General features: G+C 46.9%; 59 protein-coding genes and 1 pseudogene (2 of these 60 running past the window's edge). 27 read left to right on the top strand and 33 right to left on the bottom strand.

What is annotated here, in order from left to right:
• The 4 genes in view from araD to BLV22_RS03970 are tightly spaced (at most 43 nt apart) and all read right to left on the bottom strand, a layout consistent with a single transcriptional unit that may run on beyond the window.
• Positions 1-437, bottom strand: partial view of an L-ribulose-5-phosphate 4-epimerase AraD gene (gene araD, locus BLV22_RS03985; RefSeq protein ID WP_091611573.1) — the 5' portion only. Its footprint begins 253 nt before the window's first position; 437 of the gene's 690 nt are visible here — the first part of the coding sequence; the start codon lies at positions 435-437; its stop codon lies beyond the left edge, outside the window.
• Between the two features lie 42 nt (positions 438-479).
• The gene (locus BLV22_RS03980) at positions 480-1,481 is read right to left on the bottom strand and encodes a glycoside hydrolase family 43 protein (protein ID WP_091611570.1); all 1,002 of its coding nucleotides are present in this window, start codon (positions 1,479-1,481) and stop codon (positions 480-482) included.
• A gap of 43 nt (positions 1,482-1,524) precedes the next feature.
• The gene (gene araA, locus BLV22_RS03975) at positions 1,525-2,949 is read right to left on the bottom strand and encodes an L-arabinose isomerase (RefSeq protein ID WP_091611568.1); all 1,425 of its coding nucleotides are present in this window, start codon (positions 2,947-2,949) and stop codon (positions 1,525-1,527) included.
• Between the two features lie 26 nt (positions 2,950-2,975).
• On the bottom strand, positions 2,976-4,613 hold the full coding sequence (locus tag BLV22_RS03970; RefSeq protein ID WP_091611565.1) for a xylulokinase: 1,638 nt from the start codon (positions 4,611-4,613) through the stop codon (positions 2,976-2,978).
• Between the two features lie 332 nt (positions 4,614-4,945).
• On the opposite strand from BLV22_RS03970, the gene BLV22_RS03965 reads away from it, so the two are divergent.
• Positions 4,946-6,337, top strand: coding sequence for a sugar porter family MFS transporter (locus BLV22_RS03965; protein WP_342706665.1), 1,392 nt, complete (start codon positions 4,946-4,948; stop codon positions 6,335-6,337).
• Between the two features lie 162 nt (positions 6,338-6,499).
• Here BLV22_RS03965 and BLV22_RS03960 read toward each other — a convergent pair whose 3' ends face one another.
• Positions 6,500-7,609 (bottom strand): GntR family transcriptional regulator, encoded by a 1,110-nt coding sequence (locus BLV22_RS03960; RefSeq protein WP_342706664.1) that lies wholly within the window; start codon positions 7,607-7,609, stop codon positions 6,500-6,502.
• 195 nt (positions 7,610-7,804) lie between these two features.
• Between BLV22_RS03960 and BLV22_RS03955 the strand changes: the two genes are divergently transcribed.
• The 6 genes from BLV22_RS03955 (at position 7,805) to BLV22_RS03925 (ending at position 13,908) form a co-directional block, all read left to right on the top strand.
• Positions 7,805-9,175, top strand: a complete 1,371-nt coding sequence (locus BLV22_RS03955) for an ABC transporter substrate-binding protein (protein WP_091611560.1) — start codon at positions 7,805-7,807, stop codon at positions 9,173-9,175.
• A 71-nt stretch (positions 9,176-9,246) separates the two neighbouring features.
• The gene (locus tag BLV22_RS03950; RefSeq protein ID WP_091612281.1) at positions 9,247-10,161 is read left to right on the top strand and encodes a carbohydrate ABC transporter permease; all 915 of its coding nucleotides are present in this window, start codon (positions 9,247-9,249) and stop codon (positions 10,159-10,161) included.
• A 6-nt stretch (positions 10,162-10,167) separates the two neighbouring features.
• Positions 10,168-11,010 carry a carbohydrate ABC transporter permease gene (locus BLV22_RS03945; protein ID WP_091611559.1) on the top strand — a complete coding sequence of 281 codons (843 nt, stop codon included), beginning with the start codon at positions 10,168-10,170 and terminating at the stop codon, positions 11,008-11,010.
• Between the two features lie 23 nt (positions 11,011-11,033).
• The gene (locus BLV22_RS03940) at positions 11,034-11,711 is read left to right on the top strand and encodes a YesL family protein (RefSeq protein ID WP_091611557.1); all 678 of its coding nucleotides are present in this window, start codon (positions 11,034-11,036) and stop codon (positions 11,709-11,711) included.
• On the top strand, positions 11,692-13,209 hold the full coding sequence (gene arfA / locus BLV22_RS03935) for an arabinosylfuranosidase ArfA (RefSeq protein ID WP_091611554.1): 1,518 nt from the start codon (positions 11,692-11,694) through the stop codon (positions 13,207-13,209). Before BLV22_RS03940 ends, arfA begins: the two co-directional genes overlap by 20 nt.
• Positions 13,210-13,686: 477 nt before the next feature.
• Positions 13,687-13,908, top strand: a complete 222-nt coding sequence (locus BLV22_RS03925; RefSeq protein ID WP_091611548.1) for a DUF6007 family protein — start codon at positions 13,687-13,689, stop codon at positions 13,906-13,908.
• 464 nt (positions 13,909-14,372) lie between these two features.
• Here BLV22_RS03925 and BLV22_RS03915 read toward each other — a convergent pair whose 3' ends face one another.
• Positions 14,373-15,197, bottom strand: coding sequence for a DUF6920 family protein (locus tag BLV22_RS03915; RefSeq protein WP_091611543.1), 825 nt, complete (start codon positions 15,195-15,197; stop codon positions 14,373-14,375).
• Positions 15,198-15,460: 263 nt separating this feature from the next.
• On the opposite strand from BLV22_RS03915, the gene BLV22_RS03910 reads away from it, so the two are divergent.
• A complete protein-coding gene (locus BLV22_RS03910; protein ID WP_091611540.1) occupies positions 15,461-15,712 on the top strand; it encodes a hypothetical protein in 252 nt (83 codons plus the stop codon).
• 100 nt (positions 15,713-15,812) lie between these two features.
• Here BLV22_RS03910 and BLV22_RS03905 read toward each other — a convergent pair whose 3' ends face one another.
• Both BLV22_RS03905 and BLV22_RS03900 read right to left on the bottom strand, forming a co-directional pair.
• On the bottom strand, positions 15,813-16,370 hold the full coding sequence (locus BLV22_RS03905) for a hypothetical protein (protein ID WP_091611538.1): 558 nt from the start codon (positions 16,368-16,370) through the stop codon (positions 15,813-15,815).
• Positions 16,367-16,960 carry a TetR/AcrR family transcriptional regulator gene (locus BLV22_RS03900; RefSeq protein ID WP_091611535.1) on the bottom strand — a complete coding sequence of 198 codons (594 nt, stop codon included), beginning with the start codon at positions 16,958-16,960 and terminating at the stop codon, positions 16,367-16,369. Before BLV22_RS03900 ends, BLV22_RS03905 begins: the two co-directional genes overlap by 4 nt.
• 182 nt (positions 16,961-17,142) lie before the next feature.
• Here BLV22_RS03900 and BLV22_RS03895 point away from each other — a divergent pair, with 182 nt between their 5' ends.
• Complete coding sequence (locus tag BLV22_RS03895) at positions 17,143-17,703, top strand: sugar O-acetyltransferase (protein ID WP_091611532.1); 561 nt, start codon at positions 17,143-17,145, stop codon at positions 17,701-17,703.
• A 46-nt stretch (positions 17,704-17,749) separates the two neighbouring features.
• Positions 17,750-18,337, top strand: a complete 588-nt coding sequence (locus BLV22_RS03890) for a type 1 glutamine amidotransferase family protein (protein ID WP_091611530.1) — start codon at positions 17,750-17,752, stop codon at positions 18,335-18,337.
• Positions 18,338-18,530: 193 nt separating this feature from the next.
• On the opposite strand, the gene BLV22_RS03885 is transcribed toward BLV22_RS03890, so the two are convergent.
• Positions 18,531-18,929 (bottom strand): VOC family protein, encoded by a 399-nt coding sequence (locus BLV22_RS03885; protein WP_091611527.1) that lies wholly within the window; start codon positions 18,927-18,929, stop codon positions 18,531-18,533.
• A gap of 157 nt (positions 18,930-19,086) precedes the next feature.
• Here BLV22_RS03885 and BLV22_RS03880 point away from each other — a divergent pair, with 157 nt between their 5' ends.
• From BLV22_RS03880 to BLV22_RS03865, 3 genes are all read left to right on the top strand, one after another.
• Positions 19,087-19,983: a PhzF family phenazine biosynthesis protein gene (locus BLV22_RS03880; protein ID WP_091611525.1), complete on the top strand. Its 897-nt coding sequence runs from the start codon at positions 19,087-19,089 to the stop codon at positions 19,981-19,983.
• Between the two features lie 34 nt (positions 19,984-20,017).
• Positions 20,018-20,578: a GNAT family N-acetyltransferase gene (locus BLV22_RS03875; protein ID WP_091611523.1), complete on the top strand. Its 561-nt coding sequence runs from the start codon at positions 20,018-20,020 to the stop codon at positions 20,576-20,578.
• Between the two features lie 228 nt (positions 20,579-20,806).
• Positions 20,807-21,139, top strand: coding sequence for a hypothetical protein (locus BLV22_RS03865; RefSeq protein WP_091611517.1), 333 nt, complete (start codon positions 20,807-20,809; stop codon positions 21,137-21,139).
• Positions 21,140-21,429: 290 nt separating this feature from the next.
• Here BLV22_RS03865 and BLV22_RS03860 read toward each other — a convergent pair whose 3' ends face one another.
• Positions 21,430-21,717 (bottom strand): hypothetical protein, encoded by a 288-nt coding sequence (locus tag BLV22_RS03860; protein WP_091611513.1) that lies wholly within the window; start codon positions 21,715-21,717, stop codon positions 21,430-21,432.
• A gap of 202 nt (positions 21,718-21,919) precedes the next feature.
• Here BLV22_RS03860 and msrA point away from each other — a divergent pair, with 202 nt between their 5' ends.
• The 5 genes from msrA to BLV22_RS03835 all read left to right on the top strand — a co-directional run bounded on the left by msrA (position 21,920) and on the right by BLV22_RS03835 (position 29,206).
• Positions 21,920-23,047 carry a peptide-methionine (S)-S-oxide reductase MsrA gene (msrA, locus tag BLV22_RS03855; protein ID WP_091611510.1) on the top strand — a complete coding sequence of 376 codons (1,128 nt, stop codon included), beginning with the start codon at positions 21,920-21,922 and terminating at the stop codon, positions 23,045-23,047.
• Between the two features lie 261 nt (positions 23,048-23,308).
• Entirely contained in the window at positions 23,309-24,433 is a 1,125-nt protein-coding gene (locus BLV22_RS03850) for a Fe(3+) ABC transporter substrate-binding protein (protein WP_091611507.1), read from the top strand.
• A 184-nt stretch (positions 24,434-24,617) separates the two neighbouring features.
• Positions 24,618-26,258, top strand: coding sequence for an ABC transporter permease (locus BLV22_RS03845; protein WP_091611504.1), 1,641 nt, complete (start codon positions 24,618-24,620; stop codon positions 26,256-26,258).
• The gene (locus BLV22_RS03840; protein WP_091611501.1) at positions 26,259-26,984 is read left to right on the top strand and encodes an ABC transporter ATP-binding protein; all 726 of its coding nucleotides are present in this window, start codon (positions 26,259-26,261) and stop codon (positions 26,982-26,984) included.
• 353 nt (positions 26,985-27,337) lie between these two features.
• Positions 27,338-29,206, top strand: a complete 1,869-nt coding sequence (locus BLV22_RS03835; RefSeq protein WP_091611499.1) for a heavy metal translocating P-type ATPase — start codon at positions 27,338-27,340, stop codon at positions 29,204-29,206.
• A gap of 62 nt (positions 29,207-29,268) precedes the next feature.
• Here the strand turns inward: BLV22_RS03835 and BLV22_RS03830 are convergent, their stop codons facing one another.
• The 11 genes from BLV22_RS03830 to BLV22_RS03780 form a co-directional block, all read right to left on the bottom strand.
• The gene (locus BLV22_RS03830; protein ID WP_091611496.1) at positions 29,269-30,801 is read right to left on the bottom strand and encodes a multicopper oxidase family protein; all 1,533 of its coding nucleotides are present in this window, start codon (positions 30,799-30,801) and stop codon (positions 29,269-29,271) included.
• Between the two features lie 20 nt (positions 30,802-30,821).
• Complete coding sequence (locus tag BLV22_RS03825; protein ID WP_091611493.1) at positions 30,822-31,058, bottom strand: SHOCT domain-containing protein; 237 nt, start codon at positions 31,056-31,058, stop codon at positions 30,822-30,824.
• A 132-nt stretch (positions 31,059-31,190) separates the two neighbouring features.
• Complete coding sequence (locus tag BLV22_RS03820; protein ID WP_091611490.1) at positions 31,191-32,411, bottom strand: MFS transporter; 1,221 nt, start codon at positions 32,409-32,411, stop codon at positions 31,191-31,193.
• Between the two features lie 59 nt (positions 32,412-32,470).
• Positions 32,471-33,034, bottom strand: coding sequence for a class I SAM-dependent methyltransferase (locus BLV22_RS03815; protein WP_176967637.1), 564 nt, complete (start codon positions 33,032-33,034; stop codon positions 32,471-32,473).
• 80 nt (positions 33,035-33,114) lie between these two features.
• A complete protein-coding gene (locus BLV22_RS03810; RefSeq protein WP_091611485.1) occupies positions 33,115-34,524 on the bottom strand; it encodes an MBL fold metallo-hydrolase in 1,410 nt (469 codons plus the stop codon).
• A 32-nt stretch (positions 34,525-34,556) separates the two neighbouring features.
• On the bottom strand, positions 34,557-34,874 hold the full coding sequence (locus tag BLV22_RS03805) for a rhodanese-like domain-containing protein (protein WP_091611483.1): 318 nt from the start codon (positions 34,872-34,874) through the stop codon (positions 34,557-34,559).
• Positions 34,875-34,983: 109 nt separating this feature from the next.
• On the bottom strand, positions 34,984-35,367 hold the full coding sequence (locus tag BLV22_RS03800) for a DUF302 domain-containing protein (RefSeq protein ID WP_091611480.1): 384 nt from the start codon (positions 35,365-35,367) through the stop codon (positions 34,984-34,986).
• A 64-nt stretch (positions 35,368-35,431) separates the two neighbouring features.
• The gene (locus BLV22_RS03795) at positions 35,432-36,214 is read right to left on the bottom strand and encodes a sulfite exporter TauE/SafE family protein (RefSeq protein WP_091611478.1); all 783 of its coding nucleotides are present in this window, start codon (positions 36,212-36,214) and stop codon (positions 35,432-35,434) included.
• Between the two features lie 57 nt (positions 36,215-36,271).
• Positions 36,272-36,499: a sulfurtransferase TusA family protein gene (locus tag BLV22_RS03790; RefSeq protein WP_091611475.1), complete on the bottom strand. Its 228-nt coding sequence runs from the start codon at positions 36,497-36,499 to the stop codon at positions 36,272-36,274.
• Positions 36,500-36,589: 90 nt separating this feature from the next.
• Positions 36,590-37,069, bottom strand: a complete 480-nt coding sequence (locus BLV22_RS03785; protein ID WP_091611472.1) for a DsrE/DsrF/DrsH-like family protein — start codon at positions 37,067-37,069, stop codon at positions 36,590-36,592.
• A 65-nt stretch (positions 37,070-37,134) separates the two neighbouring features.
• Positions 37,135-37,395 carry a metal-sensitive transcriptional regulator gene (locus BLV22_RS03780; RefSeq protein WP_091611470.1) on the bottom strand — a complete coding sequence of 87 codons (261 nt, stop codon included), beginning with the start codon at positions 37,393-37,395 and terminating at the stop codon, positions 37,135-37,137.
• A 177-nt stretch (positions 37,396-37,572) separates the two neighbouring features.
• On the opposite strand from BLV22_RS03780, the gene BLV22_RS03775 reads away from it, so the two are divergent.
• Positions 37,573-37,875, top strand: coding sequence for a hypothetical protein (locus tag BLV22_RS03775; protein WP_091611467.1), 303 nt, complete (start codon positions 37,573-37,575; stop codon positions 37,873-37,875).
• Between the two features lie 224 nt (positions 37,876-38,099).
• On the opposite strand, the gene BLV22_RS03770 is transcribed toward BLV22_RS03775, so the two are convergent.
• From BLV22_RS03770 to BLV22_RS03750, 5 genes are all read right to left on the bottom strand, one after another.
• On the bottom strand, positions 38,100-38,906 hold the full coding sequence (locus BLV22_RS03770) for a glycosyltransferase family 8 protein (RefSeq protein WP_245724022.1): 807 nt from the start codon (positions 38,904-38,906) through the stop codon (positions 38,100-38,102).
• Positions 38,907-38,977: 71 nt separating this feature from the next.
• Positions 38,978-39,157, bottom strand: a complete 180-nt coding sequence (locus BLV22_RS03765; RefSeq protein ID WP_091611463.1) for a hypothetical protein — start codon at positions 39,155-39,157, stop codon at positions 38,978-38,980.
• Positions 39,158-39,161: 4 nt separating this feature from the next.
• A complete protein-coding gene (locus BLV22_RS03760) occupies positions 39,162-39,629 on the bottom strand; it encodes a hypothetical protein (RefSeq protein ID WP_091611460.1) in 468 nt (155 codons plus the stop codon).
• Between the two features lie 175 nt (positions 39,630-39,804).
• On the bottom strand, positions 39,805-40,305 hold the full coding sequence (locus tag BLV22_RS03755) for a hypothetical protein (RefSeq protein WP_091611458.1): 501 nt from the start codon (positions 40,303-40,305) through the stop codon (positions 39,805-39,807).
• Between the two features lie 205 nt (positions 40,306-40,510).
• Positions 40,511-40,786 (bottom strand): hypothetical protein, encoded by a 276-nt coding sequence (locus tag BLV22_RS03750; RefSeq protein WP_091611455.1) that lies wholly within the window; start codon positions 40,784-40,786, stop codon positions 40,511-40,513.
• A 1,021-nt stretch (positions 40,787-41,807) separates the two neighbouring features.
• Between BLV22_RS03750 and BLV22_RS03745 the strand changes: the two genes are divergently transcribed.
• Both BLV22_RS03745 and BLV22_RS03740 read left to right on the top strand, forming a co-directional pair.
• A complete protein-coding gene (locus BLV22_RS03745; RefSeq protein WP_176967636.1) occupies positions 41,808-42,506 on the top strand; it encodes a Na-translocating system protein MpsC family protein in 699 nt (232 codons plus the stop codon).
• Between the two features lie 305 nt (positions 42,507-42,811).
• The gene (locus BLV22_RS03740; RefSeq protein ID WP_091611450.1) at positions 42,812-43,027 is read left to right on the top strand and encodes a hypothetical protein; all 216 of its coding nucleotides are present in this window, start codon (positions 42,812-42,814) and stop codon (positions 43,025-43,027) included.
• A 161-nt stretch (positions 43,028-43,188) separates the two neighbouring features.
• Here the strand turns inward: BLV22_RS03740 and BLV22_RS03735 are convergent, their stop codons facing one another.
• Entirely contained in the window at positions 43,189-44,163 is a 975-nt protein-coding gene (locus tag BLV22_RS03735) for an NAD(P)-dependent alcohol dehydrogenase (protein ID WP_091611448.1), read from the bottom strand.
• A gap of 536 nt (positions 44,164-44,699) precedes the next feature.
• Between BLV22_RS03735 and BLV22_RS03730 the strand changes: the two genes are divergently transcribed.
• On the top strand, positions 44,700-46,286 hold the full coding sequence (locus BLV22_RS03730; RefSeq protein WP_091611445.1) for an L-lactate permease: 1,587 nt from the start codon (positions 44,700-44,702) through the stop codon (positions 46,284-46,286).
• A gap of 613 nt (positions 46,287-46,899) precedes the next feature.
• Here the strand turns inward: BLV22_RS03730 and BLV22_RS15285 are convergent.
• Positions 46,900-46,986 (bottom strand): type II toxin-antitoxin system YoeB family toxin, encoded by an 87-nt coding sequence (locus BLV22_RS15285; protein ID WP_425433785.1) that lies wholly within the window; start codon positions 46,984-46,986, stop codon positions 46,900-46,902.
• Between the two features lie 474 nt (positions 46,987-47,460).
• Entirely contained in the window at positions 47,461-48,138 is a 678-nt protein-coding gene (locus BLV22_RS03720) for a DUF421 domain-containing protein (protein WP_091611443.1), read from the bottom strand.
• 617 nt (positions 48,139-48,755) lie between these two features.
• Between BLV22_RS03720 and BLV22_RS03715 the strand changes: the two genes are divergently transcribed.
• From BLV22_RS03715 to BLV22_RS03695, 5 genes are read left to right on the top strand one after another with little or no spacing between them, the layout of a single operon-like run.
• Positions 48,756-49,739, top strand: a complete 984-nt coding sequence (locus BLV22_RS03715) for an ABC transporter substrate-binding protein (RefSeq protein WP_091611440.1) — start codon at positions 48,756-48,758, stop codon at positions 49,737-49,739.
• Between the two features lie 21 nt (positions 49,740-49,760).
• Complete coding sequence (locus BLV22_RS03710; protein ID WP_091611439.1) at positions 49,761-50,774, top strand: FecCD family ABC transporter permease; 1,014 nt, start codon at positions 49,761-49,763, stop codon at positions 50,772-50,774.
• Complete coding sequence (locus BLV22_RS03705) at positions 50,771-51,808, top strand: FecCD family ABC transporter permease (RefSeq protein WP_091611436.1); 1,038 nt, start codon at positions 50,771-50,773, stop codon at positions 51,806-51,808. The genes BLV22_RS03710 and BLV22_RS03705 overlap by 4 nt, the downstream gene beginning before the upstream one ends.
• A 14-nt stretch (positions 51,809-51,822) precedes the next feature.
• The gene (locus BLV22_RS03700) at positions 51,823-52,641 is read left to right on the top strand and encodes an ABC transporter ATP-binding protein (RefSeq protein ID WP_091611434.1); all 819 of its coding nucleotides are present in this window, start codon (positions 51,823-51,825) and stop codon (positions 52,639-52,641) included.
• Entirely contained in the window at positions 52,610-53,308 is a 699-nt protein-coding gene (locus BLV22_RS03695; protein ID WP_091611432.1) for an IucA/IucC family C-terminal-domain containing protein, read from the top strand. The genes BLV22_RS03700 and BLV22_RS03695 overlap by 32 nt, the downstream gene beginning before the upstream one ends.
• Before the next feature lie 338 nt (positions 53,309-53,646).
• Here the strand turns inward: BLV22_RS03695 and BLV22_RS03690 are convergent.
• From BLV22_RS03690 to BLV22_RS03680, 4 genes and pseudogenes are all read right to left on the bottom strand, one after another.
• Positions 53,647-54,081: pseudogene (locus BLV22_RS03690) on the bottom strand (TSUP family transporter); the annotation flags it as partial.
• Between the two features lie 55 nt (positions 54,082-54,136).
• The gene (gene cydS / locus BLV22_RS15280; RefSeq protein WP_425433779.1) at positions 54,137-54,244 is read right to left on the bottom strand and encodes a cytochrome bd oxidase small subunit CydS family protein; all 108 of its coding nucleotides are present in this window, start codon (positions 54,242-54,244) and stop codon (positions 54,137-54,139) included.
• A 3-nt stretch (positions 54,245-54,247) separates the two neighbouring features.
• Positions 54,248-55,264, bottom strand: coding sequence for a cytochrome d ubiquinol oxidase subunit II (locus BLV22_RS03685; protein WP_091611427.1), 1,017 nt, complete (start codon positions 55,262-55,264; stop codon positions 54,248-54,250).
• Positions 55,261-56,574 carry the 3' portion of a cytochrome ubiquinol oxidase subunit I gene (locus BLV22_RS03680; RefSeq protein WP_091611425.1) on the bottom strand. 33 nt of this gene lie beyond the right edge of the window, so 1,314 of the gene's 1,347 nt are visible here — the last part of the coding sequence; the start codon falls outside the window, past its right edge; the stop codon is at positions 55,261-55,263. Before BLV22_RS03680 ends, BLV22_RS03685 begins: the two co-directional genes overlap by 4 nt.

The following is a 56,574-nucleotide window of genomic DNA, read 5'->3' as shown; positions in this document are numbered from 1 at the left end:
GACCCGGTCTCTTTTTCATAACCATTCTGCACTTCTTCTTTTGTTAGTTGACGTGTACAGGGGATATCCCCGTAAAAGTAATCCGCCTGGGTCGTCCCGGAGCATGGAATGCTTTTACCGGCCTGTGCCCAGGCCGTGCCCCAGTCAGAATGCGTATGAACAATACCCCGGACGCCAGGAAAAGCTTTATACAGCTCGATATGAGTAGGCGTATCAGAGGAGGGCTTTAAATCGCCTTCCACAACGTTTCCTTTTAAATCCACCAATACAATATCCCCGGGGGAGAGCTCTTCATAAGGCACCCCGGAAGGCTTGATGGCCAATAATTTTGTTTTGGGGTCAAAGCCACTGACATTCCCCCAGGTAAAAGTAACGAGGTCATGATCAACGAGTCCCTGGTTTGCGCTGCACACCTGCTGCTTCAATAGTTCCAGCAATGGGAAACCTCCTTCAATGTACGTACATGTATGTTCAGGAAATTATTCACTTGAATTTTCTGTTGTTAAAATTGTTGTCGTGTCTGGTGTCCACCGTTCATCTGAAACAGGAATGCCAAACACCGGATTATCGTTTTCATCCCACGTGATTTCCTGGGCACGTGCATGACGATTCGGGTCATAGAGGGGATCTCCAACGATTTCAGTATAATTACGGGCGTGATAAACCAGAATATCGCTGCTGCCATCTTCGGACACGGTAAAGCAATTGTGTCCCGGCCCGTATTGTTTATTTGGTGAATAGCTTTCAAAAACTGGTTCTGAGCTTTTCGTCCAGGAATTTGGATTCAATAAATCTGCCTTGGCATCACTTGTCAGTAGGCCCATGCAGTAATCGATGCCGGTGGCACTTGCTGAATACGTAATAAAAACCTTTTCGTTTCTAATCAAAACGGAGGGTCCTTCATTGACCCAAAAGCCTTTAATTTCCCAGGGCAGTTCAGGTTTAGTCAGCAAAACGGGGGGAGTTGCCAAAGTCCATGGGTTCTCCATCTCAGCAATATAAATATTTGAATGGCCCGTTACATTTATATCCTGCTGAGCCCATACGTAATATTGAATGCCATTATGCTCAAAGGTGGTGGCATCAAGCGCGAATGTGCTCCATCCTGTATCTATTTCACCTTTTTCTTTCCATTCGCCCTCGAGGGGGTTGTCTGCTTCATTTTCAATTACAAACATTCGGTGATTAAAGGTATTATCGTCAATATTGTCGTCAGGAGCAGCGGCATAATAGATATACCATTTCCCGTTTACCCGGTGAATTTCAGGCGCCCAGATTAAGTGGCTCTGCGGGCCGTTGCTGTGTTTATGCCAGATTGCATGTTCTTCTGCGTCATACAGATCATTCAAATGCTCAGCGCGCCGCAAAATAATCCGGTCGTAGGAAGGGTGCGAGCCGGTAAAATAATAAAACCCGTCATGATGCTTATAAACAAATGGGTCCGCTCTTTGTAAGACAATAGGGTTTTTCAAGTTCTCCATAAAGCCCACTCCTTAAATGATTAATAGCTTAAGCTGAAATACATTAATTGATAACGACGTACTCCAGACCTACCAGCTTCGCATAATTTATAATCTGATCTGTGGTTACATTTAATGAAACGACGGTGTGGTGGCCGCCTCCATTTTCTATCCAGGCTTTTATCCCATCCTGGAGGTTTGGTTTAACGCTCCAGAGTATACGAGCTACCGGAAGGTTCGGTGCAGGCACAGGCGGTTCAAATGCCGAAACCTCATTAATCAGAAGCTTGTAATGTGTTCCAAAATCCGCCATGGAAACCACGACCCCGTCTCCGGCTTTACCATCAAAAACTAAGCGTGCAGGGTCTTCTTTATTTCCAATGTCTAATGGAGATACTACGATTTTTGGTTTGTGGTTTGCCAGCGTGGGATCCACTTCAAGCATATGTGATTGAAGAATAGCTTCCTTTCCAGTCGACAGCTCATAGATGTAATCTTCCATAAAACCTGTTGCTTCGTTATGACTCATCACCTTCATCAAACGGTCAAGAGCAGCCGTTTTCCAGTCCCCTTCAGCAGCAAAGCCGTATCCTTGGGCCATTAAGCGTTGAACTGCCAGGCCGGGCAGCTGCTTCATTCCATGTAAATCTTCAAAGTTGGTCGTGAAAGCATTGTAGCTTCCATCGTCCAGGAAGCGTTTAATAGCAATTTCATAGCCGGCCTGTACTTTTACACTGTCTTTCCATTTTTCTTCTGTATAGGTGCCGTACTCAAATTCATAAAGGTCTCCGTATTCCGAAAGGAGTGCCTCAACCTCCTCGTCTGTAACACGATTGACGTACTCCACAAGGTCTCCAATCCCGTAGTAATCGACAACCCATCCGAACTGAATCTGTGCTTCAATTTTATCGCCTTCCGTAACGCCTACATTACGCATGTTATCGCCGAAACGGGCAACCTTAATGTTGAAGCTCTCGTTATAGGCTGCAGCCGTGTTCATCCATTGGGCAATTTCCTCCTGGATGCCGGCATGCTCCCAGTGACCTGCGACCACTTTGTTCTGCTTATTTAAACGGGCATTGATAAAGCCATATTCGCGGTCCCCGTGGGCTGATTGATTCAGGTTCATGAAGTCCATGTCGATTGTTTCCCAGGGGATGCTTTCATTAAATTGGGTAGCTAGATGAAGCAGTGGTTTTTGCAGTATTTTCGTTCCGCGAATCCACATTTTCGCAGGGGAGAAGGTGTGCATCCACGTGATGACGCCGGCGACCTCATCACGATAGTTTACTTCTTTCATGGTGCGTGTAATCTCATCGGTATTGATTGCTAATTCCTGTAGAACAAGCGGGTAAGGTAAAATACCGCTCTCGTTTAATGCATCAGTTATATGCTGGGCATGAGCCTTTACTTCCTTCAGCGCTTCTGCTCCGTAAAGCTGCTGTGAACCGACGATAAACCAGAATTCTTTTTTTTCGATAGCGGGCATAAGTATCCTCTTTTCTTATTAAAAGTTTAATTTACTTTGACTTGTTCGCCGATTGCATTGGCTGTCGTTAAATGATCAACCGCCGTCTGTTCGATGATGAGCCCTTTCTTATAACGTTCCATAAAGACTTCAAAACCCTCCACATCAGCACGGTCAGGATGAATTTCCCGGGTTTCGATGTCTTTAAAAACTTTATTATCCAAAAATTCTTCCAGTGTCTCATCCGGGCCTTTGTTGTTCATATAAGAGGCAAGCACAGCTATTCCCCAGGCCCCGCCTTCTCCAGCCGTATTCATGACTGAGACAGGGGTATTCATTGCAGCAGCAACTATACGCTGTCCAACTACTGGAGTTTTGAATAAGCCACCATGAGCGAAGATATTATCAATCGCCACCTGTTCTTTGTCTGTTAAAATATCCATGCCAATTTTTAGGGCACCGAAAGCAGAGAAAAGGTGCGTCCGCATGAAGTTAGCTAAATTGAAATTACTTTCCGGAGAGCGGACAAACAGCGGTCGTCCGTTTTCGAGCCCTGTAATATTTTCACCGGAGAAATAACCATAGCTGAGCAGGCCGCCGCCATCGGGTTCTGCTTCGAGAGCTTTTTGCAGCATCACTTCAAATAATTCATTAGAATTAAGTTTTTGGCCCACAGCTTCTGAAAATTCCCGGAACAAACCGAGCCAGGCATTCAAATCACTTGAGCAGTTATTCGCATGCACCATGGCAACAGGATTTCCATTTGGTGTAGTAACTAAATCAATTTCGGGATGAGTGTCAGAGATTTTTTGATCCAGTACAATCATCGCAAAAACAGATGTTCCTACAGAAACGTTTCCGATCCGTTTTTTCACACTGTTCGTAGCCACCATACCGGTTCCGGCATCACCCTCCGGCGGACAGCACGGAATCCCCGGCTCCAGGTTTTGTGATTTGTCCAGAATTCTGATGCCCTCATTGGTTATGGTGCCTGCCTGTTCACCGGCCGTAAGAACTTCGGGAAGAATGTCCTTTACTTTCCAGGAATAATTTTTTTCTTTGATGAGGCTGTCGAACTGCTCGAGCATGAAGTCGTTGTAATTTTGAGTAGTTTCGTCGATTGGAAACATTCCCGAAGCATCTCCAGCCCCAATTACCTGTTTTCCGGTCAGCAGCCAGTGGATGTATCCGCTTAAAGTCGTAATCAGCTGAATACGCGGTATATGTTTTTCTTCATCGAGTATGGCCTGATAAAGGTGGGCGATACTCCAGCGTTCCGGGATATTGTACTGAAACATGCCTGTCAATTCGCTGGCCGCAGCGCTGGTAGTGTTATTACGCCACGTCCGGAAGGGGACGAGCAGCTCACCGTTATGATCAAATGGCATATAGCCGTGCATCATAGCTGAAATCCCGATCGAACCAATGGTGCGGAGGGTGGCCCCGTACGCGCTTTCCACTTCGGATTTCATGTTTGCGTAGGCCTGCTGCAAACCAACAATAATGTCTGCCTGATGGTACGTCCAAAACCCGTCATTCATTTGGTTTTCCCATTCATAACTGCCGGCTGCGATTGTTTCAAAATTGTTGTTCATCAGTACTGCTTTAATACGCGTGGAGCCCAATTCAATTCCTAGTGACGTTTCTCCTTGAGTAATGGCTTGTTTCATGTCTGACTGCTTCATTTTGACTCATTCCTTTTAAAAGCAATTTTAGTAATTCGAATGAATCTCTCATTTCTGTTTTATTGCTTTAATGACGTTTACAAACAAATAAAACACAACTTGTACGTATAAGTTAAGTTCATTTAACCATGAAACGAAGATTCTTGCAACCGCTTTCTATCCTTTTTAAACAACATAATTAGAAAAAGTGGTGCAAAAAATTGTCGATAGTTTTTTATTGAAAGCAAGCTTGTATGCATTAAATGTAAATATAACCCATGTTATTGAAACTTGTACGAACATATGGTAATTTTCTTGTGATCGTTATCATTTCCAATTATTGAAAGGAGACATTGAACATCATGAAAGAGAAGCAGTCAGTCTGGTATGTGTTGTTGATAGCTTCCGCAGCAGGAATGGCAGGGTTTTTGTATGGCTTTGATACCGCAGTGATTTCAGGTGCCATAGGCTTTTTGCAGGAGCTTTATAATTTAAGTCCGGCTATGGAAGGATTTATTATTTCAAGCGTTATGGTAGGAGGAGTTGTAGGGGTTGGCCTGTCCGGCTACTTAAGTGATCGTTTTGGAAGGAAAAAGATTTTAATGCTGTCGGGAATTCTCTTTGCTGTTTCCGCCTTGTGGTCTGCGCTCGCTATGAGTGTTACTTCCCTTATTCTCGCAAGAGTCCTGGGCGGCCTCGGCATTGGCTTTGCCTCTGCTTTGTCAGTTACGTATATTGCTGAATGTGCCCCGCCTGCTATACGCGGCCGGCTGGCTTCTATGTATCAGCTGTTCACTATCATTGGTATCTCCGCTACGTTTTATATTAATCTTGCTGTGGCAAACTCCGGCAGCTATGGATGGGGAGTGGAAACAGGCTGGAGGTGGATGCTCGGATACGGAGTAGTGCCAGGAGTTCTCTTCTTTATCATGCTTATCTTTATCCCTGAAAGCCCCAGGTATTTAGTGAAAAAGCAAAAGCATACAGAAGCGTTCCACACATTGGAAAAAATCAATAACACGCGCACCGCTGAACTGGAACTGGAAGCTATTCAAACCTCTCTTCGAAGCGAATCAAGCACATCGGTTAGAGAGTTGTTAAAGCCGGGACTTCGGAAAGCCATGGCAGTCGGTATTTTTCTGGCTTTATTTAATCAGGTTATCGGAATGAACGCTGTAACTTATTACGGACCCACAATTTTCCGGCTGGTCGGATTTGAGAACAATACTGAATTTCTGGCTACGAGTTTAATAGGGACCGTGCAGGTAATATTTACAGTGGTTGCTATTTTATTAATCGACAAAGCAGGAAGAAAACGTTTGATGGGCGTAGGATCGAGTTTGATGGCAATATTTATGGTGCTTATTGGAAGCGTTTTCTATTTCGATGTAGGCAATGGAATATGGGCGCTGCTTTTTATCATGGGTTTTACAGCAGCTTTTTGTATATCAATGGGGCCAATTCCATGGATAATGATTCCGGAAATTTTTCCAAACCATATGCGCGCAAAAGCGGTCGGAATTGCGACCATGTTTTTATGGGGAGCCAACTGGGCGATAGGGCAGTTCACGCCTGTGCTCATCAACAACGCCGGAGGCGCGTTTACGTTCTGGATGTTTGCGGTTATTAACGTTATTTGTTTTGTTTTTGTGATGACCATAGTGCCTGAAACAAAAAATAAATCTTTAGAAGAAATCGAAACAATATGGGAGCCTGCCAAGAAAGCCTATCGCTTTGAAAAATAAACGGTCTGAAAGCCCGGGGAAGGCTGGAATTACTGTGCTTTACAATAATATATACTGGAATTACGACTTGTAACCAGACGAAAAAGGAAGCTGCCCAGTAATAAAAGAGGCAGCTTCCTTTTTTGAATACAGTTCAGCTTTTCGCCTGTCTGCATTTAATAATTATTCTGTTTCTAACGCTGGTGTGAATTGGAGGCTTCGCGTCGAATGGCGGTCGACAAAATGCGGCTCATATACAATAGAGGAAAGAGCAGCACCCGGCTGTTCAATGAGAGTAGTTACATATTTGGCTGCGTCCTCTCCCATACGTTCTTTGGGATGTACGATGGAAGAGAATTTCACTTCGGAGATTTGGGTGAAATGGGAATCATCGAAGCTTACAACAGAAATATCCTCAGGAACCTGCAGGTTTTTGTCACGGAGCACGTCAAGAAGCTGCAGCAGGAGTTCATCATTATAGGTTACAAGACCGGTAGGCCCGTCAGTCTGATCCCTTAAAATCTGCTCAACAGACTGTGCAGCCTTGGAATACTTTTCGTCGGTGGAATACGTGATCAGTAGGGATGGATCTACCGGACAGCCGTAATGCCGATGAGCTTTAAGGAAACCTTTCATCCGCTGCACGCCCTGCATATCATCAGTTTTAAATAACCCTATAATTCGCCGGTGGCCCAACTGGATTAAATGCTCCGCATTCCGAAAGCCGGCTTCCTGGTCGTTTAAGGTTAAACTCAGCGGTTCAAGCTCTTCATAATACGCGTTCATCATGACGTATGGAATACCGGCATTTTCGAGATTCAGATAGTAATTTAGATTGGGATTAGCCTGAGCGCTGCGCGTCGGCTCAATAATCAGACCATCAACCTGCTGGGTAAGAATATTTTCGAGTGCCTGTTTTTCTTTATCAAAATCGTTATTGGTACTCATGAGAATAACATTATAGCCTTTATCGCTTAAATACCGTTCAGCTCCGCGGATAATATAGGGGAAAATGTAATCTGAAATGTACGTAGTGATAATGGCTACATTTTTACGGGTGGAGGGGGAAGAAAATTTAGAGCGGTCTGCACAAAATGTTCCCACGCCGTGCTCCCGGTACAGCCATCCCTCGCTCACAAGCTCACCGATAGCCTGGCGTACCGTATGTCTGCTTACCTCAAAGTTCTTTACATATTCGTATTCGGATAGAATTTTTTGATGCGGACGGAAGCTGCCGTCCAAAATTTTGGATTGGATGTGCTGTTTTAATTGTTTATATTTTGAGACCATCATGCACCTCTTTTTCTTTTTATCGTATCATACACATGCGTACAACTGAAGGAAAATTGTTATGTCAGTATTTACCGGCATTTGCTATCTTAATATTGAAATAAATATATGGAAAGCGCTTGCAAAAGATACACCCGTATGGTTAAATAAAAAATAACTTGTACGTATAAGTTAGGAAAACAGATGAGGGGGAGAATTATGAAACATTGGTCGATTTTTGGTGGTGCAATGCTGTCGTTGGTTTACTTAGCAGGTTGTGGTGGTGGGAGTGGCGACGGAAGCGGTAGTGAAGGAAGTGAAGAAGGAGGAGAAGGCGAAGCAGATGAAGTGGAAGTAATCGGCGAAGATAGTGAGGATGCTACTGAATTAACTTTTTGGACATTCAACGAACAACATATCGGTATTTATGAAGATGCAGTAGAGAGATGGAACGAGGAGTATGAAGACCGGCCGATTAAATTGCAGGCTGAGGTTTATCCTATCGAGCAGATGAACAATAATTTGCTTCTTTCTCTCCAGTCGGGATCTGGAGCTCCTGACATGGCGGACATAGAAATTAGTTATTTTGCCAACTTCCTCGAAGGTGACGTTCAGTTAGAATCAATGAACGAACACGTAGAGCCAGTGCTCGACGATATGGTGGAAGAGCGCTTTGATATTTATTCCAAGGATGATAATTATTACGGCATGCCTTACCATGTTGGCGCTACAGTAATGTACTATAATACGGACATTATGGAAGAGGCCGGCGTGGATATAGATGAAATTGTCACGTGGGATGACTACGTAGAAGCAGGAGAACAGGTGGTAGAAAATACAGACTCTATGATGACTACCGTAGAGGTGGATGAGCATTTCAGCTTCTGGCCTTTAATCAGCCAAAGAGGCTCTGATTACTTCAATGACGAAGGCGATCTGACCCTGGCGGATGATACTAACGTTGATACCCTTCAATTCCTGAGCGACATGGTGAATGAAGATGAAGTAGCAGAAGTGACACCAGGCGGATTTCATCACTCTGAAGAATACTATGGCTACATGAATGACGGAGGAGCCGCTTCGTTAATGATGCCAACCTGGTACATGGGTCGGTTTATTGATTATATGCCTGACCTCGAAGGGAAAATGGAAATTCGTCCATTACCGGTATGGGAAGAAGGCGGAAACCGCACAGCTGGAATGGGTGGTACAGGTACAGTAGTGACGAATCAGACGGAAGAGCCGGAGCTGGCTAAGGAATTTTTAGCCTATGCGAAATTGTCTGAAGAAGGAAATATTGCACTATGGCAGGAATTAGGTTTTGACCCACCAATGTACACCGTTTGGGATGATGAAGCTATGGATGAACCTAACCCTTACTACGACTACTTTGATGATGATATTTTTGATACTCTTCTGGACTTAAATGGAGAAATCGAAGCGTTGAATATTACACCGGATCTACCGGATGTGCAGTCCGAAATTCACACGAATGTGCTGAATAGCGCTGTCAGGCAGCAGAATCAGGATCCGGAAGAAGCATTGAAGCAGGCTGAAGAAGCAGTAAGAAGCGGGCAGACAGAAGAATAGGACGGGGGGCTTTTGCCCTCCTTCTATCATTATTTAACGGAAAGGAGCCGAAAATGGAACGTTCAGAAACAATGGCCAATAAAAAGACTTTTTCCTTAAAAGGTATTCTGCATTTTCTGAATTCAAGAAAGGTTGCTCCTTATGTTTTTGTATCGCCTTTCATTGTATCTTTTCTGGTACTGTACTTGTATCCAATGATTCAGGCGATCGTTATGAGTTTTCAGCAGGTTCTTCCCGGCCAGACTACCTTTATAGGAACTCATAATTACCAGCGGATTTTGAACCCGACTTTTTTTCAGGCACTGGGAAATACAGCAACCTACGTGTTTTTTACGGTCATTATATTAGTGATGATTCCGATTGTGCTTTCGGTATTTTTAAACAGTAAATCCCTTTATTTTAAAAATTTCTTTAGGGCTTCACTTTTTATACCGGCCCTTACTTCGGTTATCGTCGCAGGTATTATTTTCCGGATGATGTTTGGGGAGTCGGAAAACTCCTTTGTAAACGAATTGCTCGGTCTTGTTGGTATGGAACCAGTGCAGTGGAGGTACGGAGCAGGCACAGGGATGTTTTTAATGGTGCTGCTTGCTTCATGGCGCTGGATTGGTGTGAACATATTATACTTTCTTGCTGGTCTGCAGAACGTTTCGGAAGAGTTATATGAAGCGGCTGATATTGACGGGGCGAGCGCCTGGCAGAAGTTTTTATTCGTTACGATGCCGGCTTTAAAGCCTGTTATCATATTCGTAGCTACAATTACGATCATTAACGGCTTCCGGATGTTTGAAGAAAGCTTTGTATTCTGGGAAAACAGCTCTCCCGGCAATATTGGCTTAACCATTGTAGGATATATTTACCGAGAAGGCATTCAACAAAATGATATGGGATTTGGCGCAGCTATCGGAGTTGTGCTGATGCTGATCATATTTGTTGTAAGTATGCTCCAATTGAAATTCTTTGGCGCCTTCAAAAAGGAGGATTAGAGAATAATGGGCAAAAATAATAAAAAATGGGTGTCAATTTTATTAACTGCGTTGTTTGCAGTAATAACCGTAATTGCTCTCACCCCGGTAGTGTCATTAATTGTAGCTTCCATGCGGCCCTCATCAGAATTAATGAGGCAGGGCCTTTCCTTTTTCTTCGATCCGGCTACCCTGGATCTTGGTAATTACCTGGCTGTATTTTCTGAGGAAGGGGCCAGCTATTGGCAGTGGTATATGAACAGTCTCATTGTTAGCGGAGGCTTAATTGTATTATCGCTATTCTTTTCCTCCATGGTGGGATACGCGCTCGCGATGTACAATTTTAAAGGCTCGAGAGTTATCTTTTTGCTTGTATTGTTTGTACTTATGGTGCCATTCGAAATTTTGATGCTTCCCCTTTACCAGATGATGATCGGTTTAAGCCTGGTGGACACCTACTTTGCCGTCATGCTTCCTTTGATTGTCGCTCCAGTGGCAGTGTTTTTCTTTAGACAATACTGTCTGGGACTTCCTAAGGAATTAATGGAGTCGGCAAGGATTGATGGATGCACAGAGTACGGTATCTTTTTCAAAATAATGGCCCCGCTCATGGGTCCATCATTTGCGGCAATGGCTATTTTACAGGGGCTTACCAGCTGGAATAACTTTTTGTGGCCGCTGTTGGTATTAAGGTCGAATGAAATGTTCACGCTTCCGGTGGGCTTGGCCACATTACTTACTCCGTATGGCAATAACTATGAGCTCTTATTTTCCGGATCAGTTCTGACGATCGTTCCTATTGTCATTCTGTTTCTATTCTTTCAAAGGTTCTTCATATCCGGACTTACTGTCGGCGGTGTTAAAGGCTGATTACTCCAGGGGGAGGAAAATGTATGAAAAAGCTCCCATTAGAAAAATTAAATATGATTTTCGTGTGGATCAATAAATTATTTATATTAAACGTATGCTGGATTGCAGGAATGCTTGGCGGATTGATAGCGTTTGGTATTTTTCCGGCTTTTACAGCAGCGCTTAGTGTATCAAAGGAGCTCTTAAACAGCAGGGAGGTAAAAGTAGGAAAAAAATTCATTCAGTTCTACAGGCGGGATTTTGTCCAGGCAAACATGCTTGGTTTCCTGTGGCTGGGAGGCGCCGTGCTTATTCTGGTTAACTATGTGGCACTGAATAACGGCTTTTCCGCAAACGCATTAACGATATTTTTCTACATCGTTATTTTAGTAGTGTACAGTTCACTGACAGTGCATTTGTTTGCTTTATATTCAAGCTTTCAAACCAGTCTTTTAACTTACTTTAAAAACGCTTTGATTATTGGAATAACAAAAATGCATATTACTGTTTCATTAATAGCAGTCCATTTTGCTTTAGTCTACGGAGCATTAACGCTGCCGGCATTTTTTCTCTTTTTCTACGGCAGTCTTTCATCATTAGCAACCGTATTTATTACGAAAAATCTGTACCAGCGGCTGGAAGAAAAAAGTGTACGAGAGCAGGAATTTACGAATTACAGCATAATCAAGGAGCGTACAGAATATGGTGAAAAAACAACCTAAAGCTTCAGTTATTGTCGATAAGGATTTCGTTATTTCCAAGGTGGATGAGCGTATTTACGGGTCTTTCATTGAGCATCTGGGACGGGCTGTGTATGGCGGCATTTATGAGCCGGGGCATGAGCAGGCAGACGAACATGGCTTTCGCCAGGATGTGATGCAGCTGGTTAAGGATCTGCAGGTTCCCATCGTTCGCTATCCAGGAGGAAACATGGTTTCTGCGTATAATTGGGAAGACGGCGTGGGACCGAGAAGCGAACGGCCGAGACGGCTCGAGCTTGCCTGGAGCACCATAGAGACAAATGAAGTGGGAACAAATGAATTCGCTGACTGGGCGGCAAAAGCCGGGACCGATGTTATGATGGCTGTAAACCTTGGCACAAGAGGCATCGATGCTGCAAGAAATCTGCTGGAATACTGCAATCACCCTGGTGGTACGTACTATAGTGATCTGCGGAAAACCCATGGCTATGAGCAACCGCACAATATTAAAACATGGTGCCTTGGCAATGAGATGGATGGCCCCTGGCAGATCGGCGGTAAAACAGCTGAAGAGTATGGGCGGATCGCTTATGAAACAGCCAAGGCGATGAAAACCGTGGACCCATCAATTGAGCTGGTGAGTTGTGGAAGCTCAAGCGCCGCGATGCCAACCTTCCCGGAATGGGAAGCAACAACGCTTTCGCACACTTATGAATTTGCCGATCACGTTTCGCTTCACCAATATTATGGGAATCACGATAACGATACGGCTAATTTTTTGGCTAAGTCGTTAGATATGGACCAATTCATTCGTACGGTGATCTCAACGTGCGATTACATCAAAGTCAAAAAACGAAGCAAAAAAACGATCAATCTCAGCTTTGATGAATGGAACGTATGGTTTCATTCCACCGAAGCGGATAAAAAACTGGAGTCCTGGCAGGAGGCGCCGCCGCAGCTGGAAGATGTTTATAATTTCGAAGACGCCCTGCTGGTTGCCAATATGGTTCATACGCTGATTAACCACGCCGACCGGGTGAAAATTGCCTGCATGGCACAGCTGGTAAACGTGATAGCCCCAATTATGACTGAAAATCAGGGCCGGGCGTGGAAGCAGACGATTTATTATCCGTATTATTATTTGTCGGTCTACGGACGGGGAAAAGCGCTGCAGCCGATTATTCATTCGGATAAATACGATTCCAGAGAGTTTACAGATGTTCCTTATTTAGATAGCGCCGTTGTACTAAATGAAGAACGAAACGAGTTGGTGCTTTTTATGACCAACAGGCATTTAGAAGAAACATTGTCCATTTCATATGACCTGCGTTCATTTGAACAGGCGGAGGTAGTGGAGCATGTCGTGCTCGAACATGATGATCCAAAAGCGGTGAACACGAAAGACAAGGAAGAAGTAGCACCGCACAGCGGAGGAAATGCTGTGCTCGAAGAAAAGCAGTTGCAGGCAGAGCTGCCACGCATGTCCTGGAATATGGTAAGACTGCGTATAAAAAAATAAATTGAAGCAGTTAATAAGGGTTCTTAGATAAATGTCTAAGGACTCTTTTTGTTTTAAAATTTCATACAAAAATAGACCTGCCTGTTGTCGAACCACGGCTAGTATTGGTTTCTAAAAGAACTTCAAATCAAAACCAGGAAAATAAACTTTCTAATTCGAAACAAATAACATCCATAATATTCCTTATGTTACTGACTCCTGATATGATGAAGGAATAAGAAATATATGATTAGTCATGAAAGATGTCATGACGTCTACATTTCCGGATCATCTAATACAGCCACAGGAGTTTGGAAATTCATTTCTGCGCGGCGATTTTGTTCGTATTTACGAGCAAACCACGAACGATTTTAAGCGGCTTGCTGCGAGCGATGAATTTCAGGAAAGGACCGCCGGATTCAATAAGGACATAGATGTCCGAAGTCAGCAGCCGTGTTTCAAAGTTAAAAACGATTAAGCTAAAGCAGGGGGGCAAATATGAGAGATAAGAAACAGGAAACCCTTGAACATACTTTTGCTCAAATTAATACATATGATCTTATCTTTTTGCTCCCGATGGCCTGGCTGTTTTCGTATCTCCCGGTAAATGGTTTATGGAGTATTGTAGTAAATGTATTCATTATTATTTTTGTTGGTATTGGATTATTTTACGTTACTCACACATTGGTCGAAGTAGGAAATCGCCGGAAAAGAAAATAATCAATCAAGTGTTTCACTTATATAAAGACATATTTCATTGTAAACTTCGGTATCCTCAATAGTTATTTCTTAATCAAAGGCTTGGCAAATGCTATAATGAGTAAGAATAGAACATAACATCGCTGTACCGCTGCTGAATTTCCTGGAATTTTTCATAATGGATAAAACGAACCTGGCGAGGGTTCGTTCTTTTCTATAGTTGGGGGTGTTTAATTGAAACAAACGATGAATACTGGTTCAGTCATTGGAGGAATTTTTCTCACGGCTGTTATTTTTTTTAATATCTATTTAATGATTGTTCAAAACTCTTTCATTTCCAATCTATTATCAGCGGTTGCTATTGTTTTACTTCTCATCATTGTTATCCCGTTCTGGGTGCTTATGGTAAAGCATGTCTTTAAATCGTGAACACGAAAGGGCTGTCTCTTTATAAAAATAGAGGCAGCCCTTTGCTTTATTCATGGTTATTCATTAAATTTAATATCTTCCACCTTTACTTTGTACCATGTGAATCTGCCTTCTTCCAGCATCCATGAAACAGTTAACGCTGTAGGAATCTCTATTCCTTCAATCCTGGAACTTTCTACAACTTCTCCGACACATTCCAGAAGTTTTGCATCTTTACTGCTATCTTTATATCGCAGAGCGCTGATTTTTTCTACACTTCCTTCAGCGCTAAACTGATAAGTGGCGGACCCCGAAACGCCGTTATAATCCATCGTGGCTTCGGCAGAAAATTCATCGAGCTGTTTCCATTGAATGTACGGACTGAGCGCAGCGGAAGGATACCAGGGGAGCTCAAGCAAATACCTTTGCATGGTAGACTGATTTATTTTTTCATTATCAGCGATATCCACGATTGGAATAAGCGAAGCTATTTTAATGGTCATGTGCCCTCTGCCATGCTTAAAAAGATCTCTTCCGACTACTTTGAGGAAGGGAAGCATTTTTATTTCCGCCTTCCATAGAAACGCTGGTTCATTGACTGTGATATATTGTTCCGCATTTGATTGATACCAGTTTTTCTGGGAAGGCTTCAATTTCATTAATCCCGTTTGTTTTAACCGCACCGACTGTATTTCATGTTTGCCTGCCATCCCGGTAGTTGTGAGCCACCTCGCTACAGGGAGAGGTAGAGCTTCGATTCTTTGCTGTGTTACCGGCATAGCTGGATCATTTTCACTGGCAGCGGCCAGAGAAGCGATTTCTTTATTTGTAAAATAGTTAAAACGCCATTTTCCGAGAATTAATATAATAATGAAAATCATAATAAAATAAAGAAATTTCATCAGTTGCACCTCCAGATTAAAGAACCCATTTCCTGTGCGTATGGCTATACCGAAAAGCATACTGATATTCCGTTTTTCGTAGTGGTAATACTGTTATTCCCTTTTAATGCTCTCATCAAAAGACCAAAGGCACCATTTAATAATAAAAAGACGAACAGGAAAGAAAATTCTTCTTTTTTATTTTCTGAAAATTTCTTCAACTTACATTTGAAAGGGTAAAGTATAATTAAATCATAAAACATTATTCGAAAAGGGGGAGCGATATGGAATATGGGGAGTTTTTAGAAGAAATTGTCGGTATTATATGGGGCGGGGATGCTGAAAATATTTCCGGAGGTGAAGAAGAGTACAAGAGTGCTTATAATGTTAAGTTGCTGGATTTAATGAAGGAAGGAAAAACAGAACAGGAAGCGAAAAGCATGGTTATCGCTGAAATTCGTGACGATTACAAAGAATATAATATAGATGAATTTTTAAATGACACGGCAGAAAAAATCAGAAAGAAAAAACAATAAAGCAACTTGGCTATCATATGCTGTTTCTTACCGCTTCTGTGATCGGCTATGCCACGACAATATTTAAGTATAAATCTTTATAAAAAATCTTCCGGGCGTGTTATTCATGAATTTTTTCTTTATATTTCGCCTCGCTCGACCATATAAAGTACGTAATGGAGAGAGCTAAATCGATCCCTACGACGAGAGACCACAGTTTAATAATGCTGCTCAATGCTTCAGTTCTGTCTGCGTTATTTACGAGAAAAATAACTATCCACAGCAGTCCCGTTCCCAGGACATACGCCAATACGTGTTTGAGCCAGTCCTTAAAGTATTTTCGGGAGTAGGCATAGCCGTAAAGTTTGGATGGTTTATTGCCCTGCCTCATAATATAATACCTGAACCGTTCGTCGGTCCAGCGGATCATCTGTTTTCCAAAAACAATAGAGACCGCAATATAAATGGCAGCAATGGCATGAGCCGTGGTAGCGAGCGCCCCGCGCATAAGATCCACACTGGCCGCAATCAGCAGCACCAGGTCCAGTACAGGCGTTAAGGCGAGAAAGAACAATCCCAGTCTGGGCATTTGAAACACGTAGCGAACGATTAATCCGGCGGCAATAACAATCCAGAAGGCTATTTCGATCCCAATAATCAGCAGCAGTATGAGATTCATCTATACTCCTCCTGAAGCCAGGAATGAACTTCGTCACGAATCAGTTTCATGGCGTTTTCATTATCTATGCGGTCGGGGGTTAACAATTTATGCAGGGCAAGTCCGTCAATGAGGGCGTGAGCACGCATTACAGTGAGCTCCACAGGCAAATCCTCCTGAAGCATCTGTTTTTCGTTTAAGTGCTGTAAGGATTTTTGAATGAGCAGACGTATCTCGTCTCCCATGGAATTGGTGCCTGCTTCATGGATTTCGTACTGAAAAGCCATCCACACCTCCATATCCGCGTAGCGGTCATCGTCTAAAGGGAGGACTGCGAGTATTGCCTGGATGACCCGTTCCTTTTCGGTTAAATTTTTTTGTCCGAAAATCTCCCGGATTCTCTGGGCAACTTTATGATTTACTTTTTCCATGACCGCATTCAGCAGCGAGCTGTGGGTGGGATAGTAGTAGCGGATCTGGCCCGGCGTCATTTCCGCGAGCTTTGCGATGTTTCTTACCGTCGCGCCTTTCGCACCGCTGTTTACGATGGACTGCCACGTATATTCAACAATCTGCTCTTTTTTCTTTTCGTGGTCAATGAGTTTTGGCATAGCACACCCCGTGGTTTAGAAATTAAAGCCAGTATATCATTTTTTAATACAACTGTGTTAAAAAAGAAAAGCAATTTCTGGAACATTATGCAAAACAAATCTCCCGGGTTAAACGAACAGTGGTATAGTGGGCGTATAGAAACATTGACTGCTCAAGAAGCGAAAATAAAAGAGGTGACTGAATGAAAAGTGAGAAGGAAAAAATGCTGAACGGAGAGCTGTTTCTGCCTCATGATCCTGAGCTCGCAGCGGAGCGGATGCAGGCGAAGCTGCTGCTTGAAGAATACAATTCCATCAGTGTCCGGGAGAAGGAAAGAAGCAATCAGCTATTACAGGAAATCGTGGGAACGATGGGAGAAGAAGCCCGTATCAGTCCGCCGTTCTGGTGTGACTACGGCTATAATATTCACCTCGGCGCCCAGTTTTTCGCCAATGTCAACTGCGTCATGCTCGATGAGGCGCCCATCACGTTCGGTGACGGGGTGATGCTGGGGCCGGGAGTGCACATATATACCGTAAATCACCCGATGGAGGAGGCCGCCCGCGCGACGCTCCATGAATACGGCTCACCTGTGACGATCGGACATAATGTGTGGATTGGGGGAGGAGCCATTATTAATCCCGGTATTCGCATTGAAGACGGCGCAGTGATCGCTTCCGGCGCGGTCGTCACAAAGGATGTTTCTGCCCGGACGCTGGTGGGTGGAAACCCGGCGCGGCTTATTAGGCATTTGGATCATTAAAGATTTCCAGTAATTAGATGATTTTAATTTTAGGAGGGGATTTACTGTGAAACGAGCATTATTTCTGCTTTTAGATGAGTACGCTGACTGGGAAGCCGCTTATTTGTCAGCAACGCTGAACGAAGGCAAGGAGTGGGCGGTTAGTACAATTTCTCTGCACGATCACGTTACATCCATTGGAGGCTTTAAAACAGCGGTGGATTATAAAATCAACAACCATCCGGATTTTGATTTGCTGGTATTAATAGGCGGCAACACGTGGGACATTGAAAGTGAAGACATTTTTCATTTAGTGGACAAAACGCTCAATAAAAACATTCCAGTCGGTGCCATATGCGGGGCGGTGGATTATTTAGCGAGGAATGGGTTTTTAAATCATTTCAAGCATACCGGCAACTCGGTTTACTTCTGGCAGAACTATGAAAACTATCAGCCGGATGTTGAATTTATGGAAGAGCAGGCTGTGAAAGATAAAAACCTGGTGACTGCAAATGGAACGGCACCTATAGAATTTACCGAATTGATTTTGCACATGATTAATTTTGACACGGCGGAAGAGATTGAAAAGACCATGTATATGTATAGACATGGCTTTTATAAATACTCTGAAAAATACGGGAATCCATATTTATAGACAAGGGATAAAAAAGATAACAAGAAACGCTCTATGAAAAATTGTTCAAAACCGGCTCCGAGCCCCTATGTTCCCACACATAGAGGCTTTTTTGAATATGAGAGCGCGGATAAGAAAAAAGAGAGCCAAACTGCCAGCGATATTTTTTTACAGATGTATTTACTATTTTATGAAATGTGTCTGTCTCGGTTAACTATTCTGAAGGAGCCACGAGCTCTACTTTAATACGGTCAGGATCTTCAAAATAGACCGCGTAGTGCTCGTTACCTCCGGCAAAGGGGTGCAGGTCTTCATAAAGAATGGGAACGTCCGCTGCCCGCAGCTTCCCGGTCATTTGATCCACATGAGATTTCGACCGGGCATGAAAAGCAATATGGTTCAACCCCGTCCGGCGCCGGTGATAAGTAACATCCAAAAAATGCTCCTCCGTCTGTACAAATACGATGTAGGAGGCATCTAATTTGAAGCTGATCCCCTCCGGCCATTGCTGATAGAGGTGATAGCCTAGGTCTTCCAGCAGCCACTGCCAAAAGGCCTTCGACCGTTCGAGGTCGGATACATAAAGCTCGATATGATGGATGTGTCCGATCATGAAAAGATCTCCTTTTATTCTTTTTTATTTGAGGAGTAAAAAGGGAAAAGTTTTTCTCTCTTTCACCATTTATTGTAAAAAAGTATCATAAGGGAAGGTATAGTAAAACAGGCGATTATTAAAATGCAGTTGTTACTAATTGAGGGAGTGCGAAAAAATGCAGAAAATCCGTGTTCATCATTATGAGGCGTTTAGTGAGGTGCCGCATAAAGGGAATCCAGCAGGTGTCGTTTTTGACGGAGACCACATGACAGAAGCAGAGATGCAGAAAGCGGCATATCAGGTTGGGTTCAATGAAACGGCCTTTATATTACCTTCCGAATCAGCAGATATACGACTGCGTTTTTTCACACCGGGCCACGAAATGAATTTGTGCGGCCATGCCACGCTGGCTTCTGTTTATTCATTAAAAAGCAAAGGGTTGCTTGGTGAAAAAGAACGTATCACGGTAGAAACGAGGGCTGGTATACTAACGGTCAGGATACAAACGTCTGCAAATCAACAGTACACAATTACGATGACCCAGGCGCCGCCAAAATTTAAAATGTTTCATGGATCCCGGGCTTCTCTGGCCGCTTCGATGGGGATAGAGGAAAATGATATTCACACTGATCTGCCCATCGTCTATGGAAATACCGGCACGTGGACGCTGCTGGTGCCGGTTTCTCACATAGAAAGCTTTAAAAAGATGAGGCCTGATAATTCAGCGTTTCCAGCCGTGCTTACGAAAATGCCTAAAGCTTCTATTCATCCGTTTTGCCTGGAGACTTATGATAAAGCAGCTGATATGCATGCGAGGCATTTTTCCTCCCCGTACTCGGGGACAGTGGAAGACCCTGTCACAGGCACAGCCTCCGGGGTTATGGGAGCTTATTGGGCAGCATATATTGATGAAAGCTTTCGTTCGCCTCTGCAGCTTACCATAGAGCAGGGGCAGGAGATGAATAAAGATGGGAGGGTTCACGTACAGGTCGCAAAGCATCAGGATAATGTTGATGTGAGTATTACCGGCCGTGCGGTTTATGTGACCAGTTTTGATGTAGCTGTATCATAGAAGAATTTTTTCGAAAGATCAAAAGGAGCAGGGAATGAGTGAACTGGATGGTAACAAAGTATTTTTAAGACAAGCTAGCGAGACTGACATGAAGCAGCTGTACGAATGGAAGTACATCGACGAGCATCAGGAAGCAAAAAAATGGAATGCGCCGTATATCGCGGAAGATACCATTTCCTTTTCCGCCTATCAAGAGCAGTGGCAGGCAGAAATTTTTCCCGGTACCCCTTCGGCATTGGCTGTTATCGCTGATCACCAGGCGATTGGTTATACAGGATCTTACTGGGTGGATGCTGATACATACTGGATGGAAACAGGTATTGTCATTTACGATCCTGCCTATTGGAACGGTGGTTACGGGACAGAGGCCTACCACTTATGGATTGATTATTTATTTCACTACACGGATCTTCACCGCTTAGGCATGACCACCTGGTCAGCGAACGAACGCATGGTGCAGGTCGCTAAAAAATTAGGGATGAAGGAAGAGGCTCGTATTCGGGAGGCGAGATACTGGCAGGGTAGCTACTATGACTCGATCAAAATGGGAATATTAAGAAGAGAATGGGAAAGCCTGAAAAGCATTGGTGGCTAAAGGAATAAATAAGCAGGGTGAAACGCACTGTTTTCTTCATGAAGAATGCCCTGATAAAGAAAGGAACGCTCTGATGAAAATCTTACGTGATGCCTCACCCCCCAGCGCTCCGGAAGAACTTTTAGATGATCTTTTGCAGCGTCCGTTATTTGCTCATTTATCTACGGTGCATGAAGATGGGCCCCGGGAGTCTCCCGTATGGTTTTTATGGGAAAGGAGATCAGGTGAGTGGTTATCACGAATATAGCTACATTAGCTGTTCTGTTATTTATTGTGGCAGCTGTAATAGACCGCTCGAACGTAAAAATACATAGGCTTGATGAGCAGGGAAAAGAATTAAAGGATTCATTACGTGACAGGGAGAAGATAAAAATGAAGGTTATGACATTATGCCACCAGGCGTTTTGTATTGTTTTTCTTATTTTGATCGGATTGGACTTTACAGGAGTTATTACTATACCCTTCTGGCTTTTTAATGGGATGCTAGCTGTGTTGCTTATATCAACAATTATTATTTGGATAAACCAGAGAAAGAAAAAAGAAGAAAGTATCGGGCAATGAGAGCTTTTTTATAGAACCACTAAATCATAATTATGGGGAGGCAGCTGAAAATGAAAAATAAGTACATACGGTTTCTGGCGTATTTCCTTATTGGCATGCTTGTAGGAGCATTGTTACTGCAATTGATAAATTAATAAGGCGAACTGTTATGCCCTGGAAACAATTTTGTTGAACAAGGGGAGAAGCATGGATGAGTATTTTTTACGTACTGGGAAGTATAGCTTCTGCAATATTTCTCTATTACTGGGGAAAAAATCGAACGAAAATAAGAGTTAAAGGATGAGCTTTAATCAATAGGATTTTCGTTCTTGCATTGCTTGATGGATGAAAATTCCTATCCAGCCCAATCCCGTACCTAACCAGATAAAAAATGCTAGAACAGCTAAAGCAATTCCTGTAAAGGGATCATCTGGACCCAGAAAACTATAAATTATAATCCCTATTCCTCCCAATACCAATAAAGCAGTCAAAACATGCACAAATCTCTCTGTTTTCGGCAATAGGTAGCTGAAAAATATTATTGCGCCAATAATAATTAACATAGCGAAAAAGAAGCCGTACTGCGCTATAAACGTCATGGGTTACACCTCCAGCATATATGGTTTAACTGTATCAGTGCTGGTAATACCTGATTTTACCATATACTAAAAGGCCATACCTTAAGCATTTATTTGTGTTTTCAGAGCTGCAAAGGATTCCCGAATACTAACAAGTTGGAATAATGTTAAAGTCCTTCCCTTTTCCTTATAATGAAAGAAAAGATACTTAAAGGGGAGCTATATGAATAAAAAACGGTGGTTTTTTAGTATAATGGCAGTTGTGCTTCTGGCAGGCGGCTGGTATTTATATCAGGCGTTTACGGCCTCGGAATATGAAGAAGTGGTCGCGACGGAACAAACGGAGCTGCAGGGGGATTTGGAAGGAATGGAGCAGGCTACGTTTGCCGGGGGTTGCTTCTGGTGCATGGAGCCGCCATTTGAATCCCAGCCCGGCGTTGTCAGCGTGATTTCCGGCTACACGGGCGGTGAGGAAGAAAATCCTACGTATGATGAAGTGGCGAATAAAGAAACAGGCCACCAGGAAGCAGTTCAAATTACGTATGACCCGGAGCAGATCAGCTACGAAGACCTTCTGCAGATCTTCTGGCGCCAAATTGATCCGACGGATGACGAAGGGCAGTTTGTGGATAAAGGAGAGCCGTATTTGTCAGCCGTATTTTATCATGATGAGGCCCAGCGGCAGGCAGCGGAAGCATCGTTAATGGAAATGGAGGACTCCGGCCGGTTTGATGGAGACATTGTGACCTCCATTGAAGAATTTGATACTTTTTACGAAGCAGAGGCATACCATCAGGATTATTATAAGAAAAATCCGGGACGGTATGAATATTACCGCAACAACTCCGGACGCGATGCCTATTTGGATGACGTATGGGGAGAGGATAAAGAGTACGAAGTAAGCACGGATTCCCCGTTTGCCGTGGAGGATAAAGAGGCGGCTGTGTCTGAATTGAACAGCATGCAGTATGAAGTGACGCAGGAAGACGGAACGGAGCACGCTTATGATAATGCCTATCATGACAACGAGGAAGATGGAATATACGTTGACATTGTTTCCGGAGAGCCTTTATTCAGCACGCGTGATCAGTATGATTCCGGTACGGGCTGGCCGAGCTTCACGAAGCCTCTGGAAGTGTCCAACATTACGTATGAAGAAGACGGCGGCATTCTCGGAACGAGTGTGGAAGTGCGCAGCAAGCATGCGGACTCTCATTTGGGACATGTGTTTCAGGACGGCCCTGAGCCGACAGGACTTAGGTACTGTATGAATTCAGCAGCGATGGAATTTATTCCGGCTGATGAACTGGAAAATACCGAATACGATGAGTATGCAGCTGATTTTCAATAACAGACAAGAAGCTCTCTTCTTTTGGAAGAGGGCTTTTTTTGTAGGGCATCTTATTTATATTTCCAGCCATTTGTTCCCGGTTCAAGAAACGCGCTTTACAGGATTTTAAAATAAACACGTCATTTACATATTTCAACCGGGTAAAAAATTTCAAAAATCTATTGACTTGATAATGATTTTCAATGAGAATGAATAGTGAATCAGGTGAAAATAATTCTCATTATCATTTACCATTGTTTCTATATTTTAGGGGGGTCTATTATGCAAAGAAAATCACGTTTATTGACAGGTTTTATTCCTGCAGTATCACTGCTGGCACTTGCTGCCTGCGGAGGCGATAATGAAAGTGAAGAAAATACTTCCGGTGAAAACAGCGCCGAAGAAAATAGCACTGAAGAACAGAACGGAGAAGACGAGGAAGCAGGTGCTGAAGGCGGGGAAGTCAACCTTTACACCAGCCGCCACTACGACACGGACGAGGAGCTTTATGAACAGTTTACTGATGAAACGGGAATTGAAGTCAACGTTGTTTCGGGCGAGGCTGATGAACTCATTGAGCGGATGGAGCGTGAAGGAGAAGCCACAGAAGGGGACGTATTTATCACCGCCGATGCCGGCCGTCTTCATCGTGCAAAAGAGGCTGACCTTCTTCAGTCAACGGAGTCTGAAGTATTAGATGAAAATATTCCAGAAAATTATCGTGATGCCGATAGCGAGTGGTTCGGTCTGACTAAACGGGCCCGCGTGCTTGTTTATGACCCGGAACGCGTAGATGAATCCGAGTTGTCTACATACGAAGCTCTTACCGAAGAAAAATGGGAAGATCGTGTTCTGATCCGCTCATCCGAAAATATTTACAACCAATCATTGATGGCTTCGTTTATTGAAATGAAGGGGGAAGAAGAAGCAAAAGCCTGGGCAGAAGGAATAGTGGATAACATGGCTCGTGACCCTCAAGGCGGAGACAGGGACCAGGCACTTGGAGTCGCATCCGGGGAAGGCGACGTTGCTGTTATGAACTCTTACTATTTCGGCCAGATGGTGAACTCCTCTGAGCAGGAAGAAGTAGACGCGGCGGAAAGCCTCGAAGTATTCTTTCCTAACCAGGAAGAAGACGGCACCCACGTAAACGTCAGCGGTGCAGGAATAACCGAGCACGGTCCGAACTCAGAAGAAGCGGTGGAGTTCGTTGAGTTTCTCTCCAGTGAAGAAGCACAGGGGGATTTCTCAGAAGCTAACTATGAATATCCGGTAAACCCGGACGTCGAGCCATCGGAGCTGCTTCAGTCATGGGGAGATTTTGAAGAGCAGGACATCGACCTGACAACGCTTGGTGAAAATAATGCCCGGGCACAGATGCTGATGAATGAAGCCGGGTGGGAATAGGAATTACTGTCTGATATGAAATTGTTAAAGGGGTGGTCCTGCCAGGCACGGGACTGCCCTGTTTTTCTATTATATAGAAGAAATTCTTCAGTTATGCCTGTCTTTTCGTGACAAGAAAAAAATTCTCCAGTACACTTATCGTTGATAATGATGCTTATTCTTATTTGCTAAAGGACAGATTAATATGCCTTTTTTAAAACGTCCCTCACTGGCGGCTGTCGGATGGGGAAGTGGAGCGGTCGGTTTTGTTCTCCTGCTTCTGCTGCCGCTTGGTTTTCTTTTGTACCGCATTGTCCAGCCTCCGAGTGAAAATTGGAACCATATTCAAGAGTATATGCTGCTTGGCTATACAATTGATACATTGACTCTGGCTGTTTCAGTAGGTGTGTTATCCATTGCGCTTGGAACTACCCTGGCTTGGCTTATTTCTGCGTATACGTTTCCATTTAGAAATACATTAAAATGGGCCTTGCTCATGCCTCTTGCTATTCCGCCCTATATCGGTGCCTATGCGTATCACGGCATGCTTAACTATACAGGATTTATCCAGCGGACACTCAGGACGACGTTCGATATAGAAGTATCCCAGCGGTACTTTGACATTATGAATATCCCCGGCGCTGTCTTTATTTATACAATTTTTCTGTATCCCTACGTCTACGCGATTACCCGGGCTTTTTTTGCCCGTCAGGCAACCACGCTCATAGAAAATGCCCGCGTTCTCGGCAGCGGACCGGTACGTACATTTTTCCGGATCGTGCTCCCGGTTTCCCGGGCAGCAATTGTCGGCGGGGTGACATTAGTAATGCTGGAGGTGCTAAACGATTACGGACTTGTTAATTATTTCGGTATTCAGACGTTTAGTACGGCTATTTTTCAAACGTGGTATGCTCTCGATGACCTGAATTCGGCCATTCGGCTTGCTGGCATTTTAATGGGAATTGTGCTCGTATTTTTACTTCTGGAGAAAGTGTTTCGCGGACGGCAGCAGTACAGCTACACTTCGGCGAAGGCTTCTCCGTTGAAGCCGCAGGTGCTTGAAGGCTGGAAAAAATGGACGGCTCTCAGTTTCAGCGGCGTCGTATTTCTTCTCGGGTTTATTCTGCCCATTTTTCAGCTGCTGTATTGGGGAATGCTGACTTATGAAGCAATTTTCTCTGCCGAGTTTGTTTCATTAATTCGTAATTCTACAATTGCGGCAGGTATCAGTTCGTTGCTGGTGGTGGTTTTTGCTGTAATTATCGCAAACTTCACCCGCGTCGCATCCGGCTGGTTTTCGACGGTTATCGCGAGATTTACTGTGCTTGGTTATTCAATCCCCGGAGCAGTGATTGCGGTAGGTGTTATCAGCTTTTTTCTTTATGCTGAAACACAATTGCAGCTTTTTTATGCTTATGCAGGGATATCTACTGAACTGATGCTGAGCACGAGTCTTGTAATGCTTGTATTTGCTTATGTTATTCGATTTATGGCTGTAGGATATAATTCAATTGAATCCGGGTTTGAGAAGATAGGCCGCCGTTATTCAGAAGCCTCCCGGACGCTTGGCATGGGATGGATAAAGACTTTTTTTAAAGTCGACCTTCCGATGATCCGGGCCGCGGTCTTCAGCGGTTTCATACTTGTTTTTGTCGATATTTTAAAAGAGCTGCCGTTAACATTGATTCTCCGCCCCTTTAATTTTGAAACGCTCGCGACAACCGCCTACCGTTATGCAAGCGATGAGCGCATCCAGGAAACAGCAGTGCCATCGCTCTCTATTATTTTAGTGAGCGCCATAGCGATGTTTGTTTTCCACATTCTCATTGAAAAGGAGCCGAATTAAATGCATGTTCAGATTACTGACCTCGAATTCTCTTATGGAAAAGCATCGAATGCAGTCGTTCAAAACTTCAACCTTCATATGAATGAAGGAGAAATTGTTTCCATTCTTGGGGAAAGCGGGAGTGGGAAAAGTACGATTCTTCGTCTGATCGCAGGCCTGGAAACTCCGTCTCAGGGAAAGATAGGCGTAGGAAAAGATACGTATGTGGACGACCAGAGCGGAAAAATACTTCCTGTGGAAAAACGGGGCCTTGGGATGGTTTTTCAGGATTATGCTTTGTTTCCGCATATGACCGTCGGGGCAAATATTCTTTATGGTTTAAATAAATGGAAGGGCCCGGCCCGCCGGGCCCGTCTTCAGGAGATGCTCGAGCTCATCAATATGACGGAATACCGAAAAAGGTATCCGCATGAGCTTAGCGGAGGCCAGCAGCAGCGGATTGCACTGGCGCGTGCTCTGGCTCCGCAGCCGCCGCTGCTTCTTTTGGATGAGCCGTTCAGTAATTTGGATGCCCACCTGAAGCATCGGATCCGGGATGAACTGCGGGAGACGATTAAATACACTGGTACGACGACTATTTTTGTCACCCATGATCAAGAGGATGCAAAGGTGCTCTCCGACCGTGTCGTTCTTGTAGACAAGGGGGAAGTCAAAAAAACTGGCACCCCCTATGAGCTGTTGAAAGAAACCACGGTTCCACAGGGAATTGGTGGAGCACAAGCGTGAAGCACAAGCGGATATTCGTTGAAGCTTTCAGCAAAACGTATCATGATGATCTAGAATTGATCCACTTCCATTGCACAAAAGACTATGCCTTGAACTGCCGGGCAAAAAACAAGCATGTCGGTCCGAGAGACGCGACATGCTTGTTTTTTAGTGAGCCCGGTGTAGTGAGAGACGTCTGAAATACTGATCGCATACACCATCCGTGCTCCCTCAGGGTAATTTTGGTAGCATATCATGAAAATAGAAAAGAATGACCGAAAGAAAATATTTCCATGAATTTTTGCCTATTCAGCCAAAAGAGAGCTGTATGCTGTACATTAGTCATATAGGGTTCTGCAGGGAGGGGGAGGCAAATGGAAAAATGGAAGGTGCATCTGGAGTTAGCCGCCGCTGTCATCTCCGGTATTTTAATAAGCGCTGCTTACACGCTCGAGGTGCTGGAAATCAACACGTTCTCCGTCGTTACGTATATTCTGGCTTTTTTGATAGGTGGATATGCAAAAGCAGTATACGGATTGAAAAAGACGCTCGAGGACCGCAGGCCGAACGTGGAACTGTTGATGATTCTTGCGGCCATTGGCGCCTCCATAATCGGTTACTGGACGGAGGGCGCTATTCTGATTTTTATTTTTTCTCTTAGCGGTGCGCTTGAAACGTATACGATGAATAAAAACCAAAAGGAACTGTCCGCTTTAATGAAGATTCAGCCGGAGGAAGCGTGGCTGCTGGTAAATGGAACTACCAGCCGTGTAGCTGTTTCTTCCCTGGCATCCGGAGATAATCTTGTTGTGAAGCCGGGGGAACGGATGCCGGCAGATGGAAAATTGGTGAAAGGCCATACCGTAGTGGACGAATCAGCCATCAGTGGTGAGTCGAATCCAGTGTCCAAAAACAGTGGCGATGATGTATTTGCTTCTACGGTGAATTTAAGCAGCACAATTACTATGGAGATGACGACTCCTAACGCAGAAACACTTGTGCAGAAAATAATCGATCTCGTTCAGACCGCTCATAACGAAAAGCCGCCTTCCCAACAGTTTGTCGAGCGATTTGAAGGACGGTACGTGATTGTAGTATTACTTGTGTTTTCACTGATGCTTTTTCTCCCGCACTATGTTATCGGATGGGATTGGAATACTACATTTTACCGGGCGATCCTGCTTCTTGTCGTTGCCTCTCCGTGTGCTCTTGTAGCTTCCATCATGCCGGCTACACTGGCTGCCATATCAAATGCTGCCAAGAACGGGGTCATCATTAAAGGCGGCGTACATTTGGAAGTGCTCAGCACGATCCGGGCCATCGCATTGGATAAAACCGGCACGCTGACCCGCGGGCGTCCACAGGTGACTGATTTTGTTCTGCGAAAGGGAACGGACCGAACAGCTTTGATGGCAAAAATTGCTGGGCTGGAATCGCAGTCCAATCACCCGCTTGCCAAAGCCGTAACGAAATTTATTGAAGCGGAAGGTATTGCCCCGCTGCAGGATCTGCAGATCACAGATGTTCCGGGAAATGGATTAAAATCAACGATTGATGGCGAAGAAATATTGATTGGAAAACCTGCATTTGTAAAGATACAGGAAGCAGAGGCGTTCCAGGACGGCTTGCTGGCCCGTCTGGCTGATGATGGAAAAACGGTTATCTTTGTCCGGGACGGTGAAGGTATAGCCGCCGCGATTGCTTTAAAGGATACCGTGCGGGACAATACGAGAACCTCCATCCGTGAGATGCAAAGCTTCGGCATTTACTGCATTATGCTTACCGGGGATAATCAACAGACGGCGAAAGCGATTGCTGGTGAAAGCGGGGTGGATGCGTACATTGGGAGCTGTATGCCGGGAGATAAAGTGAAGGAAATTAAAAAACTGCTGGAACAATACGGGTACGTGGCCATGATCGGGGACGGAATCAATGACGCCCCGGCACTTGCCACAGCATCCACCGGCATTGCCATGGGCGAAGGAACTGACGCGGCCCTTGAAACAGCGGATATCATTTTAATGAAAAACGATTTATCGCGGATTACCTATTCGATAAAATTAGCCCGTAAAATGGAAAGAATCATTAAACAGAATATATTTTTCTCGATAAGTATCATTGTACTGCTGCTTATTTTAAACTTTACGCAGACAATCACCATTCCCATTGGCGTCATTGGACACGAAGGGAGCACCATCCTTGTGATCCTGAATGGGCTGCGCATGTTAAATAAAAATTTGTAAAAGAAGACTGCCCTGAACAGACAGCCTTGTTACAGCCCGGATGCTTAATATGAGAAAGCTTATTAACTCGGATGATTGTCCGCATCGCCTCCGAGGTCATAAGGGGAATAAACACTGTCGTAATCGACGATGGTGCTCATTCCCAACTCGGCATGGTTATTATCGTGGCAGTGAAACAGCCATTCGCCCTGGTTATTGGCTTCAAAGTAAATAGTGTAGGATTCTCCGGGCTTGACATGCACCAGATCCTTCACACCTGGCTGCTCCAGGGTGGTTCCATCTTTGGATTGAATCTGGAAGTCGTGGCCATGCAGATGCATCGGATGATTCATGCTGCCGTTGTTTTCGATCTCGACTTTGACGATGTCCCCGTCCTGGACCTGGATGGGAGGGGTATCCGGAAAGGTGCGGCCGTTAATCTGAAAGCTCATGCCCCCGCCGCCCATATCCATGCCCATACTCAAGTCCATCGTGTAGGAGACGTCCGGCTCCGGCACCTGATCAAAAAGAATGGTGTCGGTGCTTTGGTCGGCTCCGCGGGCAGTCGTCTCTGTTTCCGGCGAAGCCATCGCAGCCTCCGACCGGGAAGTGCCCTCCGGCAGTACCGGGATACGCATGTCGCGGGCTTTTTCATTGTCTCCCGGCTCCCCGAGGAAGACGGGAGTCTGATCCTGCTTCGTATACGCGACGTCGATCCGCTCGCCGGGGGCGATTTCCACGATATTCGCGGAGGAGTCGCCAGAGGACGATGTTTTTTCTCCGTCCACCGCGATCACCTCCGCGGACCCTTCCGGAAACGCCAGCTGGTGCTGCTGAAAGCCGGCATTAACGAGGCGTAAACGGGCGGTCTCGCCCTGCTCCATCTCGAGGGGATCGATCGCTTCCCCGGCCTTTCCGTTCACGGTGAAGGTATCATACAGATCCTTGGTATCTGCTTCGCCGTCCCCGGACCGCCGGCTTTCCATCATTCCCTGGCGGCTGGCGGGCCCATCTTTGGCCTGGTGGACCGGCCACTCATCGAGCATGAGCGTTTCTTCGACATCATAGTCTCCGTTTTCCTCCGGGTCTTCGATGACCAGCGGCCCGTATAATCCTTTATCAACCTGCTTGGAACTGTGCTGATGCGAATGATACCAGTAGGTTCCGGCGTCTTCGGCCACAAACTTATAGGTGAACGATTCGCCGGGCTGCACCGCGTCCTGGGTGAGACCGGGGACCCCGTCCATGTTGTTGGCCAGGTTCACCCCGTGCCAGTGAATAGTCACCGGTACGTCGAGGTTGTTGGTTAAATCCACCTGCACAAAATCTCCCTGTTCCACCCGGAGTTCCTGGCCGGGTACGGTGCCGTTATAGGTCCATGCCTCCACGCTTTCCTTTTCCTCAATGGTCCATTCCTTTTCCTCGGCCGTCAGCGCAAAGGTTTTTTCCGGCCGGTCGGCGGCATTGGTGGTTTCGAGCGAAGCAATGCTTTGCCCGCCCCGGGTAACGCCGTCCGGCAGGGACCCCGAGCCGGAAGAAAAGAAGAACAAGTAGCTGCCAATGCCAATGCCGATCAGGCCTAAAATCAAGGCGCTTCCTATCCATAGTCGGTGCATGAGCTCCCGCCTTCCTTCATTTAATGGTCGTTGATTTTTCGTTTCAAACGGTCGTATTCTTCTTCAGAAATTTCTCCGTTCGCTAGACGTTGATCGAGCCGTTCCAATGCGGTGCCCGATTTGGTCCGGGACGAATGCTTGGTCGAAGGCCGAAACATCCAGACAAGCACCAGAACGATAAGAACCAGAAGAATGAGTACGATAAAGCCAAAGCCAACCATTCCGCCGCTCATCATGCCGCTGCCACCGTTCATCATTCAAACCACCTCCAGTAGATTGTTATCTCTTTACACATATATTCGAAAATACCCTAAACTCAACACTAAAAGCACTACGCAGGCGACAGGGACCGTCCAGCACAGGCAGATAGAAAAGATAGCCGTATCCTATTACTCCTTCTTCAAGGATTCCTGCATCCGAACGAGCGTGACGATGCCGGCGGCAAATGGAAGCACAGCTACGAGGCCAATGGCCCATGAAACGTTCAGCGTGTCCACAAACAGGCCGGCGAGTAGGGCCCCGAAGGCGTACCCGCTGTCCCGCCAAAAACGGTACACCCCGTTCGCTTTAGCCCGCCAGGGAGCGGGGGCTGTGTCGCTGACCGCAGCGATTAGGACCGGATACACCATTGCTGTCCCGAGGCCGAGCAGCACGGAGCTTCCGAGCCACCATCCATAGGTAGCTCCGGCCAGAAGCGCCCACAGCGAAAGGGCCTGCAGCCACAGGCCGCCGACGATGAGACGCTTACGCCCGATCACATCGCTCCAGGGGCCAGTAAACAGCTGGGCCATGCCCCAGGTGAGGGGATACGCCGCCACGATTACGCCGATTTGGCTGACGGATAATCCGCCGGAAGCGAAGAAGAGCGGGAACAGGCCCCACGCCATGCCATCCTTGAGGTTGGTTGTCAGCCCGGCAAAGCTGAAGCTCGACAGGGCGGGCTGCTTCCAGGTTGTCTGGGCAAACGCCTTCCAAAAGGGCAGGGAGGCTTCCCCGGAAGCGGTCTGACGGGCCACCTGCCTGCTTGTATCCGGTACGAACAATGAAAGCAGGAACCCGATGCCAACGATTCCGAAGCCAAGAAAGAAGGGCTCGGGGCGCAAAGAGGTTGTCGAAGCCACGTAGCCGGAAACGGCGGCCATAACGGAAAGCCCCGTATAGCCGGCAAACTCATTCAGGCCTACAGCTGTCCCGCGCTGAGTCGGTTTCGCCAGATCCACCTTCATATTTACGGTCATCGACCAGGTTAGTCCCTGGTTGATGCCTAAGAAGATGTTGGCGACGATGATCATCCACCAGGCGGAGGCAAAAATAATCAGGAGAGGGACGAAGAAGCCGAACGCCCATCCAATTAATAATATTTCCTTGCGCCCGAAGCGGTCGGCAAGCGTACCGGCCAGGAGGTTGACGAGGGCTTTGGAAAACCCAAAGCTGACAATAAAGGAGAGGGCGGCACTGGCCGATGCGAGGCCAAACAGCTCTTCGCCGATCAACGGAAGCACAGTACGTTCCAATCCGACCATGGAGCCGACAAAGACGTTGATGAGGACCAATAGAAAAAAGGGAAGACGGTTTTCAGCAATACCGATGGAAGCCGCTTTGGATGTCATCATTTAACCCTCCTTTGCTTGATAGAATGAGGGAGTCTTCCATGATTTCGCAGGAGATTTTACGTTTTCAGTGCTTCCACCATATAATGGCCGTCATTCAGGACATGGAGGGTGGTGGTAAAGCCGTAACTCTCAATAGTCCGGGCAAAAGCATCCGAAGGTAATCGGATCTCGAGCGGAGGCCCTGATTCTGTAGCTGTGGCTTCCCATTCGTAAAAGAAAATCGTGCCCCCGGGCTTCAGGATACGCCGGAATTCGGCGAACGCCTGATCCATATCATCGATTTCATGCATCACAAAGGCGACGACGATTTTGTGGACCTGATGCTCCGTTAAGGTGATTTGTTCCAGGCCGGATAAGATCAGGGTGATATTGGAGGCACGGGCTTCTTCGGCATAGGCCTTTAATTCGGTTAACATCTGGTCCTCGATATCGACAGCGTATACGTGGCGGGCCCGTTCGGCCATCGGGATCGTGAAGTATCCATTCCCGGCACCAACATCCGCGATCAGATCCGTTTCCTGAATATTCATGAGGGGAAGCAGCTTCGCCATCGGAAGGGCCTGCTGTCGTTCTTCACTCCGGAGTTTTTTGGATTTGGAAGGGTCAAAGCGGTGACTCATACAATCTCCTCCTTCTGCATCATAAAGGGGACCCTGCATGGTACAGAGCCCCCGGTATTTCGTTTGTACTGCCCTCACGTTTAGCTGGTTGTTTCGAGCTGTTCTTTTTTCCATTTCATGAAGCCGCCCTCCACGTTAATCACGTCAAAGCCGTGATTCTGAAGGATGCTGGCGGCGATGGCGGAGCGTTTGCCCGAGGCGCAGTGGACGGCGACCGGCTGCTCCGTGGAAAGCTCATCGGTACGGGTCGGCAGCTGCTGGAGCGACACATGCACCGCGTCCGGCACGTGCGACTGGTCCCATTCGTCCTGGTAACGGACATCGAGAATCTGCACGTCCTGGTTGCGGCGACGCTCTTCGACCTGCTTCGGCGTTTCGTTCACGTACGTGCGCAGGTTCGAGGTGCTGGCGACGATCGAAGTGGCAAAGAACCCTTTCAGGCGGTCCATGCCCATGCCGGTGAGAATCCGGCTCAGTTCCGGAAACTGATGCGGCTCGGCGATCAGGTAGATATCCGCCTCATAGTCGGCGAGCCGGCCCATCCATTCGGCGAACGAGCCGGGATACGGAAGGTTGATCGTGCCCGGAATGCTTCCCATCGCGAAGGCGGCAGCACTGCGGGTGTCAACGACCATCGTATGGTTTTGTTCGGCCAGTGCGGCCACGTCATCTCCGGTGCCCTGCATTTCCACTGCAGCCGGGATTTCGGAGAGCGGGGTCATGGCCTGCTTGTTCACTTCTTTCATTTTGGCAAAATACGTTGGCGGCTCGCTCTGGCCGTCGAGAAGAAAGTCCACGAAGGCCTGCTCCTCGGTCGGCTGAAAGGCAGGATTGTACATCCGCTCGTAGCCGACGGTGCTCGTTGGCACAGCACCGAGTGCTTTACCGCAGGAGCTGCCGGCGCCGTGGCCCGGCCAGATCTGCATATAATCGCCGTATTTCTTGAACTGCTGGAGGGACTCAAACATCTGCCGGGCGCCTTTATCCGCTGAATTCTTGACGCCAACCGATTTTTCGAGCAGGTCCGGACGGCCGACATCGCCGACGAAGACGAAGTCGCCGGTAAATACCCCCATCGGGCGATCGGCAGCCGCGCCGTCGGTGAGCTCGTAGGAGACATGCTCCGGCGTATGGCCAGGCGTGTGCAGAGCTCTCAGTTTGATGTTGCCAATATAAATTTCTTCGCCATGCGTCACTCCGTGCAGTGGCAGGTCCTGGTCCCATTCATAGCCGCCGTTTTCAGCGCCTTCGGTGGAATAATAGATGGTGGCGCCGGTCCGGCGGGCAAGCTCGGTCACCCCGGAAACAAAGTCCGCATGAATATGGGTCTCAAACGCCCCGGTAATACGGAAGCCCTGTTCACGGGCAATCTGAAGATAGTCTTCAATATTGCGGGACGGGTCGATCACCGCCGCCTCTCCGGTGGCCTGGCAGCCGACCATGTAGGAAGCCTGGGCTAACGACGTGTCATAAAAATATTTCAAATACATCAATCATCGCTCCTTAAAGGTAGAATAGATTTTTACTCGGTTTTTCCGGTCCATTCGTTCATGCCACCCGCCATGCTGCGGACCTCAAAGCCCTGATCCTGCAACGCTTCCGCCGCCTGGGCACTGCGTTTGCCGGAGCGGCATACGGTCACATAGGATTGCTTAGGATCGAGCTCGTCCATCCGGTCGGGAATCGTGCCGAGAGGTATATGAACCGATCCCGGGATGCGTCCTTCGTCGAGTTCCTCGTCCTCACGGACGTCAATCACCTGAAAAGCACCGTTCTCTTTTTCAAACTTTTGCTGAACGTCTTTCGGTTGTACCTCTTTAATACGTTTTTCATCTGCCATTATATTCACCTCATATTTGTTGAATGTTATTTTTTCGTGGTTCTTGCTGCTGTGCTCTCATGGTCCAAATACTACCTACGGGGTAGGGTATAAAAGGGATCAAAAAATTTTATACCGTTTGATCGATGCCTTGTATCAACCGCTGTTCGATATCTTCAGCGGTCGCTGTTAACGCTGGCTCTTCGGCCAATTCCATCAATACGGACGGGCGGGGCATGCTGATATACGTTGACCCTGCTTCTTCGTACACGGTTATTTTGCATGGAAGAAAATTGCCGATCAGCTTATTTTTGTTTAATACCTGTTCAGCCTCTTTCGGATTACACACTTCAAGCACCCGGTGCTGGTCCTGAAAGTCGATGCCTTTTTCCTGTAATTTGCTCTGCAGATCAAAATTCCAAAGCACGCCAAAACCAATGTCTTTAAGGTTGGCTTCGAGATCTTCGACGGCTGTAGGGACAGTCTTCGAGGTAGTGACGGTGTAATGAAACATGTGAATGCCTCCTTATTTACTCTCTACTTCCTGCTATGCCCTGGGGTGTATAAAATTAAACACGTTATCCGGTAAAGATCTGAATCCATATTTGAATGGCCGTAGCTAAAATGATGACCGCCAATATGCTTTGCAGCAGCTTGGTGTTGACCTTCTGCCCGGCTTTGGCCCCGAGCGGCGCTGCGATCAGGCTGGCGACAATCATGATCAGGGCCGGTCCGTACAGCACCTGGCCGGTAGCCACTTTACCAACGGTTGCCCCGATAGACGAGATCAGGGTCACGGCGAGCGATGTCGCAATCGTCATCCGGGTCGGAATCTTTAACACGACGAGCATAATGGGCACCAGGATAAATGCGCCGGCGGCCCCGACAATGCCTGATCCGATCCCGACCACGAAGGACAGCACTGAGGCAAGAGGTTTGGAAAAGGTGACACGGGCGAGATCCTGGTCATCCAGCCCTTTTTTCGGTACAAACATCATCACCACGGCGATGGTCGCAAGCAGGGCGTACACCATATTGACTCCACTCTCGCTGAAGAAATTCGAGGCATAGGCTCCGATAAAGCTGCCAATCAGAATGCTTGCGCCCATGTACAGAATCAGCTTCCCATTCAGATAGCCGCCTTTCCGGTAGGCCCAGACACCGCCGATAGTCGCGAAAAAGACCTGCACGGCACTGATGCCGGACACTTCATGAGCGGAAAAGACCGCCACGCCGAGCAGCGGGGGGATGTATAACAGCATGGGGTATTTGATGATCGAGCCGCCGATCCCGACCATGCCGGAAACAAAGGAACCGACAAACCCCAACAGGAAAATCACGACGATAAACAGCAGTGACAATGGAAAAACCTCCCTTGCAGGGAAGCAAATCCATGACTTCCCCGGGTGACGATATTGTTAGCCTTTTTGAATCCAGAATTTATATACGCCATTGTCTTCGGTGTGGTCCAGCAGCTCGTGGCCGCCAGCTTTCGTCCAGGCCGTTAAGTCACTCTGCGCGCCTTTATCAGTCGCGTGCAGCTCAAGCACCTCGCCACTGTCCATCTCTTTGATGGCTTTTTTGGTTTTCAGAATAGGCTGCGGGCAGGCTAGCCCCTTCGCATCAATCGTTGTCTTTGGTTCCATAGATCATTTCTCCTTTAAATTAATTTTTATGATTCGTACCGGTCAGAATCTGTTAACGTTCCGACCTTTAGGTAGTCCGGCGAATACCGTTTAAATAAACAGGTTTACGTTCCCATCGGATGCTTCGCCCAGATAGGCCGCAACGCCGGCGTATTCAATGTCATCGCGCAGTTCTTTTTCATCAAGTCCGAGCAGATCCATGGTCATGGTACAGCCGATCAGCCTTACGTCCTGTTCACGGGCCATATCGATCAGTTCCGGCAGCGGCATGGCGTTGTGTTTTTTCATGACTTTTTTGATCAGCTTCGGTCCGATGCCGAGGAAATTCATGTTGGAAAGACCCATGCGGTCGGCGCCGCGGGGCATCATTTTGCCGAACATCGCTTCGAGTTTTCCTTTGGCGATGCTTTGCTTTTCCGGTTTGCGGAGAGCATTCAATCCCCAGAAGGTATGAAAAATGGTAACTTCGTGGTCATACGCGGCAGCGCCGTTGGCAATAATGTACGCTGCCATGGCTTTGTCGTAGTCGCCGCTGAATAATACAATGGTGGTCTTTTTGGTTTCCGCCATCCAATCAACTCCTTTTCTGATTCCTATTATACATATACCGGTAAGGGTATACAAGGGGTAAAATATTAACGGCTTTTCACGAGAAGATTCACGGCTTCCTGAATAACCTGTTCATCATTTTCCCCGTTTTCTGTCTGCTCCCGAACACATTGTTCGAGATTCGAACCGACGACCAGGCCCACTGCGCGGTCTAAGGCTGTGCGGGCAGCGTTCATCTGGGACACCAGCTCCTTACAGTCCTGCTCTTCGTCCATCATACGGAGAATACCACGTATTTGACCTTCCACACGTTTGACCCGGTGCTTCATTTGATCCGTGTATTCCATCAGGCGTTCCTTCCTTCGTAAAAATATTACCCTATGGGGTATATGAATACTTTAAAATAAACCAACAGAAGTGTCAACCAATTTTCTTAAAAAATTTTGGGCTCCTAAATACAGGTGCCCGTATGCTAAAATATAATAATGATATTCGTTGATTCAGCTATAGAAGGGAATGAGCAGATGCACAAAACGTATGCAGACAGCTATCGGTGCCGTCGTTTAGGGAAAATTAGCGGCCTCATGATGCTCGGGGCGGGTGTTTTATTATGGAAATACCAACGGGAAAACCGTTCTTCGCAGGATGCCTGGACTGCATCCATTCTCCGTTACGTGATGGACCCGGAACAGTCCCGGGAAGAACAAAAAGAGCAGATGAAGAAGGCGTTCAGGCTCGCGGAAGCTGCCGGAACGAAAAAACAGGAGATGGTTCAGGCCTACCAGCATATGGCCCAAAACGCCTCCGGGTTCAAAAAACGCAAATAAAGTTAATTCTGTTATTTTTATTGAGCAAAAATTATATAGAACGTGGTATGACAATTACGGTTGTATAAAAAATAAGAGTAGTAGATGCCTGGGGGATTTGTTTCCCCAGGCATCTATTTGTGAAAAATGGCTTTATAAAACAAAGACATGGAGTGAGGCATACGGACGGAAGAAATATCTCGCCCTATAAGGATTGATCAAAGGCTGTGAGACTACGGTAAGACTCAAAGGCTTCGATCGCTCTCCTGGAGCGGGGGCGACGTCCATACGGGCGGTGTCAAAGTGACCAGCGAGAGCAACTGGTGACGGTAATAGGTATATTCGTATTTGTACGGGTGCGGGCAGTAGGCGTGCCAGGGCTTTACCGGGCCGTTAAAATGAACGGCGGACGGAGTCTGCAGTGCTTCCACCACCCGGTTCCCGTAGGCGTGTGAGGGAAGCGGCTGCGTAAACATGTCGGTCGTGGTATTCCACCTGGGGTGCCACCACCACTGGTCTGAATATGTCACGGAGTGAAGGCTGTCTGCAAACGTGTGTCCCAGGGTAGTCATATGCGTAAACACGGAGGTGGACAGATGCTGGGCTTTCCACTGCGGAACATTGATCATCATCAGGCCCGGATCGAGGCTCCCGTGCACTCGCGGCAGTCCCAGGGCGGCCGCCCGTTCGGTATCGGGGCCAGGTTCGGCCACGGCCACTGCCCGGGTGCCCATGGGCTCGTCCCACAGGGCGGTAATGTCCGTGCGAATCATTGTATCGCTATCCAGGTACAACAACCGATCCACCTTTTCCTCAATCAGGTACGGAAGCAGCAGCCGGTAGGAGGCGAACCGTGACACGTGGGGATAATGCTCCAGGTCGGCCCAGGTCTGGCCGGAGTAAAAATCCCATTCATCGGGGATCAGGCGAATGGTGGCGTGGAAACGCTGCGCCAGCTGCTCCAGGCAGTATTTGTCTTTGAGCGAGAGACCGCCGTCCACGATGCAAAAGACCAGACGGTCCGGCTGCGAAGTGTTCGACAGCAGGGACATCATGGCGACGCCCAGCGAATCAGCATAATGATGATCGGCGATCGAAGCGATCATGTAGGTATAGTTAGCTTTCATATGTGCTCCTTTCTTGTAATGACGGGGATATGGACGATGACAGTCATTCGTCCTAAGTTTCCCGGACGGACCCCCTGAGTCAACTCCTCGCCACGTTGGTCAGCCGTGAGGGCAATCACCAGAAAGCGAACGCACAGGTCGCGTGTGATGGCAAAGAGATGCTCACCGGTTTCCATGGAATCAGGCCTCCTTATGAAGAAGGGCTTTCTGCCGGCGGGACAGCCAGGTCGATGGGATCTGGTGATGAGTGTCGATCAAGTGGGTTTTTTGCTGCAGACGATAGTATTGCCGGGACAAATGATAAACCCAATGTTCCACAGACCGGGCCGTGGGATTGGCCTCCGACAGCGGAGCAATCATGGAGGCGCTGTAAAAATAGCGTTTAATTGAGGATGCTGCATGCAACGCAGGCGCATCCACTGCCATGTAAGTGGCATGATTGAGAATGGCCGGCAACGGGTCGGCGACCCATAAGGTGTATTCCTGCCATTCATGGGGATGCCAGCTGTACATATAAAATGGAAGAAGCAGAGCCGCTGACTGGTGGGCATAGGCCAGTTGGACAAACCGTTCAATGCTTGCAGGCCGCTGGCCTTCGATGGCGTGAGTAATTTCGTTTAATACCACATAGTTCATGGTGCGTGACATTATAAACTCCTTTCGTTGCTGTCCCTGGTTCATACTCGAGGAAGTCTTCTTCGGGTCATTCATGAATTTAATAACGTACGTTGCTGGTTTGTTCATAAACATTTTTGCCGGCTGCGTCGGACGCAACGTCACATGGACGAAGCGGACAAGCACGTATGATTCGACCGGTCATGATTCATTCATATTTTTCCCTGCCGTAGTATCCATTGGACGCCTCCCTTTTCCAGGTTTTGGCGACCCATGCATTGGCGTGCCGGTCCCTGACACTGGGGCGGAGGTCCCCGGGACGAGTGCGCTGACGAAGCAGCTGGTATTGACGAAATATTCTACAGGCCCATGTTTTCATGTCTTCAGCGGTTTGCCGGTCTTCCGGCAGCGGCGTAATGGCAGCCGCACCGTAAAAATAGCGCTTGAGTTTTTTATCTGCGTGGAGCGCCGGGGCCCCAAGGGCGATATAAGCGGCATGGTTTAAGACGGCCGGCAGGGAATCTTCGGCGAACAGAGTGTATTCCTGCCATCCACGGGCATCGAAACAATACATGTAAAAAGGCAGCAGAACAGCGATCTCGTTGCTTCGATGGGCCGCTTCTATGAGGGATTCAGTATTGGCGGGCAGCCGACCGTTGGCGGCCTGCATCATTTCCATCGAAACGGTGTGCTTGAATGCTTCTCTCATGGTGATGCTCCTTTAATTTCTAGTATAAGGTTGGTCCAACAAGTAGGTCTTGGTGTGGCCGGGGCGTCGAAGCGGCCACCCGGACGAAAGCCATCCATTCTGATTTCATGACAGCGCTATCGTTTTTGATGCTGCCAGCGGGCAGGGTCCGCAATGATCGTCCAACAGAACAATCCGTATACTATGATAATCAGTACAGAACTCATCAGCGGAGACCTCCTTTGGTGGTGATGAACGCATAATGGGACGAAGCCACCCCTTGCCGGCAGTAGTTCTCCCACAAGGGAGACAGGGCTTCGGCCCCCGGAAGAAACTGAACGCAGGTGCCGGCCAGGGCAAAGGGGTACAAGGAATAAAACAAATGATCCGGTAGGGCATAGGAGGCCACGCATTGGCCTTCCGGATAATACGCGAGTTCGAGCGCTGTCCCTACAATGATGATATTTCCGTGAATCATATATCCGAAGGTACAAGTAGCCATGCACGAATACTCCTTTCTGAACGCAAAAAAGCCATTCCTTCCCCGTGCATGGGAAAGGAATGGCCCGAAAATAGCTCTCCGTCTCTTTTCTTAACCATAAGGTTATTCAATGGAACGTTGTAGAGGAACAATCTTTCTATGATGTTAGAGGCCCAAGGGAGCCATGAAACATCCAGCTGTTCGCTACGAGGTGATGGGAGGGAAAACAAGCGGCATCCGCGAGTCTGGTCACCACCTCGTAACATACAAGATACGAGTCAAATTAGGGAGAAACCACGCAAACAAAAGAAAAATGATAATAGATCTAGTGACTTGCGATTGATATGATTACCATTATAGTGGTATAAAAGGGATTTTCAACCATACTTAAGGCCTAAAATAATATCTGCGACTAAATATTCATAAAAAATATAGATTTTATTTGTAATGCAGACACAATTTTGAAAGGCAGTCATTTTGGGAGTAATACCTGTTCCAGGAGATTTTTCCGCACCTAAAAACCGGATTATTTATAAAAATTCAATCACAATATCAGGATTTTCATATTTCGTTTACGAACTTTCGACGAGGAGCCTGCATGTAAAAGAGATGGGAAAAGGGATGAGGGATTCTGGCTGATTTTTTCGTAGTATGGAGTGTGGATACCTGGGGAAGATTTGCCTGGAAAGCATAAAAGCGCTTCCCGCCGGCGTAGGAAGCGCTTTGTACTAGGTAGAAGCCACCATTCTTTGTGCCTTCCATCCTTCATGATACGCTGCTGAATGGAGGATTAATATAGAGTAATAGGCTGAAACATTTGGAAATTACCTGCTGGACATACGAATGTTGTTTTTTCTTCCCTGTAAAAGTCGGGCATTTCGCCGGCAAAACAAAGACGTTCTTTACCATAAAGAGTGAATTGTACTTACTGAGAATGGCCTGTAGGTCTCAATTTTCTGAAAATACGTATATACAAAGCTCCTTTGCTAGTATCATGACAAGTAAGAAAGAAAAACTCGATTCAGAACCAAAAGGAGCGTTTATGGAACAACAACAAACTGAAGCCCAGATGATTGCGGCGTATACCGGCAAAGCATTAAGGGATCATTTTGGCAAAGGACCGGTGAACGTGCATGTCTCTCTGAAGCGCCCGTTTGTCATCCTGTACGTGAAAGACTTTTTAATGCCGATGGAAACGATTTTGCTGAAGCAAAACGAAGAACAGCATATTGTGAAATCAAGGGCATGCATTATGGAGGAATTTTGTCCCGGGATTCAGCCGGATATCGAAGAGATGATTAATGGGTCGATTAAAGAATGGTATTTTGACTGGAATTTCGAAGCGCGCAGCGGCATGATCTGGGCTGTCCTGGATGAGGAGCCGGCAGCCACTTTTTCCTGGCCGGGTCAGCTTAGTCAGCGGACGTTCGAACGAAAAGTGGTCAACCTCAGCACGAAAGGACAAAAAGAGCCGGACTATACGAAAGCGTATTGGATCGATGAGCGGGCCATTGTGGTTTACCGCTCCGGGGTCTTTGTTGAAATTGAACAGGAACTCATTCGCGCCGGGTTCGAGGAACAGTTGAAAATTGCCAAACGGCCGATGGAACGGCGCCTGTTTAAAGAGGAGTACATGGAGCCGATTCTGCAGAAAAAAATTTCGGAGGTTTTCCTGGATTGGGATTTTGCAGGAGATAAAGGATACATGGTTCTGGCTCTGGAGCCCGGGAAAAAGAGATAGCTCCTTGGCCGGCTGTTGGCATGTTTCGGGACCCGGACACGGATGAAAAAATGCATAACAGGAACCGAAAAGGGGGCAAGTGTTTTCCTTTTCGGTTCTTTTTTTGTTTTATAGCAGGGGAATAAAGGAATATAATGGAAACAAACGTATTAGGCGGGGCGCCATGGTATTAAGCTGTTCTCTATGTGAAACAACAAAGGGTCGTTTCTTGAAAGGTTATGCATTTGATCCTGTTGGACTGTGCGCCCCAACCGCGAGCACTACTGCTTGTCTGCGATTTTACATATCCTGAAAGGAGAGAGGGAATGTTTAAAATTATAGTAACGTTAACTAACGGTCGTGAAATGTCGTACAAAGTATCAGAAGAAGAGGAAGCCCTGGAAACGTATTTCGATATCCAAAAGGCTATGACAGCAGTGATTAATGAGCGTGACCATGAGGTATTGGCGTTAGGAGATTCATTACTCATCCGCCCGGATGCTATTATAGGCTGCGAGCTCAAGGGACCACGAACCGAATGATCATATCCAGCCAGACACAAAAAGGAGAAAACACCAGCGCATGATATGCCGCAGATTTATAAATGAATCAGCAAAGTAACTTTTCAACACGAAAAGAAGAAGGGAGAGTCAACGAAGTTCTCTATGATAGGCGAACTGCTTCTAATGATGTTTGTGGGCATTTAAAAGGCAGGAGAGGGGATCAACGTGATGACGACGCTTCCATGTTTATGGCCGGTTTCCACGTAACTGTGAGCCGCAGCAACTTGATCCAGGGAATAACGTCTGTCTATGACGGAGTGGATTTTTCCTGATTCAATTAACTCCTTAAGGAACAGCAGATCTTCTTTCCGCATCGATGCCAAGCCGCCTTTCAGCTTTTTACTGCCGATCAGGGACGTCACCATCATCTGAGCAAACTGAGGAACTCCTGCAACGGCTGTCACATATATCCCGTTGGTGCTTAAAAGGTTTTTGCATGTCGAGAAGGAGGTCTTGCCCACCGTGTCAAAAATAAGATCGTACGTCTGACCGGATGCCGTAAAATCCTCCTGGGTATAATCGATCACCTGATCCGCCCCCAACGATGTTACAAGCGCTACGTGATTGGTGCTGCAGACGCCAGTAACATCTGTCCCGAAGGCTTTGGCCAACTGGACGGCATAGGTGCCGAGCGCTCCTGAAGCGCCGTATATAAGCACTTTTTGGCCTTCTTTAATACGTCCTTGATCCCGCAGAAAAAATAAAGAGGTAGTAGCACCGAAAGGCACAGAAGCCGCTTCCTCAAATGTCATGTTACCGGGTTTAGCGACGATGGCTCCCTTTTCTTTCACACACACATATTCGGCATTGGCGCCCAACTTCACGCCTGTACCGCAAAAGACTGCCTCTCCCTTTTGAAACGACGTTACATCTTTTCCGGTCGCTTCCACCTCACCAGAAAACTCCGAGCCCAATATTCCGGTTTTTGGTTTTTTCAGGCCATAGAAGAACCTGACAGGAAACGGATCCGCTTTCCGCACCTTGCAGTCTCCGGAAGTCACTGTGGCTGCATGTACTTTCACCAGTACTTCATCATCCTTGGGAACGAGCTGTTCTACTTCTGTAACCTCCATAACCTCCGGGGGACCGTACGTTTTATGCACGCTGGCTTTCATAGAGAAAAACTCCCTTCTTCGCTTTTTCGTGACCGTGAACAAATTGTTCCGATTTAAATTTTAGAATTTTCTGACTTATACAGATATAACACTATACTTATATGTTATTTTTAGCAAATTTTACTAACGTTTGGCTTCAAAAAACATTATTACCGGTCTGGACGATGGAATAGAAGAGGGGGTCATGTTTTTTCTTTTTTACCCATAACATTACATGAATGGGACATGTTTATAAAACTAATATGTGGGAGCTGCTTATTACTTGAATGCTTAGAGATCACTATGTGAACTGGTTCCTTGCATTCTTCCGTTTGACCGCTTTTGATTAAGTATAAAGACGTCAGGATAATTATTTCATTCCAATTTTCTATCGATATGGTCATTAGATGAAAGATATAAATTCATTCACAAAACATGTTGCAAATATACATGTAAGCGGTTACTATATGGAATATGGTCATCTGATGACCATATTACTTCATCCCTGATGAACGGTAATAGCTGAAGCATCAAGATATCAAAAAGGAGGAAAATAAATGTTAATGATAGTAGCCTTAAGCGCTGTGATTGTCCCATTTCTGTTGTTGGTCCTGCTGCGAATGCCAGCGATTAAAGGGATGTCCATCAGTGCCGTAATTGTAATTCTATTAGGATTCACCGTATGGGGGATGGAAAGCCAGGTGATTGCTTCATCGATCCTGCAGGGAGTACATAAAACGTTGACTATTTTACTGATATTGTTTGGGGCTCTTGTTCTCTTGAATACCCTCCGTAACACGGGGGCGGTGAATCGCATTAATCAGGGATTCCAAAGTATTTCCCAGGATATGAGGGTCCAGGTGATCTTTGTTGCCTTTTTATTTGGTTCTTTAATCGAAGGGGCGGCAGGATTTGGCACCCCGGCTATGGTGACGGCGCCGTTAATGCTTGCGCTGGGGTTCAAGCCGATGGCAGCAGTAGCGACGGCCCTCATTGCTGACAGTACCGCCGTCGCCTTTGGAGCGGTGGGAACGCCCGTTTTGGTCGGGTTAAGCACCTTGCCCGAAGCGGATGCCGCTTTTTATCAGGATGTTGGTTTTACGGTAACTCTCATTGATTTATTCGCGGGCACGTTTATTCCTTTTATTTTGATGCTTGTTCTGACATTATTTTTTGGTAAAGGAAAGGGAATCAAAGACGCAGTGGTGATGCTGCCCTGGACACTACTTATTGGCATCACTTATAACGGATCCGCATTAGTATACGCATATTTGTTTGGCCCGGAATTTGTAGCAATTCTTGGTTCATTAACGGGACTGGTGGTGGCCGCGGTTACTGCTAAAAAGGGGTGGCTGCTGCCAAATTCCACATGGACCGATGCTATGCAGGAGGATTTCGAGGTAAGTCGCGAACGAGCCGAGATGGGATTGATCAGGGCATGGTTTCCGTACATCATTGTGGTTATTTTATTGCTTCTCACTCGTATTGTTCCTTGGTTTCAGGAATTCACTCAGACCGCCATTGATTTAACCTGGACGAATATTTTAGGGGTGGAAGGGGTTACATCCGAGTGGGAGTTGCTTTATTCCCCCGGCACAGTCCTTACGATCGCGGCCATCTTGGCAGTCGTTGTTCAACGAAAATCGCTGGGTCACTTTGGGCGGGCGGCGACGCAGTCGTTGTCGACGATTAAAATTACCTCTTTGACCCTGGCGGCAACGCTTGCCATGGTTCATGTGTTCAGTAATTCCGGGATGAATGGGAGCGATTTGATGAGCATGCCGGAGTACATCGCGGAGGGGATGGCAGCCGCCTTCGGTCCGATGTGGATATTTGCAGCCCCGTTTCTTGGGGAACTGGGCTCTTTTATTACTGGAAGCGCTACCGTTTCCACACTTACCTTCTCCCCGATTCAGTACAATATCGCAGAAGCTACAGGCGCGAATGTCTACGTGGTGCTTGCCGCGCAGCTGGTGGGAGCTGGCGCAGGAAACATGATCTGTGTGCATAACGTAGTCGCTGCCAGCGCTGTCGTAGGCATGCAGGGAGAAGAAGGAAATGTCATCCGAAAAACCTTAGGACCGGCGCTCCTTTACGGGGTCCTGGTCGGTATTAGCGGATTCATTTTTATGGGTATTTTATAAAACAAGAAAATCATTTATGTTTCATGCTTAGTAAAGAACCCGACTTTTCCATGAAGGATAGCTTTTTAATTAAATGTTATGTCAGAGAGTAGACTGTGAACTCTGAAGCACACTGTGTTATTGTCGTCTCTGCTGATAACCGCTTATGTTAAATTGAGGATCTTCAATCACATAAAGATTGTTAAACGTTTGTTAAGATTAATCGGCGAGGGTCGTGACACGCCTGCCTGCATGATAAGGTAGTTTCGGGAGCGATATCCCTCCCCGTTACTCCCCTTGAGTAATGATACCCCGTTGGAAAGCCGGCCGAGATGGCTGGCTTTCTTTCGTGGGGAATAAAATATAAGAGCAAAAGGTTGGCAGCCTGTTTAACTACGTTTTCACAGATGAAAACTCCCGCTCCATCGTAACTTCAGAAGAAATACTTGGGAGACAGCACCCATGGGATCTCCCCGACCATGAGGCATGACTGACTCAAGGCTTGCTTGTTGGAACGGCGGGAACCGGGGGGAGAAGGATGAACCTTTTGTTCACTGTATGGACAGCTCTGGACGTGATTGAACTAATAATGATACCGGGAGGTAATAGTACTAATTTGCTGCTCAACTGCTGTCTACACCAATTGATGTTCGATATCGATGCGGTGACTGTAAAAGCCGCCTGAATTTCTTTTTAATTTCTCTGGTTTCCCAGTACTAATAATTTTGAAGCGGATTATGGGTAAATAAGAAATTAAATTTACTCTCTATAAGAAAAGGGCCAGTTGATACAGAAACAAAAAAACAGCAGCCATTTGATGGTTGATTAAATATTGGTATCTTCTTAAATAGCAAAACGACTCATAAGTTACTCACGTGTAATCATTATTCCAGGCTATTTCCAATATATTGACCTTACTTCCGATAAGGGCGGTTATGTCAATGCGTTTATAACAGCTGGTAGACCATAGTGATTTTATGGAAACGTCTAATGGAATAAAGCAAACGGCCATACATTCACGAATGTATGGCCGTTTGCTTCGTTACGATATACCAGGTTTGTCGTTGACTGTATGTATCGCTTTCCTCATGAGCGCTCATGAGGAACACGTGTAGCATGAAAGAGCAAAGCTTATGATCCTCGCTCCTGGTCGACGTATTTCTGTTTTAGCTCCGGTGAAACATGGAATGGATAATTACTTCTGTTGTTTTGTTTGAACAAAAAAGCCGTCTTGGCTCGTCCATTCCGCAAAATAAAGATCGGTCAACTGGTAGCCGAGGTGATGCAATTCTTCCTTTAGGCGGGGCGCGTCCCACCCCGATGCCTGAAGATTAGATAGATGCATGGCTCCATTTTCCACGAGCAAAAAAGAGGGTTCATTTCGTACAGGTGCCCCTGGATCATCGTTCATGGAGGCAGGGGCTGCTCCGGCTTTTTCCAAGACACTGAGCGTTCCGCTGGTTTCCAGGGTCGCATATTCGACATCACGAAAAGAAAAAATCCCCTGGGTGCGCAACAGCATGCGCAGCTGTTCCAGTTCCAGTTTATTTTTCTTGAGATTGTGGTGGTAGACCTGACCGTCCTGCATCAGCACGGTGTTTGCTCCTTTAATAAACCAGCGGAATCCATCGTACTTTTGCGTTAACGTTTCTAGCACATAGATCACGAAGCCCCAAAGGACGAAGGTAAATACCATATGGAACCATTGGATATCGGTGTTGTATAATCCCTGTTCGACGATGCCTCCGAGTACTAAGACGTAGACGAAATCTAACGGGGTGACTTGAGCGAGCTGCTTTTTCCCCAACAGTCGAGTAATGACAATGATCCCGATCAGCCCAATGCCAATAGAGATAATAATAGACATAAACATCACGCGTCGTTCCTTTCTATAACCTCATAATGAGCCTGCCGGAACGTGAAAATACCCATACGACGATCACACCCCCTAACACAAACATCGATGAAAGGCTTATAGGGGATGTGGCACGTAGGCTTTGATATTGATACATAGTTCACACGAAGAAGGCTGCCCCATCTTGTCATTTTTCAAAGATAATGGCAAATTTTTCACTCATCATGAGAGAGGTCAAGCTAGGTAGGTATGGGTGTGAAATTCCCTCCTTTTGATAGTCGCCTCTGCTGATAATTGCGATTATGTATAAGGCTAGGAGAATAATGAATGCTTAGAGGAGTATATGCACCCAGGCATCTTTAAATAAAAGAGGATGTGTAGGAGCGTCGATCATCGAACGTCTAACAAGTATTTTGCTTTTAAAAGGGTTCAAGGTGCTTCATTTTGTTTCATACTTTTAGATCAGTGCAACAATTTCAGCGTACGTTAGAATGCGGGATTTTTAGCGTGATTGGAACAATAGAAATTTCTTTTTATCATTTATTCTCGAAAAAAACCTTGAAAAAGGTAAATATCAATCATACAATAATAGATAATGATAATCATTATCAATTACATGCAGGGGGTTAGAGGAAATGAAGAAAAAAGCAGGTATTTCTACCGTTTTTCTTGCGTCGATGCTGTTAACAGCATGCGGTACAGGGGGAGAATCAAGCAGCAGTGGGGAAGAAGGAAACGGAGGCAGCTCATCAAAAGAGGAAAGCGAAGAAACAAGAACAGTGGACCATGAGATGGGGACCACAGAAATCGAAGGAACACCGGAGAAAGTAGTCACGCTCTATCAGGGAGCCAATGATACAGCAGCAGCGTTAGACGTTGAGCCCGTAGGAATTGTTGAATCGTGGACGCAGCAGCCGATTTACAAATACTTACGCGATGATCTTGAAGGAACCGAAACGGTTGGGGAGGAAATTCAGCCGAACCTGGAAAAAATAGCAGAGATGGATCCGGACGTAATTATTGCGAATAAATCCAGACATGAAGACATATATGATGATCTTTCCGCCATTGCGCCAACAGTTACTACAGATCAGGTTTACGAGTGGAAGGATACACTCGAGCTGACAGGAGAAGTTTTAAACAAGGAACAAGAAGCCGACGAACTGCTCAGTGACTACGAGGCGCGAACCGAACATTTCCAAGAAGAAATGGGGGATGAGCTGCCGATCGAAGTAGCCATTACGAACTTCCGCGCGGATCATGCCCGGATTTTTTATATGGGATTTGCCGGAAGTATTTTACAGGACACTGGATTTGACCGTCCGGAAGGCCACGAGGACACAGACGAATGGGGCATCAAATTATCCTCTAAAGAAAGCATTCCTGAGGCGGATGCGGAAATGATATTCAACTTTAATTCCGGGACAGAAACGGAACAAATTGAAGAAACCTACGAGGAATGGACTTCCCATCCGCTTTGGCAGGAGCTTGAAGCGGTCGAAAATGACGAAGTTCATATGGTGGAAGAAGAAACATGGAATGCCGGCGGCGGTATTATGGCGGCGAATTTAATGCTTGATGACCTTTATGAGACGTTTGATATTGAAGAAGAAAAATAGGACCTGGAAGAGTGGACGATTATGAAGAATCGAATGGCTCCGAAAAGGAGGAGGGTCCTCACTCTCTTCCTGATCTTTTTCTTGTTTCTCCTTTCCTTTGCCTCCAGTCTTTTATTTGGCCAGACGCCCATTACGGCTGGTGAGGTGTGGAAATCTTTTTCGGCATTTAATGATGAAGCAACCAGCCATATTGTGGTGCAATCAGACCGTCTGCCGCGTGCTGTCATAGCGACAGTGGTAGGGGCCAGTCTTGCGGTGGCGGGTACGCTGATGCAGGCACTGACGAAAAATCCAATGGCATCCCCAAGCATTTTTGGGATCAACCAGGGGGCTATCTTTTTTGTTGTCATCGGTGTAGTGTATTTATCTTTATCATCGCTTGTCTCTTTAATGGGCATGGCCTTTCTCGGAGCAGCGCTGGCTGCGGCTGTAGTTTATGTTCTCGGTTCGCTTGGCCGGGACGGGCTGACTCCAGTGAAAATCGTGCTCGCCGGTGCGGCAATAAGCGCATTATTTCAATCATATACACAGGGAATTCTGGTGCTCGATGAGGCAGGGCTGCAGGACGTCATGTTCTGGCTCGCCGGGTCGGTAAGCGGAAGGACGCTCGATATGCTGCTTCCGGTGCTGCCGTTTATGGTGATAGCCATGATAACGGCGCTGCTGCTCGGAAGGGCGATCAATTTATTTATTACCGGCGATGACATTGCCAAAGGGATGGGGCAGAAAACGCTTCTCCTGAAAGCAGTCATCGGCGTAATTGTGGTGCTGCTGGCAGGGAGTTCTGTCGCTGTGGTAGGCGCGGTAGGGTTTATTGGGTTAGTAATTCCGCATGTTGCGAGATTTTTTGTTGGCCACGATTATCGCTGGGTCCTGCCCTTTTCAGCGCTGCTGGGGGCAGTGCTGCTCGTCTCGGCTGACGTGCTTGCCCGGTTGATAATTATGCCGCAGGAAGTACCGATTGGTGTCATGACAGCACTTGTGGGCGGCCCATTCTTTATATATATCGCAAGAAGAGGGGTGTCGAATTTATGAAACGGCATACGACATGGCGCACCCGCTTCTTTTCGGTACAAATGGATATGAGAGCGATACGGAGGATGGGCCTGCTTGTACTGGCGGTACTGGCCGCCTGTTTGCTCGGTCCCTCGTTAGGAAATACGATGTTAAGCCCTGTTACAGTCGTGGAAACGATGATGGGCAGTGGCAGCGGTGCAAATGAATTTATCGTCAATAACTCACGGGTCCCTCGCACGCTGGTAGCTCTTCTGACGGGCGGAGCTCTTGGTGTCTCAGGTCTCCTGCTGCAGGGAGTGGTCCGCAATCCGCTGGCTGCTCCCGACATTGTCGGAGTTACTGGTGGAGCCTCCGTAGCTGCCGTCGCGTTTATGACGTTTGGTGCCGGGGCGGTCAGCATTCAATGGATCCCACTCGCTGCCATTAGCGGGGCGCTCCTCGTATCCACGCTGATTTACGCGCTGGCCTGGAAAAAAGGAGTGTCTCCTATCCGACTGATTTTGATAGGAATTGGCATTTCAGCGATCATGAGTGCGGCAGTGACATTCATGATTATTGTAAGCTCCGCTGTTACTGCGACAGATGCCTATGTCTGGTTAACGGGCAGTATTTACGGAGCGTCATGGAGTGATATTTTTACGATCGCTCCCGTCATCGCCCTGGGCCTGCCACTCGCGGTGGTTTTCTCCAGCAGCCTGAATGCCCAGCAGCTTGGCGATGACACCTCCGCTGGCTTGGGAGTAAGGATTCAGGTGGATAGGATAGTAGTCGTCTTCCTGAGCGTTGTTTTAGCCGGTACGGCAGTAGCGGTAGCAGGAGCCATTGGCTTTATTGGATTGATTGCCCCTCACATTGCAAGGGCTCTTATCGGACGCTCCTACGGGGCACTGGTCCCGGCTTCTGCATGCACCGGGGCAATCCTGCTTTTTGCTGCTGATCTCATTGCCCGCACGATTTTTTATCCCGTGGATGTGCCGGCCGGGGTATTTACAGCCGCCATTGGTGCTCCTTTCTTTCTGTATTTGTTGTTTCGAAACCGCAACCACTTTTAAGGAGGCGAAATCAGATGAGTGTCGAAGCGAAGAACCTAACCTTTTCCTACGAAAAAGAAACCGTGCTCCGTGATTTGTCGATCCGAGTACCGGAAGGAGAAATCACCGTATTTATTGGCGCGAACGGCTGCGGTAAATCCACCCTTTTAAGGACAATGGCAAGACTGATCCAGCCTGAAAAGGGCGCTGTTCTGCTAAGTGGGAAGAGTATTTCTGAATTAAAAACGAAAGAAATAGCCAAACAGTTGTCGATCCTGCCGCAGGGACCTACCGCACCGGAGGGACTTACGGTGGAACAACTGGTAAAACAGGGGCGGTATCCACACCAATCCTGGTTAAAGCAATGGTCGCCCGAAGACGAAACAATGGTGGAAAACGCGATGGAGGCAGCGGCAGTGACGTCTTTTCGCAATACCCCCGTTGATGATTTATCCGGCGGCCAGCGCCAGCGTGCCTGGATAGCAATGACCTTAGCGCAGGGAGCAGACACCCTGCTGCTTGATGAACCAACCACTTATCTTGATATGGCCCATCAGATCGATGTTCTTGATCTATTGCATGAGTTGAACGAACAGGAAGGAAGTACAATTGTAATGGTGCTGCACGATATTAATCTGGCTTGCCGGTACGCCGACCACCTTGTAGCCATGCAGGGGAAGTCCGTGTTTGCTCAGGGTCGTCCCGAGGATATTGTCACCAATGACATGGTCAAACAAGTATTTCACATGAATTGTCACATAGCTGCCGATCCAATATTTGATACCCCGATGGTGATTCCATACGGAAAAGGGAGGAAGCCGTATGGGGCCATCGCCGCTGCCGAAGCAGAATGACATCATTTACGGAACGGAATTGATGAAAGAGGAGAGTGCCCAGCCGTACCTGGAGAACGTAACAGCCGCGATCAATGCTCCGTCAAAGATGGTGGCGGCTTCCCAGTTTTCGAAAAGGTACGCCCGGTTTGTCACGGAGCCAGCCTTTACAGCACTGACAATGGACGAAAAGATGCTGGATTTATCCCCGGAAAACACCGTCCTCTATACGGATTTTTCCCAAGATAGCTGGAAACCCGAATTTCATCTGCTAGAGTCCACGGGCCAAAAGAAAAGCACTTATCAGGAAAAGCGTGCGATACTAACAGAGCAGGTCTTCGCCGGGCACCTGACGCCGGTCTGGAAGCTCTTTTCCCATATTTCCCATCTGCCGATGCCGATTTTGTGGGAAAATACTGCTGTCCGGGTGTTTTCCCTGTATGAGAAAAAAATTCGAAACTCCGCCTCTTTCGCTGAGATTGAGCGGCTGGAGCAGGACCTGTATTATCTCGTTTACGAAGCGCCGGGAGAATTGTTCGGAGAACGGAATAACCCCTTTCGCCTCTTTCATCAAAAGCTCCAGAAAACTCAAGAAGGCGAGTGGATCCGGGAGCGCAGGACGTGCTGTTTTAACTATGCGGTCAATGACTGCGGCAACTACTGCGCTGCCTGTCCGAAAAAACCATAAGAGCGCATGCAGGCATCCCGTAAATATTCCGGGATGCTTTTATTTTTGTGTGCATAAATTTGAACCCCGCCGCACCAATACTACGACTACTTGATTCATTTAAAGATACCCAGCAAAAAAGACCATGAGCAGCATCTCGCAATAAAGGTTACATATGACATTCTTATAAAGGACGCGCAATTAAACCAGTAGATTAATAGTGCTTCTCGAAAAAAGCAAGTAAAGATAACAATCAAATAATTTTCAAAGAAAAATTCAAAAAAACAATCGCTCAGAAAAAATATTGCGCCTGCTTATAATGCTTAGTAACTTCCGATAAGGGCCGTTATATAAATAGATCAACATACTGTGAAAACTACGACAAACGCACTGTTGGCAGCCATCCAACGGGAAAACGATACGGATTCCTGTGCTTCCCACTGCATGGATTGTTGCGGAAGCACCATCATGATGACAGCAATAGTCGCCAGCAAGGCATAGGTGATGTTAATCATGTCTTCGGAAAATGCCCCGGAAAACAGGACGCCAAGTAAACTGCCAATGATGATACTGGTGCCCATGTATCCGATCAGGGGGGCATGCAGGTACGAGCCATTCCGATAGCCCCATAAACCCCCAATGGTCGCAAACAACACCTGCACCGTAATCACCCCGCACAAGTCATGGGCGGTAAACGGGCCAACGCCGAGCAGCGCCGGCATATATAAGAGCAAAGGGTAATTGATAATGGAACCGCCGACGCCCACCAGACCGGAAATGTAGGAGCCCACCGCTCCTAATACAAATACCCGTTAACAAAAACGAGACGGACATGCTTTCGCCTTCTTTTTATTCCTTCTCTTCCGATGCAGGCCGACGGCCAAACCAGGCAAACACACCTAGAACGGCGGCAGCCAAAATCAAATGGGGAGCAATCATAACTAGAAAAAATTCCATAGGTTACTTCCTTTCTCCTCGAATGTAGGCGGCATCAAATAAAAATAACCGCATGAGCAAATACAGCGATGGAATGAGTAATAAGAAGCCGGCAATAAACGCGGCGATCAGCGACCAGGCCATGGTCTGGTTAACGAAACCATCATAAATGGTCAACTCATCATACAAAAGCCATGGCAGATGCGAGGCGCCGTATCCGAACCACGCACTGAAAAATTGCAGCATGACGAACACAAAAGCTGTTCCTAATCGCTTGCCCCGGTAGCTGAGATAGACGACCAAGGCGAAAAACAGGAAGGAAAGCCCAAATATCCACCAGATATCCAGCATACTGGAAAAGTGTTCCGGATTGTGCTGACGAATGCCGATAAAGACTAGGCCACTGGCAAGGATCGTCGGTAGGGACCAGAGCAGTGTATACCGGCGAAATAACTGGTACGAGTTATCATCGCCCGCTTTGTGGGCGTAGTACTGCAGAAAGGCAGAAGAGATAAACAGCACGCTGATGATCGCCAGAATCACGACACTCCAGGCATACAGACTGGTAAACAATTCGCCGTATAACAGGCGAACCTGCCCGTTGGAAACATCTACGTAACCGCCTTCGGAAATGGTGAGGGCAATGGTCAGCGAAGCTGGGATTAAAAGACCCGTCGCCCCGTACAAAAACGAATAGATGCGGCTGTCTTTGGCTCCGTACGTATTAAAGGCGTAATACGACCCGCGAATCGCAATCAGCACGATCGATATACTGACCGGGACCAGTAAGGCGGTGCCAAAATAGTAGGCGGTCGACGGAAAAAAACCAACGATGCCGACAAAGAAAAACACGAAAAAGACATTGGTGACTTCCCATACGGGAGACAAATAGCGCTGGATGAGCGAATTGACCTGATGGTCCTTCCGGGAAATCTTATTAAAAAAGTGAAAAAAACCGGCGCCAAAATCAATCGAACTGACGATCATGTAGCCGTACAAAAACAGCCAAAGAACGCCCATGCCCAGGATTTCCAGGTTCATGTGTCATCCCCCCTGTCCCCGTACCGCTGCTCGAGTTCATGAGCGGCTGGATTTTCTTTAAACATCCGGCGGAGTACCACAGTAGCGGTCACACCCAGGGCAATATACAGGGCAATGAACAGGTAAAGCATAATATCCACATGGTCGGCCGTGGTCGCCCCTTCCGGTGTACGCATGATCTGGTACAAAATCCAGGGCTGACGTCCCACCTCGGCGAATACCCACCCGAATTCAATGGCTAAAATGCCTAACGGGCCGCCGGCGACGATGCCGCGCATCAGCCATTTATTGTACTGCCAGGCCGGCTTTACCCGTCGAATGAGTAAATACATAAAAGAAATCGCCAGCAAATAGATGCCGATGCCCACCATGCCGTCGAATAAGTAATGAATATATAATGGTGGGGTGTCGGATTCCGGGAATTCATTTAATCCAATTACTTCTTCGTTGGGGTTGCTATGGGCGAGAATACTAAGGGCATAGGGAATTTCCAGCGCCCCGTTGACCTCCTGGTTGTCTGTCAAAAATCCACCGACAATCAGTGGCGCCTGCTCCTCCGTTTCAAAGTGCCATTCGGCAGCGGCTAACTTCTCCGGCTGATATTCCGCCAGGTATTTGCCGGACAAGTCACCGATAGCGGCCGTAGCTGCTGCGAACACGAAAGCGGAAACCATGGTCAGGTGGAGGGCTTTTTTATGATAAGCATGGCGGTTGCCCCGAATCATTTTGGTGGCCGCAATTGCCCCCAGCACAAAAGCGGATGCCAGATAACAGGTGATGATCACATGAGCCGTTTTCGTCGGGGTGGCCGGGTTGAACATCGCTACCAGTGGATTAATATCGGTGATCACCCCGTTCACCAGTTCAAAACCCTGTGGCTGATTCATAAAAGAATTCACGGTGGTAATAAAGAAAGCCGATAACGAGGCGCCAATCACCACAGGGATGACGAGTAAAAAATGCCGCCAGCCCGATTTAAACCGGTCCCATGTATATAAATAAATGCCTAAAAATATAGCCTCAAAGAAAAAGGCGAAGGTTTCTAAGAATAACGGCAAAGAAATTGTCTGGCCTGCTAGCTCCATAAAATTGGGCCAAAGAAGACTCAACTGTAAACCAATCGATGTCCCGGTTACCACCCCGACCGCAACGGTTATCACAAACCCCCGGGCCCACCTCCGGGCAAGCAGGGTATAGTGCGGATCCCGTTTCCGGAGACCGGTCCACTCGGCGAGGGCAATCATTAATGGTACTCCAACACCAATGGTGGCGAAAATAATATGAAAGCCCAGTGTTAACCCTGTCAAAAT

The sequence above is a fragment of the Marinococcus luteus genome (assembly GCF_900106595.1).
Taxonomy (GTDB): domain Bacteria; phylum Bacillota; class Bacilli; order Bacillales; family Marinococcaceae; genus Marinococcus; species Marinococcus luteus.
This window is presented reverse-complemented; position numbering and strand designations above follow the sequence as displayed.

What these genes read in the sequence shown, in the direction of transcription:
- BLV22_RS03980 (WP_091611570.1), bottom strand. Translation starts at nt 1,481, where the DNA reads ATGGAGAACTTGAAAAACCCTATTGTCTTACAAAGAGCGGACCCATTT.
- araA (WP_091611568.1), bottom strand. Translation starts at nt 2,949, where the DNA reads ATGCCCGCTATCGAAAAAAAAGAATTCTGGTTTATCGTCGGTTCACAG.
- BLV22_RS03970 (WP_091611565.1), bottom strand. Translation starts at nt 4,613, where the DNA reads ATGAAGCAGTCAGACATGAAACAAGCCATTACTCAAGGAGAAACGTCA.
- BLV22_RS03960 (WP_342706664.1), bottom strand. Translation starts at nt 7,609, where the DNA reads ATGATGGTCTCAAAATATAAACAATTAAAACAGCACATCCAATCCAAA.
- BLV22_RS03955 (WP_091611560.1), top strand. Translation starts at nt 7,805, where the DNA reads ATGAAACATTGGTCGATTTTTGGTGGTGCAATGCTGTCGTTGGTTTAC.
- BLV22_RS03950 (WP_091612281.1), top strand. Translation starts at nt 9,247, where the DNA reads ATGGCCAATAAAAAGACTTTTTCCTTAAAAGGTATTCTGCATTTTCTG.
- BLV22_RS03945 (WP_091611559.1), top strand. Translation starts at nt 10,168, where the DNA reads ATGGGCAAAAATAATAAAAAATGGGTGTCAATTTTATTAACTGCGTTG.
- BLV22_RS03940 (WP_091611557.1), top strand. Translation starts at nt 11,034, where the DNA reads ATGAAAAAGCTCCCATTAGAAAAATTAAATATGATTTTCGTGTGGATC.
- arfA (WP_091611554.1), top strand. Translation starts at nt 11,692, where the DNA reads ATGGTGAAAAAACAACCTAAAGCTTCAGTTATTGTCGATAAGGATTTC.
- BLV22_RS03925 (WP_091611548.1), top strand. Translation starts at nt 13,687, where the DNA reads ATGAGAGATAAGAAACAGGAAACCCTTGAACATACTTTTGCTCAAATT.
- BLV22_RS03915 (WP_091611543.1), bottom strand. Translation starts at nt 15,197, where the DNA reads ATGAAATTTCTTTATTTTATTATGATTTTCATTATTATATTAATTCTC.
- BLV22_RS03910 (WP_091611540.1), top strand. Translation starts at nt 15,461, where the DNA reads ATGGAATATGGGGAGTTTTTAGAAGAAATTGTCGGTATTATATGGGGC.
- BLV22_RS03905 (WP_091611538.1), bottom strand. Translation starts at nt 16,370, where the DNA reads ATGAATCTCATACTGCTGCTGATTATTGGGATCGAAATAGCCTTCTGG.
- BLV22_RS03900 (WP_091611535.1), bottom strand. Translation starts at nt 16,960, where the DNA reads ATGCCAAAACTCATTGACCACGAAAAGAAAAAAGAGCAGATTGTTGAA.
- BLV22_RS03895 (WP_091611532.1), top strand. Translation starts at nt 17,143, where the DNA reads ATGAAAAGTGAGAAGGAAAAAATGCTGAACGGAGAGCTGTTTCTGCCT.
- BLV22_RS03885 (WP_091611527.1), bottom strand. Translation starts at nt 18,929, where the DNA reads ATGATCGGACACATCCATCATATCGAGCTTTATGTATCCGACCTCGAA.
- BLV22_RS03880 (WP_091611525.1), top strand. Translation starts at nt 19,087, where the DNA reads ATGCAGAAAATCCGTGTTCATCATTATGAGGCGTTTAGTGAGGTGCCG.
- BLV22_RS03875 (WP_091611523.1), top strand. Translation starts at nt 20,018, where the DNA reads ATGAGTGAACTGGATGGTAACAAAGTATTTTTAAGACAAGCTAGCGAG.
- BLV22_RS03860 (WP_091611513.1), bottom strand. Translation starts at nt 21,717, where the DNA reads ATGACGTTTATAGCGCAGTACGGCTTCTTTTTCGCTATGTTAATTATT.
- msrA (WP_091611510.1), top strand. Translation starts at nt 21,920, where the DNA reads ATGAATAAAAAACGGTGGTTTTTTAGTATAATGGCAGTTGTGCTTCTG.
- BLV22_RS03850 (WP_091611507.1), top strand. Translation starts at nt 23,309, where the DNA reads ATGCAAAGAAAATCACGTTTATTGACAGGTTTTATTCCTGCAGTATCA.
- BLV22_RS03845 (WP_091611504.1), top strand. Translation starts at nt 24,618, where the DNA reads ATGCCTTTTTTAAAACGTCCCTCACTGGCGGCTGTCGGATGGGGAAGT.
- BLV22_RS03840 (WP_091611501.1), top strand. Translation starts at nt 26,259, where the DNA reads ATGCATGTTCAGATTACTGACCTCGAATTCTCTTATGGAAAAGCATCG.
- BLV22_RS03835 (WP_091611499.1), top strand. Translation starts at nt 27,338, where the DNA reads ATGGAAAAATGGAAGGTGCATCTGGAGTTAGCCGCCGCTGTCATCTCC.
- BLV22_RS03830 (WP_091611496.1), bottom strand. Translation starts at nt 30,801, where the DNA reads ATGCACCGACTATGGATAGGAAGCGCCTTGATTTTAGGCCTGATCGGC.
- BLV22_RS03825 (WP_091611493.1), bottom strand. Translation starts at nt 31,058, where the DNA reads ATGATGAACGGTGGCAGCGGCATGATGAGCGGCGGAATGGTTGGCTTT.
- BLV22_RS03820 (WP_091611490.1), bottom strand. Translation starts at nt 32,411, where the DNA reads ATGACATCCAAAGCGGCTTCCATCGGTATTGCTGAAAACCGTCTTCCC.
- BLV22_RS03815 (WP_176967637.1), bottom strand. Translation starts at nt 33,034, where the DNA reads ATGAGTCACCGCTTTGACCCTTCCAAATCCAAAAAACTCCGGAGTGAA.
- BLV22_RS03810 (WP_091611485.1), bottom strand. Translation starts at nt 34,524, where the DNA reads ATGTATTTGAAATATTTTTATGACACGTCGTTAGCCCAGGCTTCCTAC.
- BLV22_RS03805 (WP_091611483.1), bottom strand. Translation starts at nt 34,874, where the DNA reads ATGGCAGATGAAAAACGTATTAAAGAGGTACAACCGAAAGACGTTCAG.
- BLV22_RS03800 (WP_091611480.1), bottom strand. Translation starts at nt 35,367, where the DNA reads ATGTTTCATTACACCGTCACTACCTCGAAGACTGTCCCTACAGCCGTC.
- BLV22_RS03790 (WP_091611475.1), bottom strand. Translation starts at nt 36,499, where the DNA reads ATGGAACCAAAGACAACGATTGATGCGAAGGGGCTAGCCTGCCCGCAG.
- BLV22_RS03785 (WP_091611472.1), bottom strand. Translation starts at nt 37,069, where the DNA reads ATGGCGGAAACCAAAAAGACCACCATTGTATTATTCAGCGGCGACTAC.
- BLV22_RS03780 (WP_091611470.1), bottom strand. Translation starts at nt 37,395, where the DNA reads ATGGAATACACGGATCAAATGAAGCACCGGGTCAAACGTGTGGAAGGT.
- BLV22_RS03775 (WP_091611467.1), top strand. Translation starts at nt 37,573, where the DNA reads ATGCACAAAACGTATGCAGACAGCTATCGGTGCCGTCGTTTAGGGAAA.
- BLV22_RS03770 (WP_245724022.1), bottom strand. Translation starts at nt 38,906, where the DNA reads ATGTCCCTGCTGTCGAACACTTCGCAGCCGGACCGTCTGGTCTTTTGC.
- BLV22_RS03765 (WP_091611463.1), bottom strand. Translation starts at nt 39,157, where the DNA reads ATGGAAACCGGTGAGCATCTCTTTGCCATCACACGCGACCTGTGCGTT.
- BLV22_RS03760 (WP_091611460.1), bottom strand. Translation starts at nt 39,629, where the DNA reads ATGTCACGCACCATGAACTATGTGGTATTAAACGAAATTACTCACGCC.
- BLV22_RS03755 (WP_091611458.1), bottom strand. Translation starts at nt 40,305, where the DNA reads ATGAGAGAAGCATTCAAGCACACCGTTTCGATGGAAATGATGCAGGCC.
- BLV22_RS03750 (WP_091611455.1), bottom strand. Translation starts at nt 40,786, where the DNA reads ATGGCTACTTGTACCTTCGGATATATGATTCACGGAAATATCATCATT.
- BLV22_RS03745 (WP_176967636.1), top strand. Translation starts at nt 41,808, where the DNA reads ATGGAACAACAACAAACTGAAGCCCAGATGATTGCGGCGTATACCGGC.
- BLV22_RS03740 (WP_091611450.1), top strand. Translation starts at nt 42,812, where the DNA reads ATGTTTAAAATTATAGTAACGTTAACTAACGGTCGTGAAATGTCGTAC.
- BLV22_RS03735 (WP_091611448.1), bottom strand. Translation starts at nt 44,163, where the DNA reads ATGAAAGCCAGCGTGCATAAAACGTACGGTCCCCCGGAGGTTATGGAG.
- BLV22_RS03730 (WP_091611445.1), top strand. Translation starts at nt 44,700, where the DNA reads ATGTTAATGATAGTAGCCTTAAGCGCTGTGATTGTCCCATTTCTGTTG.
- BLV22_RS03720 (WP_091611443.1), bottom strand. Translation starts at nt 48,138, where the DNA reads ATGTTTATGTCTATTATTATCTCTATTGGCATTGGGCTGATCGGGATC.
- BLV22_RS03715 (WP_091611440.1), top strand. Translation starts at nt 48,756, where the DNA reads ATGAAGAAAAAAGCAGGTATTTCTACCGTTTTTCTTGCGTCGATGCTG.
- BLV22_RS03710 (WP_091611439.1), top strand. Translation starts at nt 49,761, where the DNA reads ATGAAGAATCGAATGGCTCCGAAAAGGAGGAGGGTCCTCACTCTCTTC.
- BLV22_RS03705 (WP_091611436.1), top strand. Translation starts at nt 50,771, where the DNA reads ATGAAACGGCATACGACATGGCGCACCCGCTTCTTTTCGGTACAAATG.
- BLV22_RS03700 (WP_091611434.1), top strand. Translation starts at nt 51,823, where the DNA reads ATGAGTGTCGAAGCGAAGAACCTAACCTTTTCCTACGAAAAAGAAACC.
- BLV22_RS03695 (WP_091611432.1), top strand. Translation starts at nt 52,610, where the DNA reads ATGGGGCCATCGCCGCTGCCGAAGCAGAATGACATCATTTACGGAACG.
- cydS (WP_425433779.1), bottom strand. Translation starts at nt 54,244, where the DNA reads ATGGAATTTTTTCTAGTTATGATTGCTCCCCATTTGATTTTGGCTGCC.
- BLV22_RS03685 (WP_091611427.1), bottom strand. Translation starts at nt 55,264, where the DNA reads ATGAACCTGGAAATCCTGGGCATGGGCGTTCTTTGGCTGTTTTTGTAC.